The organism is Microbacterium sp., from assembly GCF_036566905.1.
Classification (GTDB): domain Bacteria; phylum Actinomycetota; class Actinomycetes; order Actinomycetales; family Microbacteriaceae; genus Microbacterium.
Map to the genome: position 1 here is coordinate 1 of NZ_DATCVK010000005.1, position 55349 is coordinate 55349.

A 55349-nucleotide genomic window follows, 5' to 3' on the forward strand; every position below is an offset into this window, starting at 1 on the left:
GCCGCGGCCGCGGGCGCGATCGCCCCGTTCGCGTGGCTGCGCGCGCGCCGTTCGAAGCTCCTGCGCACGCGGCGCGGGCTCTGGCCCGATGTGTGCGACCTGCTCATCGCATCGGTGCGGGCGGGGATGTCGCTTCCCGACGCGGTCGCGAGCCTCGCCGACTCCGCGCCCACTGAGCTGCGGCCGGCGTTCGCCGGGTTCGCGCGCGACATGTCGGCGTCGGGTCACTTCGACTCCAGCATCCAGCGACTCAAGATCAGCCTCGCGGACCCCGTCGCCGACCGCATCGTCGAGACGCTGCGTATGGCGCGGCAGGTGGGCGGCACCGAGCTCACCTCCGTGCTGCGGGCACTGGCCGGCTCAGTGCGCGCGGACGCCGCCCTGCGCGCCGAGGTCGAATCGCGGCAGTCGTGGATCCGCGGAGCGGCGGTGCTCGGCGTGATCGCACCCTGGGTGATCCTGGCCCTGTTGGCGATGCGTCCAGAGGGAGCCCGCGCGTACGGCAGCCCCGGAGGCATCGCGCTGATCCTGGTGGGTGCGGCGGTGTCGCTGGTCGCCTACCGGCTCATGATCCGGCTGGGCCGCCTTCCCGAACCGCGGAGGTGGTTCGGATGATCGCCACCGGGATGAGCGACGTCGCCTTCGCCATCGTGCTCGGCACCGCGCTCGGTGTGGGCGTATGCCTGCTCGTCTCGCTCGCGCCGCGATGGGGTGCCCCGAGCCTGGCCCGACGGATCGCGCCCTACATCCGCGACGTCACAGACCCGCGCGGCCTTGAGGTCGTGGCGCCCGGCGGCGGATTCCCGTTCGCCTGGTCCGCACTCGCCCACGGGCGGTTCGCGCGGCTGGTGGGCGGCGACGCCGTGCTCACGCGACGCCTGCACCGCGCGGCGTGGACGATCGACGCCGCACGATTCCGCAGCCGTCAACTGGGCTGGGCGATCGTGGGCCTCGCACTCGGCGGCGGTGTCGTCGTCGTCCTCGTGCTCGCCGGCCGCGGATCGCCGGTCCTCGGGCTCCTGCCGCCGGTCGCGGCGGTCGCCGCCGCGCTCGCCTATGACGCCTGGCTCACCCACGCCGCCCGGGCCCGGGCCGCGCGCATAGAAGAGGAGCTTCCTACGGTGCTCGAGTTCCTCGCGCTCTGCCTGTCGGCGGGCGAGGGCATCCTGGACTCGCTCCGGCGCGTGAGCGAGGTCGGCGCCGGGGAGCTCACCAGCGAGCTGCGGGGAGTCGTGGTCGCCGTCGGCACGGGCTCGCCGCTGTCGGAAGCGCTCACGCGCCTGGCCGCGGGGCTCGAGATCCCGGCGCTGACCCGCGCCATCGACCAGCTCGTCGCCGCCATCGAACGCGGCGCCCCGCTCGCGCACGTGCTCCAGGCGCAGGCGCTCGACGCGCGTGAGGACGCCAAGCGCGCGCTCATCGAACGCGCGGGCCGGAAGGAGATCTACATGCTCTTTCCGCTCGTCTTCCTGATCCTGCCGCTGAGCGTCCTGTTCGCGGTGTTCCCCGGGATCTTCATGCTTCGACTCGGACTCGGCTGACCGGCCGGAAGGAGAAATGATGAAAGCACGGATGCAGCGCTTCGCGGCTCGGCTTCGCGGCACGTGGGACGACCTCGCTGCCGACGAGCGGGGTGACGTGCCCGGATGGGTCCTGATCACCCTGATGACCGCCGGACTGGTGGTCGTGATCTGGGCGATGGCAGGTCCCGCACTCGCCGAGCTGTTCGAGCAGGCCATCAGCCGCGTCTCCGGGCTCTGACGCCGTGCGCAGGGCCGTGGCCAGAACGATGCGGGTCGTGCGTGCGCGGGTCGCCGCGGACGTGTGCGACGACGCCGGTGCGAGCCCGGTCGAATTCGTCCTCGTCGGCACGCTCCTCACGGTTCTGACGCTCGGCGTGCTGCAGTTCGGACTCGCGGTGTACGTGCGCAACGTGGTGCACGATGCCGCCGTCGAGGGCGCGTACCACGCCGCGCTCGCCGACACGACGCTCGAAGAGGGCGCACGGCGCACGCGCGAGATCGTGAGCCGCACGATCGGCGGCGAGTACGCCGCCGATGTCGCCGTGGGGGAGACGTCAGAGCTCGGTCAGGAGACCGTCGAGATCCGTGTCGCGGCGACGCTGCCGCTGATCGGCCTGCTCGGCGCCCCGCGCTCGCTGGAGGTGACGGCGCATGCGCCCGTCGAATCGTTCGACTGAGCCGCAGGGCAGGGCTCGCCGCGGCGGCGGCACCACCGGGGCGAGTGCCGGTGTGGGGATCAGCCGCGACGGGCCGGGCATGCCGACCGCGCCCGACGACGCCCAGGCCGGCTCTGCGGCGCTCGAGTTCATCCTGGTGGGGCTGCTGCTCCTCGTGCCGCTGGTGTACCTGGTCGTGTCGCTGGGACTCATCCAGGGCCAGAGCCTCGGCGCCGAGGCCGCGGCTCGCCATGTCGCGCGCGCGGTGTCGACCGCGGTCGACGCAGAGGATGCGCGCGCCCGCGCCGACGCCGTGATCGCCGCGGTCTCCGATGAGTACGGGCTCGACCACGTCGACCTGTCGATCGAGTGCACACCCGCGGGTGCGACGTGCCCGCGCGCCGGCGCGACGCTGCACGTGAGTGTCCGGACCGTGGTGGCCCTGCCCCTCGTGCCGCCGGTGCTCGACCTCGACCGCATCGCCGCGATACCGATCGAGGCGGCGGCCGCGCACAAGGTATCCCGGTTCTGGAGCGAGCGATGAGGGCACGTTCACGGGCGTGGGCATGCGATCGCGACGCTGGGGACGGCGACGACGACGAGGGCAGCGTGCTGATCCTGACCCTCGGCTATGCGGTGCTCGCGATCGCGGTGATCCTCGTCTGCACCGCCGCGACCAGCCTCTACCTCGCCCAGAAGCAGCTCGACGCGGTGGCGGATGCCGCAGCTCTCGCCGCAGCCGACGGCTTCGAGCTCTCCATCGTGGGCGGCGAGCCCTTCGCGACGCTGACCGATGCCGGGGTGCATCAGGCGGCCGCGGCCATGGTGGGCGAGATCGGAGACGACGCGCGTCTCATCGCGGCGACCACGCCCGACGGCGTTTCGGCCCGCGTGACGGTCGCCGGGGACTGGCATCCGCCGATCGTCACCGTGTTCGTGCCTGACGGCGTGACGCTCGAAGCGACGGCGACGAGTCGCACGGCGCTGCGCTAGCGGCACGGGCGATCGCTGGCCGCCATCCGCGACGCCCGCGACGCTCAGCCCGCCAACTCTGTGCCCTCGGACGCTCCACCAGCGGGGGAGCGAGTGCGAAGACGCCCGAAGTCGTGATGGATGCCGAACTCGCTCTCCGCTACAGTGAGGCGAGTCGGTGCCGCGGCACCCCGATCGGAAGGAGGAACACGATGGCTGTCTTCGTCACGCCCTGTGTCCTGATCCCTTCCCTCGAGGTCGCCTGCACCCACTGATATCGGCGGCCTCCCATCCTGGAGTGTCCATCCGATGTCATCCGTACGCCTCGACGCGTCCGCATCCGTTCTTCCGCCGGAGCTCGAGCCCGGCCCCGATCAACGCTGGTCCACGTGGCCGGCTTCTTCTCCCACTCAGCGCGGCCCCCTGCCGCACCCCGGCTGGCTCGTGACCGCGTCCGGGGCTTTCGACACCGAGCTCGGCATCGTCAAGACGGGCAAGGAGGCCGACGTGCACCTCATCGAGCGTGCCGTTCCCGGCACTGCCGGAGTGCTCCTCGCCGCCAAGCGATACCGCAGCTCTCGGCACAGCGACTTCCATCGCTCGGGGAGCTACGAGGAGGGGCGCACGATGCGCAACACCCGCGACGCGCGCGCGGTGGGCCGCAAGTCCGCGTATGGCCGCTCGGTGGCGGCCGGCCACTGGGCGGTCAGCGAGTTCGACGCGCTGTGCCGGGCGTGGCAGGCCGGTGTTCCGGTGCCCTACCCGGTGCAGATCAGCGACACCGAAGTGCTCATGGAGTTCGTCGGCGACGGCCGGGCCGCGGCGCCGCGACTCGCACAGAGCCGGCTTCACGGAGAGGAGCTGAGGGATGCGTTCGACCAGGTCATCGCCATACTCGAAGCCTTCGCGCGCGCCGGCTTCGCACACGGTGACCTGTCGCCCTACAACCTGCTCGACCACGAGGGACGCGTGGTGGTGATCGATCTGCCGCAGATCGTCGACGTCGCCGCCAACCCGCAGGGCCTCGACTTCCTCTACCGCGACGTCGTGAACGTGTCGACGTGGTTCGCACGGCGCGGTCTCGACAACGATCCGGAGGACGTCTTCGCGCACCTCGTCGGCGTGATGTGGTGAGCTTCGGCAGACGCACGAGAGGCCCGATCACGGGGTGACCGGGCCTGTCGTGCGTGCCTACGTCAGCGCACGCCCTTGGCGGGAGTCGCCTGGAAGGCCTTCTCGATCTCCTGCGAGAACGTGTTGCCCGCGGCATCCTTCGCCGTCACGCGCAGGTCGATCCAGCCGCCCTTGTCGGACACCGGGACCTGCGCGGCATAGCCGCTGACCCAGGCACGCGACTTCACGAAGATGTCGCCGTCGCCCTCGACCGCACCGGCCGGGGCATCGGTGGCCGCGGGCTTCAGTGCGACCGGCTTCCACTCGCCGCCCGCGGTGCGGGCTTCGAGCGTCGCGTCGGTGATGGCACCGGCGGGGACGGTGCCGGCGACATGACCCAGCTCGAGGCCGAGCGAGATGCTCGATCCCTTGCGGCGGCCCTCGCCGACGAGGTTGTCGACGTTGACATCGACGTCGTAGTACGCCTGGATCATCGGCAGGAGCCGCTGCGTCCAGTCGCCCAGCTTGCCCTCAGAGCGGAAGGTCCACTCGCTGACGGTCTTCGTCGATCCCTCGAGGTGGGAGCCGTCGTGGGTCGCCGTGCTCACCACGCGCCAGTCCTGATCGCCGTCCGGCAGGTCGTACACGTTGACGCCCTGGTTCGCGGCCTGCTTGACCAGCTGACCGTCGATGTAGACGTCGGCCGTCTGGTGCACGGTCGAGGGGTCCATCCACGTGTCGAACGCGCCTGTGTGCTCCGGGTCGCCGCCGTCCGCCCAGCTGGGGATGTTCACCTGCGCGTAGTCCGAGACGCGGTAAGGCACCCAGTAGCCCGTCGCGACGTACGGGCGCACGATGCCGCCGAAGTACTCGACCTCGAGCTCCTGGCCCGGCTCGTAGGTGCGCAGCTTGTCGCGCATCTCCCAGCGGACCGACTCGACGCCGACGCCCTGGTTCCAGCGCAGATCGTCGGTGTTCACCCACTCCTCGCGCACCGTGCCGCGCTCAGCGCGCATGAAGTATCCCGAACCGTACTGGGCGCCCGGCACGAAGTCGTACCGGAATTCGCCCATGAGCTCCTTCTGGCCGTGGTAGGTCGTGTCGATGCGCGTCAGGTTCTTCGGCGCATACGCGAGGTCGGTCGGGATCTCGCCGTCGCTGTAGCGGGCGATGTCGTAGACCACATCCGGGTACGGGTCGCCGACGGCCCTCACCGTGACCTTCTTCTTCGCCATGTCGGCGAGGAGCTGACGCCCCTCGACCCCGCTGATCGCAGCGACCGCGATCGGCGCATCCGTCTCGTAGTCGTCCGAGCCCACCCACGTGCTCAGCTCGCCGTCGGCGTCGTTGACGAGGATCAGCAGCTTCGCGCCGGCCGTAGCCGCGTTGGCCGCCGCCTGCCCGGGCGTGACCGCGCCGGACAGGGTCACGACCGCGACCTTGCCCGTGACGTCGATCGCAGCGAACTCGTCGGCGGTGCCGTTACCGGCGTCCACCGCCGCGGCCTTGATCTCGCCGTCCAGGAAGGTCGATCCGACCTGCAGGATCACATCGAGCGGTTTCTTGCCCGCCGTCACCGAGAGCATCGGCTCCCAGAGACGCCAGCGCGTCGTGAGGTGGAAGTCGGCGTCGTCGACCTTCATGGGCTGCGCCCACATCTCGTCGATGAGCACCGGCATGATGGCGCTCGCCGAGAAGTCGTCCGCGTGGAAGTCCATGCGGCCGAAGGACTGCTCGAGGTCGTCACGGCCCACGTCGACCGTGACCTCTTTCGCCGTGCGGGCGTCGAGGGCGACCGTCGCGTTCTGCGTGAGGGTCAGCTTGGGGTCGCCGGTGAGCACGGTCGCCATGGTGTCGGGGGTCCGGTTGATCTCCATGTACGACATCACCGTGTAGTCGCCCTTCATGAGGCGCAGCGTCGTCTCACCCTCGACGAGAACCGGCTCGGCCCACTGTGAAGCGGCGTCCCACAGCATCGCGTACACGCTGACCGGCTCGCCGTCGAAGCCGGTGGCCGTGATCGTGAGGTCGTAGCGCTCGGCCTCGGCGATCGTGCCGAGCGCGGTCCGCGTCACGGCCGTGCCGTCGACGGAGCCGGTCAGCGCGCCCGACAGCTGCGTGCCCGCAGGCACCTTGGCAGGGTCCACCGTCATCGTGACCGATGCGGTCCCGCCCGCGGGGATGGTGAGCGAGTCGGTGTCGATCGTCAGGGCGTCGAACGCGATCCCGTCCGAGAGCGGACCGGGTCCTTCACCACCGCCGGGCGTCGTGTCGGTCAGCGTCGCCTCGAGAGCGACGGTGATCTCGGCATCCGTGCGGTTGGTGTACTCGACGGTGCGCTCGACGGGGGTCGGCTCCTCGCCCCACATCAGCATGCCGAAGTCGCCCGAACCCGACGCGACGACGGGCGCGTTGAGCGCGGCGTCGACGTTGATGACCCCGGAGCCGCCTGCGTAGGACGTGAAGCCGTAGTCGGTGGCCGTGCTCGCGAGCGCCGCCTTGAGCTGCGCGGTCGTGAGGTCGGGGTGAGCCCCGAGCAGGATCGCCGCCGCTCCCGCGACATGCGGGGTGGCCATCGAGGTGCCGCTCATGGTGATGTAGGAGCCCTCACCGCCGCTGTCGGCGGAGCGCGCAGCTGTCACGTCGTTGCCCGGGCCGCTGACATCGGGCTTCATCGCACCGGAGCGGGACAGCGGACCCTGGCTCGTGAAGTACGAGAGGTCCCCCGACGGGTCGTCCACCGATCCGACGGTGAACGCCTGCTCGGCCGAGCCCGGCGCGCCGATGGTCTCGGGAGCGCCCGAGTTGCCTGCCGCGACGACGAACAGGGCTCCGGTCTCCTCGGCGATCTGGTTGAGCGACTCGGCCATCAGGTCCTTGCCGTCCGACGGCGACTGGGAACCCAGGCTCATCGAGACGATCGGGGCGTTCTGGCCCGCCCACTCCATCGCCTCGATGATCCACGAGTCCTGGCCGTAGCCGTCCGCGCCGAGCACCTTGCCGATGAGCAGGTCGGCGCCGTCGGCGACGCCTCGATGCGTGCCGTCCGACGCGGCGCCGGTGCCCGCGATCGTCGAGGCGACGTGGGTGCCGTGGCCGTGGGGGTCCGAGGCGACCTCTTCGCCGGGCACGAAGCTCTTCGTGCCGTCGAGGATGTGGCCCTGCAGGTCGGGGTGGGTGTCGTCGATGCCGGTGTCGAGCACCGCGACGGTGACGCCCTCACCGGTGTAGCCCTGGGCCCACGCGGCGGGGGCGTCGATGAAGGGCACGCTCGAGTCCAGCGTGGCGCGCACCTTGCCGTCGAGGTGGATGGCTTCGATGCCGTCAGCCAGCGTCGGCGTGGCCGAGAACGTGCGCGCCGAGGCAGCGGTCAGCGACTGCCACGCGGCCGCGGCGTCGTCGTGACCGAGCGTCGCGGCGGCGCCGCCGATGCTCTCGAGCGGCGCGGTGACCTCCAGTCCGGGGACAGGTGCCGCGAACGTGCGCGCGGCCGCGGCATCCTGCTCGACGATGACCGGGATGGCGTCCACCGAAGCGTCGTCGTAGCCGTACTCGATCAGCAGCGACACGTTGAACAGGTCCTCGTCGAGGGCACCCGCGGCGAGATAGGGCATCGCGCCCTGGGGCACGACGTGCAGGTCGTCGCCCACTTGGTACGTCTGCACGCCCGCGCCGTCGACAGTCGTGTCCACGTCCACGGTGTGGGTTCCGTCCGACATGTCGGTGACGGTGACGCGATCGCCGGTGATGAGGGTGACGGTGTGCGCCTGGCCGGCCGTGGCTCCGGCAGTGGGGGCGGCAGGCGGGGTGGGGGTGGCCGCCGCCGGCATCGTCGCGAGGCCGATGCCTGCGATGCCGATCGCCAGACCGCTGGTGGCGGCGACGATCGGGCGCAGGCGGCGGCCGATGGGCTGGGTTCGTGACATGCGCGAGCCTCTCGGGTGTGGGGAATCCGTGTCTCCCACCTTCGCCGCCCGCTCGCCTAAAGTGGGTGGCGGAGAAACGCCATGGCCTGCATCCGCCACCTTCGGCGGGTGACGATGAGCGCATGGGGGAGAACACCGTGCTCGACGCGCTCGGCCTCGACGAGGCGCACACCGCCGTCTATCGGTGCGTCCTGCAGCAGCCGTCGGCGTCGATGACCGAGATCGCCGGGGCGCTCAGCATGTCGCTCCCGCGCGTGCGCCCGATGGTCGTCGAGCTGGAGCGTCTCGGTCTGCTCGCGCGACAGGCTTCGAGCAGCGACCGGTTCGTGGCCTCCCCGCCGTCCATCTCGCTGCGTCCGCTGCTCCTCGAGCGCGAGCGGGGACTCACCCGCGCGCACGAGGCGCTCGTCGAGCTGAGCGATCTGTACCGTCGCTCCGTAGAACAGCGCAGCGTGGCGGACGTGGTGGATGTCGTCATCGGCGACGACGCCGTGCGGCAGCGGGTGGCGCAGCTGCAGGCCGCCTCGATCGACCAGGTGCGCGTGCTGGTGCTGCACGAGATCGCGCTGGTGAGCGGGGCGGACAACATCGAAGAGGACCGGGCGCTGGCGCGAGGCGTCCGCTACCGCGTCATCGTCGAGAGCGCGGTGCTGGAGCGGCCGGGCTTTCTCACCGCCGCGCGCGAGATGGCGCAGATCGGCGAGGAGATCCGGGTACTGCCCACACTGCCGACGCGCATGTTCATCGCGGACGACCAGATGGCGCTGGTGCCGATGCACTCGCAGGGCGAGGACGAGGGCTTCGGCGCCCTGCTCATCCACCCGAGCGGCCTGCTCGATCTGGTGGCCTCGATCTTCGAGGAGTACTGGCGGGCGGCCACGGAGTTCCTGCCGATCGCCGCGACGCCGACGACCGAGGAGGTGGACCGCGATCTGCTGCGCCTGCTGCTGCTGGGAGTGACGGATGCCGCGGCCGCGTCTCAGCTCGGCATCTCGCTGCGGACGGTGCAGCGCCGGGTCGCCGAGCTCATGGACACCGCCGGCGTCACCACCCGCATGCAGCTGGGCGCGGAAGCCGTGCGCAGATCCTGGGTCTGACGCGGGACCGCCGCCGACGTCGCTACCAGCCGTGGGTGTTGAACCACTCTCGACGGCGGCGGGTCTCGGCATCCGTCTCGCTGTCATCCGACGTGTCGTGCGGGACGAGCCGTTCGTCCCCATCCAGCTCGACGAACCGATGACACACCGGGCACAGCGCGCGGCCGTCGGGGAATCCGTCGGCGAGGGCGGCCGCGGGCGTGCCGCGCTCGCCGGAGCCCGGGCAGCGTGCGGGGTCGGCTCCGGCATCCGTCCACATGATCGTGCGGTGCCGGTGCAGCCCCGCGTGGCCCAGCGGACGCGTGCAGCGCCGACCGGCGCTGCGGCTGCGGCAGAACCGCACGACGTCGCTCACAGCCGCGTCCGGGGCACGTATCGCGGCACCCAGCGCACGAACGCGAGTGCGCCGACGAGTCCGATCACGCCCATCGCTCCGGTCGCGACGGCCAGCGACGCCGCCGCGGCGATCGCCGACACGAGCAGCGGCGCTACGGCTCCGCCGGCGTCGGTGAGCGTGCGCCACGAGCCGAGGAACGCCGCCGGGTCGGAGCGCGGAGCGACGTCGGCGCCGAGGGTGAGCAGGATTCCGCTGGACAGCCCGTTGCCCACGCCGAGGACGGCGGCGAACATGGCGAACCACATCGCCGCCTGCGGGAGGTCGTGGGTGAAGGCGAGGGCGATGAACCCCGCGCCCATCAGGATCATGGCCGGGAGGGCGGCCCACAACCGCCCGAAGCGGTCCATCACCTGGCCGCTGGCGTAGAACAGGGCGAAGTCGATCGCGCCCGAGATGCCCACCACCAAGGCGATGGTCTGCGCGTCGAGTCCGAGCGAGACTCCCCAGAGCGGAAGCACCACCTGGCGCGCCGAGCGGACGGCGGAGAGGGATGCCGCGGCCAGGCCGAGTGTCGACAGCACGCGGCGGTGGCGCCACATCGTCCGCAGCACGCCGGTGCCGGGATCCGTTGCGCTGCTCGGCGTCGTCGCCGATCGCGAGCCCTGCACATGGCGGAGGGGGATCGAGCCGGTGACGGGCTCGCCGGTGTCTTCCGCGGCGACGGCGTCGTCCTCGGCCGTGGAGGGGTCGAGGAACTGCTTCTCGGGATCGGGACCGAAGACCACCAGCAGCACCGTGGCCACGAGGCACCCGCCGAAGAACCAGATCGCGGCGTGCTCGTCGCCGAAGACCGCGAGGAGCCCCGCGGCGATGAACGGGCCGACGAACATGCCCAGTCGGAACGTGCCGCCGAGCAGCGACAGTGCGCGGGCGCGGAACGACAGTGGCACGCGCGTCGTCATGAACGAGTGGCGCGCCAGGCCGAACGCCGCCGCGCAGAAGCCGATGAGGAACACCGCGATCGCGAAGATGCCGAGCGACGGCGCGAGCGCCATGCCCACGATTCCGGCGAGCGAGACCAGGCCGGCGATCGCCATGGTGAGCCGCTCGCCGATGCGGGCGACCGCCCAGCCGGCAGGGATGTTGCCGCACAGCTGGCCAACCACGAGCGCCGAGGCCACGAGGGCGGCGGTCGCCACATCCGCCCCGAGCTGAGCGGCGATGACGGGGATGAGCGGGATGACGGCGCCCTCGCCGAGCGCGAAGAGCACGGTCGGGCCGTAGACCATGGGGCCGAACCGCCACAGCACGTCCCTCGCGGTGGGGGAGTCGGCGCGATCGCTCATCGCTTCCACGTTAGTCTGGAGTGTCATGCTCGACTTCGATCCCTCCGCCGATATCCAGGCCCTGCGCTCCACGTTCGCCGACATCAAGGCCGTGGTCGACGTCGAGGCACTCACGAAAGACATCGCGCGCCTCAGCGAGGAGGCCGGTGCCCCCAACCTGTGGGACGACGTCGACAAGGCGCAGAAGGTCACCAGCGCCCTCAGCCACCGTCAGTCCGAGCTCAAGCGCGTCAACGACGTCGAGCAGCGCCTCGACGACCTCGACGTCCTCGTGGAGCTCGCCAACGAGATGGACGACGAGGATGCCGCCGAAGAGGCGCGTCGCGAGATCGCCGAGCTCGAAGACATCGTCAGCCAGCTCGAGGTGCAGACGCTCCTCGACGGCGAATACGACGAGCGCTCCGCGGTCGTCACGATCCGCTCCGGCGCGGGCGGCGACGACGCCACCGACTTCGCGGAGATGCTGCTGCGCATGTACCTGCGCTGGGCCGAGCGCCACAAGTACCCGGTGAAGGTCATGGACACCTCGTACGCCGAGGGCGCCGGCATCAAGTCGGCGACGTTCGAGATCGACGCCCCCTACGCCTACGGCACGCTGTCCGTCGAGGCCGGCACTCATCGCCTCGCCCGCATCAGCCCGTTCGGCTCCGCCGACAAGCGCCAGACGAGCTTCGCCGCCGTCGAGGTCATCCCGGTGATGGAAGAGGCCGTCGAGGTCGACATTCCCGAGGGGGACCTGCGGGTCGATGTGTTCCGCTCGTCGGGCCCCGGTGGGCAGTCCGTCAACACCACCGACTCGGCCGTGCGCCTCACGCACATCCCGTCGGGCATCGTGGTGTCGATGCAGAACGAGAAGTCGCAGATCCAGAACCGCGCCGCGGCCATGCGCGTGCTGCAGACCCGCCTGCTCCTCCTGCAGCGCGAGAAGGAAGCGGCGAAGAAGAAGGAGCTCGCCGGGACGATCACCGCGAGCTGGGGCGACCAGATGCGCTCGTACTTCCTCTACGGCCAGCAGCTCGTCAAGGATCTCCGCACCGGCTACGAGGTGGGCAACCCCGCCATCGTCTTCGACGGCGACCTCGACGGCTTCATCTCGGCAGGCATCCGCTGGCGCAAGCGCAAGGACGACGACGACTGACCCGGAGCGCGTGACGCTTCGCGTCGCATCGCTCGGTCGCCCGCGCCGGAAAACGGATGCCGCGGCCGCGAGTGTCGCTGGACACGGTGACGGGGCTGCCGCATAGGCTCGTTAGGCCATGATCCGGTTCGAGAACGTCACGAAGCGCTTTCGCGGCACTTCCAAACCCGCCCTGAGCGATGTCGATTTCGAGGTGCTGCGCGGGGAGTTCGTCTTCCTCGTCGGCGCCTCCGGATCCGGCAAATCCTCCTGCCTGCGCCTGATCCTCCGCGAGGAGACCCCGTCCGAAGGCCGCGTGGTCGTGCTCGGCCGCGACCTGCGCACGCTGTCGAACCGGAAAGTGCCCTACTTCCGCCGGCACATCGGCGCCGTCTTCCAGGACTTCCGGCTGCTGCCGACGAAGACTGTCTTCCAGAACGTAGCGTTCACGCTGCAGGTCATCGGCTCGTCTCGCGCCTTCATCCAGCAGGCCGTCCCCGAAGTGCTCGCCCTCGTCGGGCTCGCCGGCAAGGAGAAGCGGTTTCCGCACGAGCTGTCCGGCGGTGAGCAGCAGCGCGTCGCGATCGCCCGCGCGCTCGTGAACCGGCCGCAGATCCTGCTCGCCGACGAACCGACCGGAAACCTGGACCCCGGGACGTCCATCGACATCATGCAGCTGCTCGCCCGCATCAACGCCGGCGGCACCACCGTCGTCATGGCCACGCACGAGGCCGGTTTCGTCGACCAGATGCAACGCCGCGTGATCGAGCTGCGCCACGGCGAGATCGTCCGCGACGAGCGTCACGGCGGGTACGGCGACCGGTCGGGGCTCCCGAGCCTGGCGCCGGAGCCGGAGCGGGGCGCCGCCGCGGTCGCCGCACTCACTGCGGTGCTCGAGGTGCAGCGCGAGGCCGCGATCGCCGCTGCCGCGGGCCTCGATCCCACCGCCGTGCCGATGGACGACGACGAGATCGTGACCCCTGAGCCGGATGTCGTGTCGCCGGGCGTCGCGGCCGCGGCAGCCGCCGCAGCCGAGGCCGCCACCGCTGCCGCACTCGCGGCGGATGAGCTGAGGAAAGCCGAGGCGCTCGAGCAGTCGGTCGATGAACCCGTCGTGCCGGAGGAGCCGGAGGCGGCGGCATCCGTCCCGCCGACGTCGCCCGCGCACACCCAGTCGATTCCGGTCATCGACCTCGAGCAGATCGAGGTCGCGGAACTGGGCCTCGCCGATCGGCTCGGCCTCGGTGAGACCGACCCCGATGACGAAGTGGGGCCCACCTCATGAGGTTCGGACTCATCATGTCGGAGGCCTTCACGGGTCTGCGACGCAACCTCTCGATGGTCGTTTCGGTGGTGCTCGTCACATTCGTGTCGCTGACGTTCGTGGGCGCCGCGATCCTCATGCAGATGCAGATCGGCACGATGCGCGACTTCTGGGTCGAGCGGGCGCAGGTCGCGGTGTACATGTGCACTACCATCTCCACCCCGGCCACGTGCTCGAACGGCGAGGCGACGCCCGAGCAGGTCGAGGAGGTGCGGGCGAAGCTGGAGGGCAGCGCGCTGGCGCCCCTCATCCGCGAGCTGACGTTCCTCGACCACCAGCAGGCCTACGACGAGCTGCTGCAGATCGCCGGCGAGGAGAACGCCAGCGTCATCACCGCCGACCAGGTCAACGAGACATTCCGCATCACGCTGGTCGACCCCGAGCAGTCGGACGTCATCATCGAGGCGTTCAGCGGCATGCAGGGGGTGGAGCTGGTCAACGACCAGATGCAGTACCTCGATCCGCTGTTCTCCGCCCTGACGATCGCGACCTACATCGCCGTCGGCATCGCCGTGCTCATGCTCATCGCGGCGGTGCTGCTCATCGCCACCACGATCCGTCTGTCGGCCTACGCGCGAAGGCGGGAGCTCGGCATCATGCGGCTCGTCGGCGCATCCAACCGGTTCATCCAGACCCCGTTCATCCTCGAGGGCGTCTTCGCGGCACTGCTCGGGTCGATCCTCGCGAGCGCGGCGGTCATCGCCGGGGTGCATTTCGGTGTCGACCAGTATCTGCGCAACCGCGTCGACTTCGTGACGACGTGGGTCGACATCGGAGATGCGTGGCTCGTGGTGCCGGTCCTGATCCTGGTCGGCGTGCTGCTCGCGGCGCTGTCGGCCGGCTTCGCCATCCGGAGATGGCTGCGCGCGTGATCGCGCGCCTCCTCGCGGGGGTAGACTGACAGGCTGCCGTCAGCCAGACAGCGGCTGTGCGGCATTCACGAGGAGACATCATGCCCAGGGAACGCGGGGAGAAGGTCGTGGCGACCAATCGTCGCGCGCGCCACGAGTACGCGATCGAGAAGACCTACGAGGCCGGCCTCGTGCTGACCGGCACCGAGGTCAAGTCGCTGCGCGAGGGGCGCGCGAACCTCTCGGACGGCTACGCGTACATCGACAACGGCGAGGCGTACCTCGACGCGGTGCACATCCCGGAGTACTCGCAGGGTCATTGGACGAACCACTCGTCCAAGCGCACGCGCAAGCTGCTCCTCCACAAGGAGGAGATCGTCAAGCTCTCGCACGCCATCTCGGCGGGCGGATACACGCTGATCCCGCTGAAGCTCTACTTCTCGGACGGTCGCGCGAAGGTCGAGATCGCCGTCGCGAAGGGCAAGCGCGAGTTCGAGAAGCGCCAGACGATCCGCGAGCGCGAGGACAAGCGCGAAGCCGAGCGCGCGATGCGCTCCCGCAATCGCCTCGGCGATTAGGCCGGAGCCGCCGGTCTACCGCACCACGGGTGTCGCGGCATCCGTCCCGTCGTGCGAAGCCCGATCGCTGAATGCCGTCTTCGGCACGAAGCACAGCAGCACGGCGGCGGCCAGCGCCGTCACGCCGCACACCACCCACACGGTGAAGTAGCCCGAGAGCGACCCGGCCGTCCCCTCGGTGGCCGCCCCCGTCGCGCCCTGCAGCAGTGCGATGCCGAACACGCATGAGGCGATCGCGCCGCCGACGGTCTTGACCGAGTTGGTGAGGCCTGTCGCGACGCCGGTCTGGGTCGGCGGAGCAGCGGATGCCGCGGCCGTCGGCAGCGCCGCGACGAGAGCCCCCGAGCCGAGGCCGACGATCAGCATGTTGACGATGACCTGCGTGTACGTCGCGTGGAACGGCAGGAACATGAGGAACCCGATGCCGACGAGTGTCGCCGCGCCGATGAGGGTCAGTCGCGGGGCGGTGAGCCGCGAGATGAGCGGGTAGAGCAGGGCACCGGTGATCATCGCGATGAGGTAGACGCCGATGATGAGCGAGGTCTGGAAGCCCGTCGTGCCCAGGCCGTAGCCGTAGACGTCGGGATCCGTGCGCGCGAAGGTGGACAGCGGCGCTTGCGCACCGAGCACGCTCACGCCGAAGAGGCCTGCGGTGAGGAACACGGGGCCGAGCGCGGGGGAGCGGAACATCCGCACGTCGATGAGCGGGTCGTCCTGTCGCAGCTCCCAGAGCGCGAACGGCACGACGAGCAGCACGCCCAGCGCTGTCACCAGCCATGCCACCAGGTCGGCGGGTCCGTTGAGGCGCAGCAGGCTGAGGCCGCCCGTGAAGGCGACGAGCGCGAGCGAGATGAGCACGAGGCCCACGTTGTCGAGGCGGCCACCGGTCGGCTCGGGCGATTCCTTCACGCCGAACAGGATCACGAAGAAGCAGGCCACCACGAGCAGCGCCGGCACGAGGAGCACGATCCAGAGGGGGAGGGTGTCGATGAGCATGCCGCCGACGAGCGCGCCGATGATGGCGCCGGTCTCGAGTGCTGCCACGAGGAACCCGGCGGCGCGGGCGGTGATGGTCGCACGGCCCTCCATGCGGCGGGAGCGCGACCAGATCAGCGCGATCTCGAGCGGGAGCCAGACGACGTAGAAGCCCTGGATGGCCCAGGCCGCGAGGAAGACCGCGAACGAGTCGGTGAACGGCAGCACGAGCGATGCGGCGGCCGTGATCGCCGTCGACACGACGAGCATGCGCTTGTGGCCGACCATGTCGCCGAGCTTCGCGAACGCCGGCACGACGAGCGCCGACAGCATGAGCTGCGTGCCCTCGAGCCAGTTCACGTCCGCGTCGTGCACGCCGAGGTGACGGGCGATGTCGGTGAGCATGGGCGTGTAGTAGCCCTGGATCACACCGCTCGTGAACTCGACGAACGCGAGGAAGCCCACCACGCTCGCAAGCGTGCCGATCGTGACGCGTGAGGACATCGCGCTGCGCGTCATCCGTGCTCCTTGCCTCTGGGCCCCAGACCCGTTCTGAGCGTGCCGCCCCGGTCCTCGAGCTCGTCGAGAGGCGGCTGCGATCACTCTAGGCGTTGGAGGAGTGTGCGATGGAACAGTTCGCCGCGCTCGAGCGCGGCGATCTCCACGCGCTCGTCGACGCCGTGGATCGACGCACGCTGCGCCTTGCTCATCTCGATCGGCGCGAAGCGGTAGACCGCGGGCGAGAACCGATGGAAGTGCCGCGAATCGGTCGCTGCCATCATCACGTATGGAACCGTCGCGGCATCCGGATGCGACACCTTCACCGCGTCGGCGATCAGCGCGAACTGCGCGTTCTCGGTCGACGACTCCGGCGACGGCTCGTCGCCCTCGAGCACCTCGACCTTTACGCGACGATCGGCGATGCGCCGCCGCACGCGCTTCACGGTGCTCGGCACCGATTCGCCCAGCGCGATGCGCAGGTTGAGAGTCGCCGACGCCTGCGAGGGCAGCACATTCGCCGCGGTCCCACCCGATTGCATGGTCGCCGCGATCGTGGTCCGTACGAGCGCGGCCGGCTCGCCGCCCATCGCGGTGAACACACGCGCGGTGAGCCACGGCGTCGCCGCCAGGAGGCGATAGAGGTGGCGAGGGATGCCGTCGGCGCGCGTCGCGAAGAGCTCGAGCATCCGCGTGACCGCCCTCGGAGTCCGCGCCGGGAACGTGGCGGGAGCGAGGCGCTCGACTGCCCGGGCGATGCGCCGCACCGCGGTGCGGGCCGGGGGAGCGGACGCGTGGCCGCCTTCGCCGCGGGCGGTGAGCCGGAGCGTCAGCACTCCCTTCTCGCCGACGCCGACCATCGCCGCGCGTCCGCGCACGAACGGGAGGGGCGCGTCGACGACCGCACCGCCCTCGTCCAGCACGAGCCAGGGCTCGACACCGCGGTCCCGGAGCGTCTCGGCGATGACGCGCGCAGCGCCGCCGAAGGTCTCCTCGTCGCCCCCGAACGACAGGTACACGTCGCGGGCGGGCGTGAAGCCGGCCGCGAGCAGGTTCTCGACGGCATCCATCACCACGACCAGCGGTCCCTTGTCGTCGAGCGCGCCGCGACCGAACACCCAGCCGCCCTCGATGCGCCCCTCGAACGGCGGGTGCGTCCATGCGTCGCTCTCGTCGACGGGCACCACGTCGAAGTGCGCCATGAGCACGGTCGGCTGCTCGGGCACACGCCCGCGCCAGCGGTACAGGATGCCGAGCTCGCCGATCCGCTCGCGCTCGAGATGCGCGTGGGCCAGCGGGTAGAGCTCGACGAGCAGGTCGGCGAAGGCATCGAACGGCGCCTGTCCGCGATCGGCACGTTCAGCAGACACCGTGGGCAGCTGGATCATCTGGGACAGTCGCTGGGCGATTCCGGTCCGCACCACCTCGGGCCGCGGACCTCCGTTCGCCCCGCCGTCGTTCATCGTGCGGCGAAGCGGGCCTCGACGGCCGCCGAGATCACGATGTCCTCCGGCTGCAGCTGCACCGGGGGCGCGCCGCCGGCGGAGTCGCTCGCGAACGACGCCTTGGCCATCAGCATGCGAGGCCCGGGCGCCACCTCGGGCCGGTCCTGGCGGCTGAGCAGACCGAGGTCGGCGATCTCGAGCGCGGTGACGTCCGACAGGCCCAGCGCTCCGGCGTACGCCGTCGCGCGCACCACGGCGACGCCGACCGCCTCGGTGGCGACATCCCGTTCGGTCTTCGCTTGTGTGTCGGGCGTGAGCTTCCATTCGATCCAGCCGAGCTGCACGCCCTCGCGCTCGGCCACCTCGCCGGCCCACCACGAGAGCACGGCGAAGTCGGTGAAGGTGACGGAGAAGTCGACGGTGGCGTAGTGTACGGGGGCGAGACGCCTGCCCTCGTTGTTCCAGGGGCGTTCGGACCACACCGACACGCGCTGGCTCGTCCACTCCGTGACCGTGCCCGCTGTCTTGCGTGCGGCGAGATCGTCGCGCACCGGCTCGGTCAGCGCCGCCATGCGTTCGACGACGGCGCCGCGCTCGGGGCCTTCGGCGCGGATCGTGAGGTGCGCGATCGCGCGTTCAGGGGCGATGCGGGTCTCGTGCTCTCCGCGGACCGTGATGACGACGTCGCTCATGACGCCGACTCTACGTGACCGGATCGGCCGGGCCGAGGCATCCGTTCTTCCCGTTCAGACGACACGGAGACATGGTCTGCCACAGGCCGGACCGCAGCGCAACCCGCTCCAGCGCGCCGCACGCGCGGTCTAGCGTCGAACGCATCGATAGAGACCGAGATCGAGGGGGAGTCCATGTCTCGCAACGTGAGGGTGCTGCACTGCACACCCGAGGACGTGTTCGAGGTGCTGAGCGACGGGTGGCTGTACCCGTCCTGGGTCGTCGGGGCGTCTCGCATGCGCGAGGTCGACGAGACCTGGCCGATGGCCGGCGCTGAGCTGCACCACTCGTTCGGCGTCTGGCCGGCACTCCTGGACGACAAGACCGTCGTCGAGGAGTTCATACCGTCGCGGATGATGGTGATGCGGGCGCGCGGATGGCCGATCGGCGAGGCGCGCGTGACCATCGACGTCAAGCCGCGCGGACACGAGTGCGTCGTGCGCATCCAGGAAGAGGCGATCGCCGGTCCTGGACGGTTCGTCCCTCAGCAGCTGCTCGATGTCCCGCTGCACTGGCGCAACAACGAGACCCTGCACCGGCTCGCTTACCTCGCAGAAGGCCGAGCCGCCGACCGTCTCGGAGCGACGACGACGGCTGAGAAGGAGATGGCGGGCACCGGCGAGCAGAGCGATGCGGATGCCGAAGTCCGGCGCCGCGGCGCGTCCACGGCGAGCACCGACCCCGCCGATGCTGCCAAACTTCAGGGAGACCAACTGGCCGACGCCGCGACGGGCGGGGACGGAACGGAGGACGCGATGTCGAAGGGCAGCTGGGAGTCCGAGACGGCTCCGGTCACGAGCACGGACGGTGTCGAGCAGGCCGACGCGTCGGGGCAGCCGGTCAGCCTCGAGGATTCGTGGAACCCCCTCGCCGGGGCAGGTGAGTCCGAGCCGGTGACCTCGCCAGCCGACGGCGCAGGGGAGCCCGGCTCCGTGGGCACGCAGGCCGGCGACGCCGACCTCGATGACGCCGTGACCTCGGTCCGCGCGGTCGAGTCCGAGGGCGGCGTCCCGCCGTCGGAGAACGCGGGCGAGAACGAGCAGGCAACGGAAGATGCCGAGGCCTCCGGCCCGGAGACGGCTTCTCCCGAACCCGGCAGCGCTCCTGCGGAGGCGGCATCCGCTGCTCCGAAGCCGCCGCGCAATCGCGCCCCGTCCACCGGCACCGGGGCGCCCTCAACGTGAACACTCGCCGCAGGCGCGGCAGCAGCGACCTCGACGCCGTCGTCGTCGGGTCGGGCCCCAACGGTCTCGCCGCCGCCGTCACGCTCGCCCGCGCCGGGCTTCGGGTGCGGGTGTACGAGCGCGCCGACCGGCCCGGCGGTGGCGCCGCCACGCGCGAGCTGACGCTGCCCGGCTTCCATCATGACGTCTGCTCGGCCGTGCACCCCATGGCGTTCGAGTCGCGGTTCTTCCGCGAGTTCGGTCTGCGTGAGCGGGTGGAGTTCGTCACGCCGGACGTCTCGTTCGCGCATCCGCTCGACGAACGTCATGCCGGTGTCGCCTACCTCGACCTCGGTCGAACGGCCGAGGCGCTCGGCCCCGACGCTCTGGCGTATGCGCAGCTGCTGCGCCCGCTGGTGGAGCGGTCGACGAGGGTCGCCGAGTTCACGGGATCGCCGCTCGTGCGGGTGCCCACCGACATCCCGACGGCGCTCTCCTTCGGCCTGCGTGCGCTCGAGCAGGGGAGCCCTGCGTGGAACCTGCGCTTTCGCGGAGACGTCGCCCCCGCGATGCTCACCGGTGTCGCCGCGCACACGATCCTGTCCCAGCCGAGCGTGGCCGCCGCGGGCGCGGGGCTGGCGCTCACCGCCTACGCGCACGCGCGCGGCTGGCCGATCCCGATCGGCGGCAGCCAGGCCATCATCGACGCGATGGTCGACGACCTGCGGGCTCACGGAGGCGAGCTGATCGTCGACCACGAGGTCACCGCCCTCGAGGCGCTGCCCGACGCCACGGTCACTCTCCTCGATGTGACCCCCAAGGCACTCATCCGTCTGGCCGGCGACGCGATGCCCGCGGGCTACCGCCGCACGCTCCAGCGCTTCCGGTACGGCGATGGGGTCGCGAAGGTGGACTTCGCGCTCAGCGAGCCCGTGCCGTGGACGCATCCCGAGCTGCGCCGCGCCGGCACGGTGCACGTCGGCGGCACGCGGGCGGAGGTGGCGGATGCCGAGAACCAGGTCAACCGCGGCCGCCTGCCCGAACGTCCCTATGTGCTGGTGTCGCAGCCATCGCTGTTCGACCCCACCCGCGCGCCGGCCGGCAAGCACACGCTGTGGACGTACACCCACGTGCCCGCCGGTAGCGCGGTCGACCGCCGGGAAGCGGTCACCGCGCAGATCGAGCGGTTCGCGCCCGGCTTCCGCGACACGATCCTCGGGACCAGCTCGCGCTCGGCGCGTGAGGTCGAGCGGCACAACCCGAACTACCCGGGCGGCGACATCGCCGCCGGAGCGCCGAACTTCTGGCAGCTGGTCGATCGCCCGGTGCTGAGTCCCGACCCGTGGCGCACGCCGATCCCTGGCGTCTACCTGGCGTCGGCGTCGGCGGCACCTGGTCCCGGTGTGACTGGCCTGCCCGGGTGGTTCGCGGCGCTGAGCGCGCTGCGCCACGACTTCGGAACCCGGGCGCTTCCCGACCTCTCGCCACGCGGCTGAACCGCGGGCGGCGTGATCCTGCGGCACCGGGACGATTCCCCGCAGCGCTGCCTCACCCGCCTGCCTCGCCGGCCCGGGGCAGAGCCGCGGATCAGCGGAAGCCCTCCTGCTGCGTGCGCTCGTCGGCGACGCGCACGCCGTAGCGATAGGCGAGCTTGCCGCCCAGCCACCCCGACACGCCGAGCGCGGCGAGCCCGACGATGCTGAGGATGAACCCGACGATGCTGACCTCGTCGTGGTCGTCGGCTGACAGCCGGACGAGCAGGTTGATGATGAACAGCACCGTGACGCCGAGGTTCAGCGACATGTGGATCGTCGCCGTCCGTCGTGCGTCGGTGCCCTTGCCGAGCTGCAGGTAGTCGAGGAACCCCCAGATCGCCGCGAGCACCGCGCCGATGAGGCCGATGACGATGAGGATCCATGCGCCGCGCACGTAGGGAGCAGCGTCGTCGGAGGCCAGCCCGATGATGTCGAAGATGAGGCTGGCGACCCAGGTGCCGATGGGGATGGTCACCAGAATGGGGTGGAACGGGTGACCGTACGGTCCGGCGAGAGCCGACCGGGGCTGCTTGGCGCGCTGCTGCGGGGTGTTCTGCGACATGTCGATCTCACTCTCTAGGTAGGTCGCCCCAGCCGACCACCCCCCCCGTGCGGTCTCGCACGGGCCTTGACATCAGAAACCGGATGCCGCAGCTCACGCTTTGCGTCGTCGCGCAGATCCGAGCCGCCGCTGGAGGCCCATCGCCATCGGCTCTCACACTCAGCGGGGCGGGCCGTGGGTGCCGGGAATGGCGGGGGAGCGGCATCCGTTGTATCCTGATGTGCTCGGATGCTTCGGCACCCGAGTATTGGAAACTCAACAGTGTGACAGCGGCCCTTCGCGAGAAGGAACCCACGGGGATGATCGGTTTCGACATCGCCTGTGAATCTGCGAGAAGCGGGCCGAGGATGCAGGGTTATCTCGTGAACGCTCCCTGCAAACCAATAACTGCCGAAAAGAAGCAGTCCGCGTTCGCCCTCGCTGCCTGAGCAGCGAGCCCGACGCCGTCAATCCGTGACTGATCCCGTCACGGGTATTGGCGTCATCTAGGGATCTTGCTGCGTGACGTCGCCTGAGCGTCACGCGGGACTCTTTTCAGGATGGGCTTGTCGACTTAGGTGTCTGTGACAAAGGTCGGAGCCGAGTAGAACGCTCGCACAGACTGCGCCCGGAGAATCCGCAGTTACTCAGCGATGGACGGGGGTTCGATTCCCCCCATCTCCACAATCCGCTGTCACGGAACAAGGCCCCGAGAACCGCGTAATTACGCGGGTTTCGGGGCCTTCGTTCGTCGCGGGCGAGGTGCTCGGAAACCGGGCCGCTTATCGCGCCGCCCGCACCGCTGACGTGTAGTACGCCAGTTCCAGATCCCCGCCCGGACACGACTAGTTCTTGCGCGATCGGCGGGCGTTCACGCCTCGAGAATTGCTCGGACTCGACTCGCCACCATGCCCGAGCCGCGAGTAACGGACCGTCGGGACCCGGGGCTGACGGCTCAACCACTGACCGTCGAGGAGTGCCGAAATAGCCTCGACGCTGGCGGCGCTTCCACCTTTAATTGACTCACGGGATCCCGTAGCGCGCTGCGAACCCATGCCGAACCGTCAACGTGCATCGGCAGGATTGTGGACTGCAGCCGGCCAACCTTTCGTACCTGGAACCAAAGCTCGCTGCCCGAATCTCGACCACGCGTCGCCCGAATATGGAACCGTGCCGCGCTTCGCGACGCTCTCGTTCGTCGATCTCCGCCGCTCACTGACATCCTCCGAACGCAATACTTAGCGAGTGACTCTGCGCCGCGACGACCCCGAGCGGCGGACGCGCCCGAACTACACGTTTCGCCGTGTCGTGGCAGCACTCGTCCCACGCTCTTGGGAGGGCGCCCGCGCGGCGATCGCATTCGTCGGTGCGATCGTGATCGTCATCATGCTGATCGTGAAGAACCTCATGATGCACTGACGACACCCAGTAGCCCCGAAGCGACGCTGGACGCTCCGGCGTCACCATCGTTGCTGACGGGGATCTTCCCCCCCAGCCACGATCCCTCGAGCGGGCGGGGCACGAAGGCGGAACGCCCACCGCGCATCTGGGTGCATCGTCCGCTGAGGGAGTTGAAGCAGTACTCGGCGCTCGGTTTGATCTGCGTTCGTAGATGGCAGGGACGGGGACGTCGTGTGGCGATCCGACGGACGGGCGTTTTCAAGCCGGCTGGCGACGGACTGTCGCGCGGTCGGTTCTAGTCGCGGCGTGAGCACATTGGAACCCGTTCTTCCCGCACGCGATCCAACAGCGGCTCGGATTCTGGCCGCCGTATCAGTGGCCGGAGAGCGCCCTCTTCCAGTGAGGCAGGCGACTGCTAACCCACACAAGAAGGGGAACTGTCATGGACGAGTTGGGACACGACATCGATGCTCTCGCAGAGCGGATCAAGGTGGCCATCGACGAACTGAAGAGCGTGGACTCCGGTGGCCTGCTCGAGGCCGTGCTCGAGGACATCCGCCGTCCGGGATGGACGACGTCCGCAGAGTACGTGTTCGCCTTCGGCATCACCGACACGCTGATCGATCAGCTGGCCGTCGTCCGGAGGCTGCAGGGCACGCTGATCGCCGGAGCGCGTCGCGTCTCGACTCCGTAACGCCGGCATCGCGCACCGTCTCGCGGCCATTCGGGAGGAACGATGGATCGCTCGCCACTGAACCTGGTGCCCGGTGTCCGGGCGACGATCACGGTTGTCGTCGCCGGAGTGATCTTCTTCGGGATGCTGCAACTGGAAGCGATCCTCCGTGATCCTGAGTCGACCAGTCGCTCGTTCGCGGTCTGGGCCACATCGGCGACGGTGGGCCTCGTCGCGTGGGTATTCGTGTTGATCGGCGGAATCGGGCAATTGCGTGGGCTTGAGGCGCCCTGGAAGCCTGGGGTGCGCTGGCTCCTATTCGCGATCGCCCTCCTCGTGGTGCTCGGCCTGGCCGCGACCGTCTTCCTCACTCTCCTCACCTCCGCCCTGGGCGGAAGATCGTTCAACGCGGGCGTGACTCTGATCGTGCGTATCCTCATGGTCTGCGGTTGGCTGTCGGCGGCTCCGTGGCTGCTCCTCCTCTGGATCACGGATGAACGAGTGCAATCACTGCGGATCGGAATGAAGGAGAACGGCACAGGCAGCTTCCAGCCCGCGATCCGGGAACTCGACGCCGTCTGGCAGGCGATCGAACGATCCAGTCTCGCGCTTGGGCTGCTGCTGTCGACGTTGGTCATCAACACCGCCTTCATGCGGAATGTCGCGATCGAAGCCGGCGTATCGCCGAAGTCTTTCTCACAGTGGGAAGTGATCGGCTACGGCGTCTTCTTCATGGTGATCCTCGCTGCCATCCTCATCCCGGTGCTGGTCGCGTGGCGTGAGGCCGGCTTCGAACTCGTCAGCCTAGCGACCCCGGACACCGCCTCGGGCGTTCCAGATGAAGCAAGCGCTGCCGCGCGGGAGCGTCTGGTAGTTCGCCTCGGGATCGATCGATCGTACGTGCGACGACCCATCGCCATACTCGGAGTGCTGTCTCCGTTCCTGACAGCCTTCGCCACAGCGCTGATTCCAACGGGATCGTAGACACCCTCCCGCTTGCAGCGATGCGACTTGAACGGGGCGCTCAGCGAGGATCCCCAAGTGGGCGCTGCACGATAGCCGCAGGGTGGGGGTGCACCCTCGCCGACGTCGGATCGTGGCCAGGGCGGCGATGCGCTTCGCCGCGAGATTTCAGCCGGGATGCCCCGCCGCCTCGGCTCACGACAATCTGCATCCTCGATGGGCTGAGCGCGCCCACGTCTGCACACCTGCGAGCCACCGCTCGAGAAGCTGAGCTGGTCAGGGCCGGGGACGCCGCCGCTGTCCGGCAGGATCCGTCGTCCGGCCTCTCCTCGAAACAGGCGAGTGCTGGGCCACGGGCGCCAACCCTGAGGAGCACGATTCCCGCCGGAGCAGCCAGCCCCCGCTGCCGGCACCCGGATGCCGGCGATGTGGCCGGGGACGGCGAGAATCTCCAGGACGCCGATCGTTCTCCATGTCGGGTTGCTGAGATTCAGGCTGGCGCGCGGATGGCGAGAGAGGACTTCGCCTGTGCAAGCTTGCCGCCGCCGGTGCCCAGCAGCGGCAGCACCAGAAGTGCATCGATGATCAGGCGCGCGATGAACACGGTGAGTGCTCTCTCGCCCGGCGGTTACTTGCCTTCGGCTTCACGGGAGACGGGGGCCCATTCGGCCCACTCGGCGAGGCGCTGTTGGTAGATGTGAGAGGCGATCTGCACGGGCTGCTCACCAAAGAACACTCGCAGGGGCGGCTTCTCGGCGTCCACGATCTTGAGGATCGCGGCGCCGAAACCGACCGGCTTGGGGCTTGCGTAGTTGGTTCGCTGGGCGGCCATGCCCTCGTGGAGTGCGGCGTACTGAGGTTGCGCCTCAGCGACCGTGGCGGATGCGCCGCCCCAGTCGGTGTCGAAGCCCCCGGGCTCGACCAGGGTCACATTGATGCAGTTCTGTAGACGCGGCGCGCTACCCAGGTCACCTGCGAAGACTGTTCCGCTCGCATACCAGTCCTTCGGCGGGCGCTGAAAGGCAACTACCGCATGCGAGCTGACCCAGCGCCCGCGATCCCGGGGAAAGCACGAAGTTTGGGCCACGTGATGCGCGTCCCCGACCTCGCAACGGATCAGCCGTCTCGGTTTGCCGACTCGCGATCTGATCGCGCCCGCTCCTGTGCGCTTCGGCGCACCAACGACGCCAGATGGCGGACCGCAAGGACCTCCGCGACAAGAATGATTGGCATCAAGAGAACCAGCGCTGATAAGACATCGGCGAGGGATTGCCATCCCCACTTTGACCCGTACCAGACCCGCGCAGACAAGTCGCCACCGGCTTGGATGAGGTTCCACACGAAAATGCTCGGAGCCGCGGCAAGGCCAATTCCGAGGAACAGCACGAGATAGACAGCGCCCCAGGGCACCTGCACCCGACCCTGCATTCGGCTCCACCTCGTTCCCGACCAAACGCTAACACCGCGCCAGTGCTCGGCGAGAAGCTCGCCGCGCGGTTGCCGGTCGTTGTGCGGACGTCCCGCCGGGGCCGCGAACTAGGCGGTGACAGCGGTTGCGCGGATGGACACGAGGATGCCGGGCAGTTCGACGCCTAGCTTTGCGACGTATCGTGCGGGTGAGGCTGACGGAAACCAGCGTGCATACTCCTCGTTGAGCCCTGCGAAGTCCTCGGGCCGGGTGAGCAGGATGCCGATCTCGACGACGTCCTCCATTCCCGCCCCGGCCGCGTTCAGGATCGCCTCGCAGTTCGCAAGCGCCTGCCGCGTCTGCTCCTGGATGGTGTCGCCGGCAAGGGCACCCGTGCCCACATCTACGCCCACCGTGCCGGAGACATAGACGTGCGTCCCCGCCCGGACGGCCTGACTGTAGAGCGGTGAGCTCGGAGCGTCCGGCGTGGTGATGATCTCCCTAGGCATCGCGAGCCTCTCCGTTGCGTGTGTACCGCTGATGCCGTGCATGCTGACAGAAGATCCCGGCCCACGCCAGGGGCCAGGTGGGCAGATAACGACGCAAACGGAGCGCAGGAGCCCCGAGCTTCTGCACTGGGAAGCCCTCGAGCCGGTCCGCGATCGAGTACTCCTAGGACGGAACTGGTCGACCGCCGCCGTGGCCCGATCGCGGGTCCATCAACGTGCGCGAGTGTGATCGGCTGTTCACGTCTCACGGCAGCGGGCACTACGACCCCGGCGCAATAGCCTGGACGGATGAGTACCGGGAATTGGGAACGCCGTGTCGCCGCACTCTGGGCTGACGAGACCATTGACGACCAGCGGCGAATCGAGCTCATGCGCGGCCTTGCCGGTGCCGCACCGCACCCGGCACTCGGTTGGTTCGAGCTCGGCGGCGCCTTCGACTCCGCCGGCTACGAGGCCGAGGCCGACGTGCACTACGCAGCCGCCACTGCCGCCGGCCTAGACACCGTAGACGCCGGCCGGGCGGCGCAGATGGTGGTTCAGCACGCCTCGACGCTGCGGAACCTCGGTCGGGTGGACGAGGCAATCGCGATGCTCCAAGACGCGCCTGAGCACCCGGCCACCGGTGCCGCACCAAGAGTCTTCCTTGCACTAGCCCTTCACAGCGCCGGCCGACAGGATGAGGCACTCCGCGTCGCAATAGAGGCCGTCGAACCGACCCTGCCCCGTTACCACCGCTCGGTGAGGGCCTATGCCAAGGCTCTCACCGAGCGCTAAGCGGTCAGCCACCCATGTCCCGCAAGTCGGTCGCCACGCGTGCGCTCCCTCGATGGGGTGGGGAGCGACGCGGGCGAGCGCGTCAAGTGGACTACAGGTCCGTTTCCTCGGCCGCCGGCGGGTTCGTCGGCTGGGCGCCGTCGGGCCAGGCGGCGATGCACACCTTGTTGCCGGAGCGGTCCGCGAGGATCCAGGCGCTCGGTGCTTCGGCGTCGTCGACGATCCGGCCTCCGGCGTCCACTGCGGCTCGAAGGCGTCTTTCCGCTTCGGTGTGACTGACGGAGACGTCGACGTGCATGGCATGGCGGAGCGGCTTGCTGGGGTCGAGCTCTTGCATCCAAACCGTGGACCCCTGTCCGAGCGGGTCGATGCAGTTGTCTTCGTGCAGGGGCTGATAGCCGAGGACCGCGCGCCAGAAGCCGAGATCGATCGCGTCGGGAGTCGCGGCGATCGCCAGTTGGACCTCTTGCACGGCACCCGGGTCGGCGACTGCGCCCAGCTTCCGGGCCAGGGCCGAGATCGCGCGCGCGGTACCGATGTGTCGTTCCTCCGTGCCCCACATCTCCCGGGTGAGCTTCACGGTGAGACGGTTCACGGCGACGGTCAGCAGAGTGCGTGGCTCGAGGCCGGGCAGTTCGGCGACGGCAAGCGCGAGCTGCGCAGCCGCGTGAAGGGATCCGACTTTGAACACGGCCGTGGGCCCGCCATGAAGGATCACCCAATCGTCCAGACCATCGGCAAGAAGAAACGCCCGCCATCCCTGCTCAGTCATGCCGCCGAGAATAGGCGCGTCACCTCAGCGATGCCAGAACAGAGGCCACCTAACCGAGGCAGTCACACGAGGGTCGACCATCGTGCTTCCTTAGGAAGCAACTGGTCCGGTGGGTCGCGCTCGATATCGGTCGGCGGGCGGGCTCATCGGTGTGGTCGGAACCAGGCAGGTCACACCGAATCATGGGGACCCACGTGTGGACGCCTTACCCAGAACCGAGATGCTCGTTTAGCCTGCCCGCGATCACGCCCGGAGGGGATGGGGCGGATTCTCATGGTCGACGCAACATGTCGTGGTCGGCGCAGGTTATCGCGGCGATCGGGCGGGGTGTTCGTGCGGCGTTGAAGCGTGCTGCGGGGGTGTCGCAGTTCAGCAGCTTTCGAGGGCGGGTGTTGAGTTCGTTCATGACGGCGGCGACGCGCTTCGGGGTGTGGTGGGAGAGGTCGGTTCCCTGGCAATCACCCAGACGGAGCGGTGCCGTGCGGCTCACAGCCGCAGTGAGCCCTCGCCGATGACGAGTCCGCTTCCCGAGAGGTCCACGTGTTCACTGTCGACGTTGACCGTCAGGAGACTCGGCCTTCCCATGGCTTGTCCCTGGAGGATCAAGACAGTTCTGTTCGTGGCATGACTGTCGCGGAGGAGGAGGGCCGCAAGGGGCCCGGCCGCTGTACCCGTCGCCGGATCCTCGACGATCCCCACCGTCGGATTGAAGAATCGCGCGTACGCGTCGGCACGGTCGTCGCCGCCGTCCGTGGTGAAGAGGTAGCACCCCTCGGCACCGACGTCTGCGAGCAGCGCCCTGAGGTGGGCGGCATCCGGAGCTGCACGATCGACGTCTTGCCGACTCTTGACCGCGAGGAGAAGATGTTCCGCTCCGGTCGAGACGACTTCGCCCGGCTGGCCCGTCAGTGAGACGACAGGCAGTGCGAGTGCGGCCGCGAACTCGGCAGTGCGATCGCTCCTATGAAGGAAGCGCGGTGCGGCCTGCCGCATCGTTACCCGGGGCCGGCCTGTACCGGGCCGTTCGATCCAGACCGGCAGCACGTCCTCGCCGATCTGCTGGGCGAACTGCTGCCGCCCAGCGTCGAGAGCTCCGGAGTCCGCGAGCCATATCCAGGCGCCCATCGCGTTGTGCCCGGCGCCGAGCACTTCGACGCCGGCCGCGGTGAACGAGCGCAGGCGGTAGTCGGCGCCCGGCGCGGACGGCGCCACCAGGAACGTCGTCTCGGACTGGTTGAACTCCTTCGCGATCGACCGCATCTCCTCCTCGGTGAGCGCGTCAGCGTCGACGACCAGCGATAGCGGGTTCCCCGTCAGCGGCACGTCGGCGAAGACATCCACCCAGTAGAAGCGCACGGCAGGCACGGATCGCAGCCTACTTCCGGGAACGCGCAGAACGCTCGCACTCCACTCGGCGAAGGGTCATCGGATGTCACAACTCGTGACCGCCGGTGGTCGACTGCTGCACCGCGTCGTCGATCAGCGGTCACGGCGTCGTCGGGACCGACGAAACCCTCAGGGTCTTCGACGACCGCGGCCCGCTTCTCATCGAGTACGCCTCAGTTGTCGTGGTGCACGATGTTGAAGACGTTGCCATCGGGAGCACGGACGAAGAATCGATGCACGCCCCAGGGTTCGTGAGTCAGCGGGTAGACGACCTCGTATCCGCGCTGCATGACCTCCTCGTAGGCCGCGGTGACGTCCGGCGTCAAGATCGACGCGACGGGATCCAGCGGAGCGGACGCGTCCCGTGTGACGAGCTGGATACGTACGGTCTGGTCGAAAGTGCTCGGCTGGGGGGCGGAGAATCGGGCGACCCAGCCCAGGTTGAAGTCCTCTTCGCTGAGCCCGAGAAAATCCGTATAGAAGGCCCGTGCGGCGGGGATGTCAGCGACATGCAGATCGGCGAGAACGCGAATGACTTCCATGCGGCCATGCTCGTCTCAGGTGGGATTCCTGTCGAGTCCGCGAGCCGGTCGCCCACCGCACGAAGCCGCAGGCTTCCTGTCCGTCTGAGCGCCTGCGACACTGACCGCATGAGCTCGAGGGGAGCCCGCGTATGGGCCGCCGCGCGATACCTGGTCGGCTTCGCGTTGATCGCGGGCGGCGTGCTCGTCACCGCCGGGACTGTCACGGGCTCCGCGGTTGCCACAGCGACGCACGAAAGCCGCACCGTCGGCGGGCATTCGACGAGTCGACGGGTGGCGTGGTCGACTACCGCCCGACGAGATGCGGGCGGGTAGCGAGGTCGTTGAGCTCCTCGCATCCGTCATCGACGACGAGGACGGCGCCCCCGATGCAGACCTGGCGAACGCCGAGGAGCGCAGCTGGCTGCAGGGCGAACGTCATGCCGGACCGGAGTTCAAAGTCGCCGTCCGCGGGAACGACGTCCGGGATCGGATAGCCTTCGAGGTCCGGCCGCCCTTGCGCGTTGACCCACATGGGGCTGTTGTGCAGGCCGGGCGACACGGTCTGGATGACGGGCGGACGGATCCACAGGTCGGCCGCGATGATCTCGGCGTGCATGGCCGCGTAGACCTCCGAGAACATCACTCCGGGTCGGATGGCGGCGATGCCGGCTTCGTACGCCGCTCTGGCGGCGTCCGCGAGGCGCCGATGCCCGGGGTCGGCGCCGAACTGGACATGCATCTGCTGCTGGGTCTCGAGCCCTGCGTAGCAGGCGAAGATCTCGGCTCCGATCGAGTCACCCGGGCGCAGAACCGGCGGCTCTCCGCCGGCCCATCCCCACTCGATCGGACCGCCGAAAGCGGGGTTTCCGCTGCGCAGGATCATCCCCGGTCCAGCGCTGTGCCCACCGAGGCGCGTGATCTCCGCCTCCACCGCCGCATACACGTCGCTCTCGCGGGCGCCGAGATGCGCCGCCTCCAGGAAGACGTGGCTGGCTCGCTCGCCGATCCGTGCCGCGTGGCGGAAGAGGCTCTGCTCTTCCGGGCTCTTGACGAGGCGCGCCCGCGCGAAGGGAAGGCCGATGTCGACCCACTCCACATCCGGGGTCGCGGCCTGGATCATCTCCCAGGCGCCATGGGGGATTCCGCCTCCGAACGGCGACGCACCGCCGAGTCCGATCACCCCCACTCGTGCCCCTTGACGGCGGAGCGGCCGCAGTGCGTCGGCGATCAGCAGCGGCGGCGGCCCGGTGCGCAGGTCGGCGATCCACCGCGCACCCGCGAGCCTTTCTCCCTGATCGTCGAATCGCAGCAAGGCCACGGCGCCGACCGCGGTGATCAGCGTCGGCTCTCCTTCCTTGGGGACCACGACGACTCCACCGGGAATCGCCTCGCCCGCGAGGTAGACGTCCGTGCGGTCGAAAGCGCTGCCGAAGGCGACGGTCGCGGCGAGATCCTCCGCCGCCATGATCTCCCGCACGAGCGCCCATCTCCGGTCCCGCTCCTGAACGCTCGGACGGGGGAACTCCTCTTGGGTCGGTGTCATGTCGGGACCCTTCTGTTGGCGGTGGTGGTGGGGGATCCGTTCCCTGATCGGGAGGGAGGCACGCTGTCGTGGCCTCCCTCCCGGCTCAGGTCAGCCCCATGCGTTGTCCATGGACTCAAGCACCTGCTCGACCGTGAGCTGCCCGGTGAGGATGCCGGTCACGCCCGATCCGAGCGCGTCGAACACGGCGCCGTTGGGCCAGTCGACCGGCGGGTAGGGCCGGGTGCCTTCGGAGGTCAGGAGCGCCTCCGAGCTCCGGTAAGCCTCCGGGAAGTCGGCGGTGTCGCCGCCCAGCGGGAGGGTTCCCTGGATCTCGGCCATCATCGTCGCCTGCTCCGGCTGGGCCGACCACTGGATGAAATCCTTGACGAGCTCGGGGCTCTTCGTCTTCGCGTTCCCCGCGATGCCGTCGGTGCTCGTGAGCACCAGCTTCGGGTCGATCCCGTCAGGCGCCGGCATCGGGAGGACGCTCATCTCGAGGGCGCCGCCAGAGGCGTTCGCCAGAGTCACCGTCGCGCTGCTCGGTGCGGCGAACGAGAGCATCGTCCCGCCCGCGACGCCGTTCGTCAGCGCGTCGAAGCCGGCCCCGGCAGCGCCCCCCTGCATGCAGCCGGCGTCGTAGAGGTCCTTCACCGCCTGGAGTGCTTCCTTCCAGCCGTCCGACTCGGCGAACGTGGTCTCTTCCGCCGTGCGCTGGTCGTTCCAGTCGGGCTCCGGTCCGTAGACCGTGCTCGCCGCGAAGCCGAGCGTCGTGATGGCAGGCGCAGTGGGGACCGCTCCGGCCAGTCCCAGCACAGCGACGCCGTCGTCGGCCGCGTCGCCGCACTGCGCCGCGAGGTCTTCAAGGGTCGTCTCGGCCGTCCACTCGATGCCGGTGTCCTCCGCCAGCGCCGGGTTCATGACGAGGCCGTTGACCTGCACGGAGGTGGGCACGCCGTAGAACGTTTCGTCGAACACCCAGCCGGCCTGGACGGCTTCCGGCAGCGCATCCTCGAGCACCTCGGTGTCGAGCGGCAGGACGAGGCCGGCTTCGGCCAGGGGGCCGACCGACGGGTTCTGACCGGTGCCCGACAGCGCGTAGAACACGTCGGGGCCGTTCCCCGCGTTGAGCTGGGTGTTGAGGAGCGTCGGGTAGTTGTCCAGGCCGTACTTCTGGATATCGATGGTGACCCCGGGGTGACTGTCCATGTAGCCCTGGGCGAGCTTCTCATACCAGTCCTGCGCGTCGGCGGCGATGGAGTAGGCGAAGGTGATCGTCTGCGGCGACTCTCCGTCTCCGGTGTCGGACGGGCCGGCGCATCCGGCCAGGAGGATCGCCGCCGATGCGGACGTCGCCAGCACGAGGGTGCGCCGTCGAACCTGTTTGCGTGCCATTGTTCTGCCTTTCTCTGAGTTCTCTCGGGTGCTTCGGATGGAAAGATCGGTCGTCAGACGACCTCGAGCCGACCCTCGGCTGCATGGACCGTGAGCCGTCGCTGGGCCACGATCCGGCAGCCCGTATTCCCGCTCCGCGTGGGCATCTGCGGCGTGAAGATGGATGTCGACCCCGACGCCATGCCGTTGGGCGATCGCGAAGACGGTGTCGAGCGACCGCGGGCCGTCGCCGTCGAGCTCGACCGGGTCGATGTCGACGTGCGTGCGCACCGTTGCCGTTCCCGCCTCGATCATGAGTTCGGCGAGCGCGCCCGCTCGATCACGCACCGGCACGTCCAGCCGGGCGAGGAGGTCCCGCTCGGCGTTGATGCGAGCACGCACGGTCCCGCCCTCGCGGTGCGGCTGCCACCGTGCGCCGAGATGCGTCTTGTCGAGGTGCGCGTGCCCGTTCACGAATCCCGGCAGCAGCATGTGCCCCGTGAGATCGATGGCGTCACGGTCGCCGATGGCCCGGGCGTCGGCATCCGTCTTCGCCGCCACCCCCACGGACGAGAGCGCGGATGCTGCAGAGAGCGAGCCTGCCGGCACGATGCGGTCGATGCGATCGCCGACGATGGCGACGTCGGCGCAGCTGCCGTCCGGCAGCGTCACGTTGAGGAGCAGCATCCGTTCCCTTCACACCGTCACGGCGCGCAGCGGCGCCCGGTTCAGCAGGCGGCTGCGCAGCTCGCGTGCGCTGTCGACGATGAAGTCCGTCGCGGCCGCATCGGTCACCGTCGCGCGCAGCAGGTCCTCGCCGGGGGCCCCGCCCGCGGCATGAGCGGCAGCCTGACGCTGCGCCCACGCCAGCTCGTCGTCGGTCAGATCGACGTGCGACGCGCGCCACTCGGGATCGTCGACGAAGAGCGACATCTCGGTGCCCGGCTCTTCTCGCATTCCCGGGAACACCCCCTCGATCGAGTAGTGCCGCGCCGGTGCGATCGACAGGGCGTCGAGAACGCCGTCCCAGTCGATGACGCCCTGCCCGATCGGCGCGATGAGTCGCCCGATGCCGTGCTCGTTGGGGACGAGCACCACGTCACGCAGATGCGTCTGACGCGTGTACGGCGCGACGCGGCGGGCTGCGGCGACGGGCTCCTCGCCGCGCACGACGACGTTCGCCGAGTCGAAGGTGATGCCGAACGCGTCGGGCCCGGCCTCTTCCACCAGTCGCACGGCCTCGAAGCTCGTGATCTCCTCGTGCGTCTCGAGGTTGAGGTGCAGCCCGAGGTCCCGCAGCACGGGCGCGAGCATCGCGAGTACGCGCGCTGTCGCCGCCAGCTGCTCCGGCCACGACACGTCGGTGCGGAAGCGATCGCACGCACGGATTCCAGAGAGACGGAACTGGTAGTTCGCCGTCGCCGTCCACACCTCGCGGATGCCGCATCGAGCCGCCGCCTCAAGCTTGGAGGACATCCCCGTCAGCCAGTCGCCGTCGCCGAGGCGGCGGGTCGTCGCGTCTTCCGGCATGGCGAACGGATTCACCTTGCCGGCACCCGCTTCGAGGTAGAGGCCCCGCTCACGCGCAGCGGCGGCCACGTCGGCGAGCTCCGCCGCGTCAAGGTTCGGGCTCAGGTCGAGGATGTCGCGGAAGAACACCCCATCGAGTCCGAGCTCCGCGACGCGCTCGATCACCCATGTCGCGTCGTGCGCCAGCGCGCCCGGCAGCTTCGTGGAGTCGGTGCCTACCCGGATGCCGGTCATGCGTCGGCACCCGCATCGTCACCAGGATCGGACAGGTCGACCAGGCCGCGGCGGAACACGTTCTCGGGGTCGTAGCGACGCTTCGTGGCCGCGAGATCCTCGTACTTCTCGCCGTAGACGGCCCGGGCCACGGCATCATCGCCCTGCACCGACGTGAAGTTGATGTAGGTGCCCCGGTTCGACGGCGCCAGCGCCTCGGCGAACACGCGCGCCCACTCCACGAGCGGCGCCTTCTCCAGGGGGTACTCCCAGTCCGCGCCGATGTTGGCCGAGTAGTTCATGACCCGACCCGTCGGCAGCGCGTCGTCACGCCCCTCGCGCGCGGTGCCGGGGCCGGCGATGATCTCGAACGGGCACATCACCTGGTGCGAGATGTACGCGCTCGAGTTCAGGGTGCGGCCCGGGTACCGGTCGGACTGCTCGATGACCGTGTCGATCACATCGTCGGTGAGCTCCTCGATGAAGGTGTGCTTCCAGTAGTGCCGGAGGCCGTAGCGGAACTCGTCGTCGGTCTGGTGCTGCAGCGTCACGTGCGGCATCGTCCGGACGTCCAGGTAGATGGGCGTGAAGCCCTCGAAGATGGGCGCGGTGGCCGCGGGCTCGTCAGCCGGGTCGCCGTAACGGATGGTCGCGACGGAGACGATCGGCTTGCCGCGGTGCTCGGCGGGGATCTGGGTCCAGAACTCCGGGGCGCGGTACAAACGCAGATAGGTGCCGACCTCCGACGGCATCCCGATGCCGCGCTCCGCGAAGCGCTGCATGACCGCGCGACGGTCGTCGGCAGCGAACAGGGCAAGGCGCACCGTCGCGGGGCCCGCGAGGCGCTGCGGCCGGAAGGTGAAGCGCGTGGCGACGCCGTAGTTGTGACCGGCGCCCTTCATGGCGCGGAACAGGTCGGGGTGCGAGGTCCTGCTGACCTCGAGGACGCTGCCGTCGGCGACGACGACCTGAATCGACTCCAGGTGGTCGACTGTCGCGCCGTGCTGGCGCGCGAGGTAGCCGAAGCCGCCGCCGAGGGTGAGTCCCGCAACGCCCGTGTGCGAGACGACGCCGGCGGGCACGACGAGACCGGTGCCTTCGCAGGCGCGGTCCACCTGCCCCCAGTTGCAGCCGCCGCCCACGTGGATGAGGCCGGCCGTCTCGTCGATCTCGATGTCGTTGATGAGGCGCGTGTCGATCTGCACGGCGCCGTCCATCGCGGCGGTGCCGGCCAGGTTGTGACCGCCGCTGCGGACGGTGATCGGGTACCCGTTGGCAGTCGACCAGCGCAGCGCCGCCGCGACATCCGCCGCACTGCGCACCCGCACGATGGCAGCGGGTCGGCGGTCGATATCGGCGTTCCACAGCCGGCGCGCGAGGTCGTACTCGGGTGAGCCGGGGTAGAGCACGACGCAGCCGACGGCGTCGGCCAGCTGGTCGATGGGGGTGACGGTGAGAGTCGAGGACATGGGAACTCCTATCGGGCGGGGACGGATGCCGCGTGCTCGGCGAGCACGGAGCGAAGATGTGCGGCGGACCGGGCGACGAAGTCGTCGTGCGCGGCGCGCTGGTCGGGTGCGAACACGTCGATGTCTGCGAACGAGGGCCCGCTGCCGTCTCCCGCGGCCCCGGCCGACTCGGTGGCAAGGGCGCGCAGTGCCGAGAGTTCGTCGTCGTTCAGATCGGGGTGCAGGCTTCGCCAGAACGGGTCTGAGATCGGCACGTCGCTGCGCCCTGACCACCCGCCGATGCCCTCGACGGTGAGGTTGAGGCCCGGCCGGGCGGCGAGCAGGGAGCCCAGCGCCTCACTCCAGTCCAGCTGTCCGTCGCCGCATGGCCGCACGAAGCGGGTGAGCCCCGCACCGTCGGGTGAGGCGAAGACCTGGATGTCGCGCAGCTGTGTACTGACCACGTGCGGGGCGACCCGCTCGAGGGCGGCCCGCGGATCCTCGCCGCGCGCGATCGGGTTGGCCGGGTCGAAGCAGATGCCGATGTGGGGATCGGCGACGTCTTCGACGAGGCGCAGGAGCTCGGTGGTCGTGATCTCTTCGTGCGTCTCGATGCCGAGCACCAGGTCATAGTGACGAAGGACCGGCAGCAGCTTGTCGAGCAGTCCTCGGATCGCCCGCAGTTGATCGGGCCACGGCGCCTCTCGGCGGGCGCGATCGGTGTCGTACGGCGCGGCATACTCCTTTACCCCTGCGCACGCCGTCCACAGCGTGGTCCAGCCCATCTGCGCACAGACGGCGAACATCCGCTCCATGCCGGCGACGTAGTCCCCTTCTCCGAGGGCGCGGACGGCGGGCAACTCGGCGGTCATGTACGGGTTGATCTTGCCGACGCCCATCTCGACGTACATGTCGAGCTCGAGCGCGCGTCGGCGGAAGGCATCCAGCTCCCCTTCGTCGAGGGTCGGTGACAGGTCCGTGAGGGTGCGGATGTTGACGCCCTCGAGCCCCTGTGCGTGGAGGGTGTCCAGGAGCGCGGGACCTTCACCCCACAGGTCGCCGACGCGGGCGAGACTGATGTCGGAGCCTACGCGGGTCATGACAGCCCCTCGGCGCCGAGACGGCTCGCCAGGTGCGGGAAGATGCGCAGGGCGTTGCCGCTCGAGACGGCCGCGACCTGGTCGGCCGTCCACCCGGCCCGCACCTGCGTGGCGTAGTCGCGCTCGAGGGGGAGGATCGACTCGTTCGCCCATGGGACGTCGGTGCCGAAGAGAATGCGGTCGGTGCGCTCGAGCTGCAGCAGCGGTCCGAGGTTGAGCGTCGTGTCGTAGTAGAGGCCGTCGAGCTTCCGGATCTCAGCCTCGAGCCCCTCGGCGGTGACCGGGACATTCCAGTCGCCGGCCTGGAGCGCGTGCATCGCGATGCGCCATTTGATGTAGGGCACCATCCCGCCGGTGTGCGGGAAGATGAACCGGATGCGCGGGAAGCGGGAGAACACGTCCGCGGCGGCGAGCGCGGTGACCGCGCGGGTGGTGTCGAAGGTGCCCTCCAGGAGGGGTCCCGGCAAGCCGGCCGGAGCGTCGAATACCAGGATCGGATGCATGAACACCACCGCCTCCCGCGTGTCGAGCTCCTGAAGGAACCCGGTGTACTCCGGCTGCGCGAGGTAGGCGCCCCGGTAGCTCGTCAGCATTGCGACGCCCTCGAACCGGCCGCCGTCCAGCGCCGCGACCGCGGCGGCCGTCGCCAGATCGGGGTCGGGGAGCGGCACCGTCGCGAACGCGCCGAAACGCGTCGGGTCATCACGGACGATGCCGGAGAGCTCGTCGTTGAGGTCGTCCGTCACTCGAGCGATGTCACGTCCCGCCCACGACATATCGGCAGGCACCGAGAGGATCGACATCGTCGTACCGGTGATACCCATCTGCTCGAGCGCGATGTCGGGGTTCCATGCGGGACCACCCCGGAACACCGGCAGTCCGCGCCGCTCCTGGTGGGAGATGAGCCCAGGCAGCGTGGGGTGGTGGTGGACATCGATGAGGGTCATCTGCGGCTCCGATCTCCGTTGACGAGCAAGTTGGTATACAACATACGATCAACCAAAGAACGCGCGCCATATCCATCCCACAAATGACGTGGATGCCCTTCATAGATCCGGGCTATAGGCGCTCCGGACGCCGCGGCTCGCGGTACGCCGTATACAGTCGCGAACAGAACGTCCAGAAGGAGAGGCCCATGACCGCTGCAACACGATCCGCGCAAGGAGGCGTGAAGCCCCCCGCGACGATCGGGTCCACCCACCAGCCGTTGCGCGAGCGCGTGCGCGACCTCATCCGCGATCGAATCCTGCGTGGCGACTTCGTTCCCGGCGATCACCTCGTCGAGCGGGTCCTCGCGGAGGAGATGGGAGTCTCACGGGTCCCCGTGCGCGAAGCTCTCAACCTGCTCAAGGGCGAGGGGTTCGTACAGGACCTCCCTCGACGCGGTGTCATCGTCACGGTCCTGGGGAAGGATGATGTCGACGACCTCTTCGAAGTGCGGGTCGCGCTGGACGTGCAGTGCGCTCGGTTGGCCAGCATGCGTGCCACCGACGATGAGCTCGAGGAATTGGCAGCCATCGCCGACGAGGCGGATGCGGCCTACGCGCGCGGCGACACCGCCGCACTCGCCGAGCTCAACCAGGCGTTCCACGACGCGGTGCCGCGCATGGCACACAACCCCATCCTGGCTTCCACCCTGGAACCGCTGGAAGGGCGCCTGCACTGGCTGCTACGCCAGAATCGGTCCCCCGAGGTCCTTCTGGCAGAGCACCGCGAGCTCGTCCACGCACTGAGGGACCGCGACGCCGATGCCGCGGCTGAAGTAGCCCGACGCCACGTCGACACGAGTCGGACTCTCTGCCACGAGATCATGGCGGGCGATGACGCCTGACTCCCACTCGGCGAGGCTCGCCCTCACCTCGCTCGCGCAGCTGCGTGCGTTCCTCGCGGCGGCGGCGCTGGGCGGCTTCGCGAAGGCCGTTGAGCGCCCGCAGATCACCCGAGCGGCGATCTCGATCCTCAGTACGGAACGATCCGTCGCTGCTGGATCTTGAGTAGCGGACCGTGCTACCGGCGACGCTGGCGCTGCCCGTGAGTCGGTCCCTGACCGCACAACCATGGCTCTGATCGGCTCGGACTAGGTTGAGATCCATTCGAAACCGCAATGGCGCGCCCCGTGGAGGCCAGAATCGTCGCAAGTATGGCGGTGCAGTTCCCTTCAGCTCCAGCGAGCCCGGAATGGGTTCCTCACCCAGCTGCATCTGCGTCCAGGGTGCACGGAGAGTAGATCGCAACCGCTCCATCCAGAGTGAAGCACGTCAGCGCGATCGTTTCACCCACGATCAAGTCTTCGGCAGGCATGGCCACCAGAAGCGATCGTTCCTGGGTGTCCAGTCGGACTGTGGAGATCGTGCGGTCGTTGGAGCCTTCAACGGCCGTGATCGTCCCGCTGAGAGTTGCTTCTGCGATCTCGACATCGGCCTGTCCGGCGTAGTTCGAGTAGATCGCGCTTCCGAACGAGACAACCACTCCCGCAACCAAGACCCCGACCGTGGCGAGCACGTATGCCCGCTGCCGGAGCGACCAGATGACGAACGCAATCGGAACGCAGGCCACGGCGATTGTCGTGATGATCGTCACCGTCATGCCGGTCTGAAGATCCAGGTAGAACTGGACGCTGTCCTCCACGTACTCAGTCGGCTTGACGTGCATCACAGTCCTATCCACGCCTGCAATCTAGTGAACGTGGCGATCTATACGGGAACCGGTAGCCGTGTCGCGCGACCAGTTGGACTCGGCTGATACGCAGGGCGCACAGAGGGGTCGCCGGCGCGATCAGCGCGGCGGGTGGAGTACCGACGCGGGATCCCGAACGCCCGATAACGTCGAGCTATGAGCGACGTACTCCCATTGAGCCCCGACGAGTTGCTGACGACTACCCGCTCCGTGCGGCGACGGCTCGACCTCGAACGACCCGTGCCGGTCGACGTCGTCCGAGAAGCGCTCGAGGTCGCTCTCCAGGCGCCGACAGGGAGCAATGCTCAGACGTGGCACTGGATCGTCGTCACCGACCCGGAGAAGCGTGGGGCGATCGCCGCGCTGTATGCGCGATCGTTCGCCCGGTATCGCGCGTCCGGGGGCCGGACCTACACCGACCCGACGCGCCAGGCGGTGCAGCAGCGGGTTTCGTCGAGCGCCGACTACCTGGCCGAGCACATGGGGGACGTCCCGGTCCTCGTGATCGGCGCGATCTTCACGGGTGCCGAGGAGTTCGAGCCCGGAAGTCAGGCCGGCCTGTGGGGGTCGCTTCTTCCTGCCGCCTGGAGTCTGCAGCTCGCGCTGCGTGCACGCGGTCTCGGCAGCGCGTGGACGACCCTCCATCTCGCGTACGAGCGCGAGATCGCAGAGCTCCTCGGCATCCCGCCGACCGTGCGCCAAGGCGTGCTGCTGCCCGTCGCGTACACCGTGGGGACGGACTTCCGCCCCGCGCACCGTGCGCCGCTCGACGACGTCCTGCACATCGACGGCTGGTGAGGGTCACGGCGTCGATCCACAAGCGCGGCCGGACGCAAGTGGGTCGCCGAACGCGCGCGGGGCATTGAGTACCGGCGGTGCGCAAGCTGGATCACCCTCCTGGCTCGGCGTCGCACTGAGAAGATGGGCGTATGACGGCAACACTCGTGGCGCGCGGCCTCGCCGGCGGTCACGGCCATCGCACGCTCTTCGACTCGCTCGATCTGACCGTGGCGCCGGGCGATGTCGTCGGGGTGGTCGGTGCCAACGGAGCCGGAAAGTCCACACTGCTGCGACTGCTCGCCGGCATCGACGAACCGCAGGCCGGCACAGTCACGCTCTCGCCCTCCGACGCGTTCGTCGGATGGCTGCCGCAGGAGCACGAACGCGTCGACGGCGAGACCGTCGCCGACTACATCGCCCGTCGCACCGGCTGTGCACAGGCGACCAGGGACATGGATGCCGCGGCGGCCGCGCTGGGCGACGCTTCGCCGTCCGAGGCAGGCGTGGATCCCGCCGACACCTACTCGACGGCACTGGATCGCTGGCTGGCGAGCGGCGCGGCCGACCTCGAGGAACGCATTCCCGTCGTACTCGCCGACCTGGGGCTCGACCTCGGCGGGGCGCCCGCCGAACAGGCGACCATGACCTCGCTGTCGGGCGGCCAGGCCGCCCGAGTCGGGCTCGCCGCGCTGCTGCTGTCACGGTTCGACATCGCACTGCTGGATGAGCCGACCAACGATCTCGATCTCGACGGCCTCGAGCGGCTCGAGGCGTTCGTGCGGGGCCTGCGCGGCGGAGTCGTGCTGGTCAGCCACGACCGCGAGTTCCTCGCGCGGAGCGTGACGCGCGTCCTGGAGCTCGATCTGGCGCAGCACTCCCACCGTGCGTACGGCGGTGGGTACGACGGGTATCTCGAGGAGCGCGCGACCGTTCGCCGCCATGCGCGAGAGAAGTACGACGAGTTCGCCGAGAAGAAGGCGGATCTCGTTGCGAGGGCACGCACGCAGCGGGAATGGTCGAGCCAGGGCGTGCGCAACGCCATGAAGAAGTCGCCCGACAACGACAAGATCCGGCGCAAAGCCGCCACGGAGTCCAGCGAGAAGCAGGCGCAGAAGGTGCGTCAGATGGAGAGCCGGATCGCGCGCCTCGATGAGGTGGAGGAGCCGCGCAAGGAATGGCAGCTCGAGTTCACGATCGGCGCAGCACCACGCTCGAGCACGGTCGTCTCGACGCTGAGCTCCGCCGTCTTCGAGCAGGGCTCGTTCACGCTGGGGCCGGTGTCGGTGCAGGTGAATGCGGGCGAGCGGATCGGCATCACGGGTCAGAACGGCGCCGGCAAGTCGACGCTGCTCCGCGCGCTGTTGGGCAGGCGGGCACCGAACGAGGGCACCGCCAGTGTCGGCGCGAACGTGGAGATCGGCGAGATCGACCAGGCCCGCTCGCTGTTGGCGGGATCACGGCCCCTCGCCGCCGCATTCGAGGAGCTCGTGCCGGCGATGGAGTCCGGCGAGGTGCGCACTCTGCTCGCCAAGTTCGGTCTGAAGGCCGATCATGTGAGTCGACCGGTGGACGAGCTCTCTCCGGGCGAGCGCACGCGGGCTGCGCTGGCACTGCTTCAGGCGCGCGGGGTGAACGTGCTGGTTCTCGATGAGCCCACCAACCACCTCGATCTCGCGGCGATCGAACAGCTCGAGCAGGCGCTCGACTCCTATCGAGGCACGCTGCTGCTGGTGACCCACGATCGGCGCATGCTCGACACCGTGCTGCTCGACCGGCATTGGCGTGTCGATGCCGGGCGCGTCACCGAGGTTCACTGACCCGACCTCGCAAACAGTCGGACGAGCACCGACAGGCGGGAAGGGGATGTGTTCCCTCGCCCACAGGTGTATCGTGCGGCTGTCTGCGCCCCTCGTTGCTGACGAGCCCGGCGTCGGCGGGGGAAACTGGGGGTACGACATGGCTGCCAAATTGCCGTCGTCGGGAGCGCTGCCCGAAGGCCAGCACGCGGGCTGCGACACGTCGGGGTTGATCCTCGTGCACCGCATCCTGCGCTGGCTCTACCGAGAGCTGCCGCTGCTGATCCGCGAGGTGGACGCCGGGGATGTCGAACGTGCGGCGATCGTCGGCCGGTACGCGCATCTCGACTTCTACGCACTGCACATGCATCACGAGACCGAGGACATCGCTCTGTGGGACCGGCTCACCTCGCGGGATCCGGGTTGCGCGCTGCACGTCGATCAGATGCGCGCCCAGCATGCCGAGGTCGCCGCACAGCTCGCCCGCATCGAGCCGCAGCTGGCGCCCTGGGTCGCCACCGCCGATGCCGGCCTCAGGGACGCCTTCGCCGGTGACATCGAGACGCTGCGCGACACGTTGGCGGCGCATCTCCAGCAGGAGGAGGACGACATCATGCCGGTCGCCGGTGTCGTGATGTCACAGCAGGAGTGGGACTGGATGGAGAAGCACACGCGCGAGACCCTGGCCGCCCACCGCAAGGAACTCGGCAAGGACGTCATGGCGCTCCAGGTCGGGCTGCTGATCGCGAGTGTGCCGGAGGGCGAGCGTGAGGAGTGGATGCGCGAGAACATCCCCGCGCCGATCCGCCTGCTGTATCTCCTGCTCATGAAGCGCAAGTACGACCAGGCGATGCGGGAGCTGTACCCCGACCGCCCGGTGCCCGAGATGGTGTGACGACGATGTGGCGGCGCGTGAGTCTGGACGCACGGCTCTCTCATCCGCCGGCGCGGGTGTTTCCGTACCTTGCCGACCCGGCACGCTGGCCGGAGTTCGCACCCGCAGTGGAGTTCCGGCAGCGGATAGGCGACGGGCTGCCCGAGGTCGGGAGCCGCTGGTGGGCGGTCGACCGCATCTTCGGTCCCTTCAAAGTGCGTTTCGCCGACGTGCTCGAGGTCATCGAGCCCGAACGCCGCGTCGTCTGGCATTCCACGTCGCCGTGGAACTCGCGGGTCGAGTATGTGTGCGTGTCCGAGGGTGAAGGCACGCGGGTTCGCGCTGACTACGAGGGCGACGTCGCGGGCTGGCTCCGGCTGGTGGCTCTGCTGCCGACCTTCGTCCTCAGGCGAATCCTGCTGCGGGACTTCCGCGGGCTGAGCCGTGTGCTCGACGCGGAGGCAGCGGTGACCCGCCGAGTTCAGCTCAGCGGGGCGACGTCCAGCGTGAATCGGTGAGCCCGCAGCCGCTCCGCCAGCTTCTCACCCATGGCGACCATCGGCGTCAGCACGCCGGCGCGATCGGGGAGTTCGTCGAGCGCGAGGCTCAGCGCGGACTCCGCCAGCATGATGCCCGTCCCGCCGTAGCCGGGATCGAACGGGGCCCCGACGCGAGCGCGCACCGGCTGACCTTCGACGGCATAGACGTCGACATCGAGGACGAAGCGCCCGTGGTCGACGGCAACGGAGCCGGGGCCGGTGCCCGGTGTCGGCAGCACGCGATCGAGGATCGCGCGGGTCGGTGCGAACGACATGGCGCCGACGAAAGCCGCTGTGCCGAGACTGATCGCCCCCGCCGAAGCGAAGCCTGCGACGCCGCGTCCCGTCGTCACGACCTCGCGGTACCGCATGAGCTGGCCATAGCTCCACCCCGTCAGATAGTTGCTCCGCTGCACGACCTGCTGGTTGTAGGCGCCCATGATGAACGGCGCCTGCCAGGTGCCTCGTTCCTTGCCCCAGCCGCTGCCGGCATGGCCCGGCAGGCGGACCGAAGGCCCGGGTGTGAGTGCGTAGGGGTTCGCGATGAGGCGCCGGACGGAGGCATCCGTCTTCACCTCTCTCATCTGCTGACGAAGCGAGTCGATCGTCCCGCCGCTGATGCCGCCGCGCAGCGAGCGCACCCGCAGCGTGGCCGCGACGATCGGCACACCGCCGGCGGCGGCATGGGCGAGGCCGACGCCGAGGTCGGAGGGGATCGAGTCGAAGCCGCACGAATGGACGATCCTGGCGCCGGTCTTCTCGGCGACGTCGTGGTTGCGCTGGATGCTGCGCGCGACGAAGATGCTCTCGCCCGACAGGTCCGCGTACGAGGTGCCCTGGCGTGCGCACGCGGCGGCGGCTTCCATCCCGTAGCGCAGGTAGGGTCCGACCGTCGTCGCGACGACGGACGCCGACGCCGCCATTCGGGTGACGGCATTCTCATCGGTCGTGTCCACCTCGAGGATCGGCCAGTCGACGCCGAGCTCGCGGCGTACGTCTTCCAGGCGGGAGTGCGATCGGCCGGCGAGCGCGATCCGCACGCCGTCGGGCGCGGATCGTGCCAGGTGCCGCGCGGCGAACCTGCCGACGAAGCCCGTGGCGCCGAGCATGACGATGTCGTACTCGCGGACGTTCTCGTTCATGCCACGTGAGCCTAGGTGCGCGCTAGCGGCGCCGACACCGGGTTGTGCACGCCTGACTGACGGCCTACGACGACGGAGACGGGTGGCCGTGCCGTGCGAGTGAGCCTCACCGACCGAAGCGGGAGACCAGCCGGATCACCGTCGGCAGCCCACGAGAAGTCGCACGCCTCCCGGTGAGGCTTTCGAGCACGGGGGTCGCGTGGCCTTCGCCCTCGACGTGGTTGCGAACGAGAGCCCACCCGTTCCCGGCATCCACGATGGAGCAGCGATGTTCCGTGGCGCAGCTCACCACCCGGGCATCGTGCGGGTCGATGATCGCGCCTCTGTGCAGCGTGAACTCGAACCGGCGCGGTTCCGGCGTGGCGCCGTGCTCGTCGGCGACTGCCGCCAGCTCGGACAGCGGGATCCACAGGACCTCCCGCTCATGGCCCGACCGCGCCGCGACGGCGTCCGCCGCCTGTTCGATCACCGATGCAGGCTCGTCGGAGTCGAACAGGATGGTGCCGTTGCTCTGGAAGGTCTGAATGTCGGGGCATCCGGCGTCGGCGAATCCCGCCACGATATCGCTCGTCGACGGATGGCCACGCTGACCCTGGTTGACGTTCCGCATGAAGGCGACGCACCGCATGCCCAGAGCGTAGACGCCCCCACCGACGGAACAGACGAAGGGCGCCGTGACCTCACGATGCCGGTGTCGGCGTGCGCCGTGTGACGTGAGGCATCAGACAGCGCCGCTCATGAACGCACCTGGTCGGTCGGCCGCACCAGGATCTCGTTCACCGAGATGTGAGTCGGCTGGCTCAATGCGTAGAGGACAGCCTCCGCGACATCCTCCGGGGCCAGCGGGCGCATCGACTGGCCGATCTCCGCAGCCGCAGCCCGCATGATGGGATCGGTGATGTGGTCGGTCAGCTCAGTGGCGACGAAGCCTGGCTGGATCACGATCACCCGCACGCCAAGCGCGGTCACCTCCTGCCGGAGCGACTCCGAAAACGCGGTGATGCCGAACTTGGTCGCCGCGTAGGCGCCGCTGCCGAGAGACGCCGTGCGGCCCGCCGTCGAAGAGACCTGCACCACCGCGCCCTTGGAGGAGATCAGGTGAGGGAGTGCGGCGTGCACGGCGAACATCGAGCCGAGCAGGTTCGTCTGCACCATTCGCACCCACTCGCGGGTGTCGGCGCCGACGATCATGCCGCTCTGCATCAGCCCGGCGTTGTTGACGAGGGCGTCGAGACGGCCGAACTTCTCGACGACAGCGGCGACGGCATCCGTCACCGACTGCTCGTCGGTGACATCGAGATGCACGGCGAGCATCGCGGCAGGCGCGGAGTCGACGAGCTCCTTCAGCCGGTCGACCCGGCGTGCCCCGACGGCGACCTTCACCCCGGCGCGTGAGAGCGCGAGCGCGGTGGCACGACCGATTCCAGAGGAGGCACCGGTGACGAGTGCGACCTTTCCCTGCAGATCCGATGACATTGCTTCTCCTTCGTGGGTCAGGGGGTTCCGGCGCCGTCGCCCGGGGGCTCGGCGATGTCGAGGATGGCCTCGGCGAACGCGTGGGGGGCTTCGGCGGGCAGGTGGTGTCCGGCATCAGGGATCTTCCGATGCATGCGCGTGCCGGTGAAGAACCGGTCGTGCTGCGAGCCGTCGGTCGCGGGGAAGTTGCCGTCGGCGGTGCCGTCGAGCGTGATCGTGGGCACGGCGATCGGGGGCAGCGCGGCGAGGCGTCGCTCGAGGTCGACGTGCTGCGGCGCGCCGGGCTCGAGGCTGAGCCGGTGACGGTACGAGTGGATGACCACGTCGACGTAGTCGGGATTGTCGAACGCTGCGGCGGTGCGAGCCAGGTCGGGGTCGTCGAACGTCCAGGCGGGGGAGTTACGGCGCCAGATGACGTCGGCGATACCCCGCGGGTCCTGTGACAGGCCGGCGCGGCCGCGCTCGGTCGCGAAGTACCAGAAGTACCAGAATCCGGCCTCCAGACCGGGCGCGAGCGGGATGCCGGCTGCCGAGATGTCTTGGATCAGGTAGCCGTTGACCGACACCAGACCTCCCACACGCTCGGGCCAGAGCGCGGCGACGACGCAGGCCGCGCGGGCGCCCCAGTCGTAGCCGGCGAGGATCGGCTGCTCCAGCTGGAGCGCGTCCATGAAGGCGAGCAGGTCTGCCCCGATCGCCGCCTGCTGCCCGGAGCGGATGGTGCGGGCCTCGCGGAACGACGTCGTGCCATGCCCGCGGAGGTAGGGGACGAGCACGCGGTAGCCGGCATCCGTCAGCAACGGCACGACGTCCACGTAGCTGTGAATGTCGTACGGAAAGCCGTGGAGCAGCACGACCGGCTCGGCGGCGGGATCGCCGGCGTCGATGTAGCCGACGGTGAGCTCGCCGGCGTCGACGGAGCGCAGGGGAGTGCGGAATGGGGTGAGCATGCGGGTGCCTCTCGAGTGGGGCGGCGCCCCGGAGACCGGACCGTCATCCGGGGCGCCGCGGATCTGTCACGCCGCCGCGGAGAGGCTCGCGATGTAGGCCTTGGCCGCCTCGGCGATCGTCGCGGCGACCGCAGCGGGCTCCGACACCGAGATCGCGTGCGAGGCGCCGGCGATCTCGTGCGTACCTCTCGAGGCCGCGCGCTCGGCGCCGGCGCGGTGCACGGCGACCGGGATGTTGAGGTCCTTCTCGCCGAAGACATGCCACGAGGGAATGTCCCGCCACGCCGGGTGCTCGGTCGGCAGACCCTCCGACAGCGCGGCCTGCGTGACGGGGCGCTGCGTGGCGGCCATCAGAGCGGCGACCTCGGCGGAGACGTCGGCGGCGAACTGGTGGTGGAACAGCTCCGGACGGATGGCGAACTCGTTGCCCCCGCTCGACACGGGGTACGCCGCGAGCGCGTCACCGAGCGTGCTGCCGGGTGCGCTGTTCGACAGGTCGAACGCACTCTGGCCCGTCTCGGGCACGAACGCCCCGACGTAGACGAGGCCGACGACGGCGTCGTTGCCCGCGGCCGCCTCGGTGATGACCAACCCGGCGTAGGAGTGGCCGACCAGGACGATCGGGCCGTCGATCGACGCGAGAACATCGCGCACGTAGGCGGCGTCGCCGGCCAGGCTGCGCAGCGGGTTCGCGACGGCCACCGCGCGGACGTCGTGCTGCTGCAACTGGGCGATGACGCCGTTCCACGAGGATGACTCGGCGAACGCGCCGTGGACGAGGACGACGGTGGGCTTCTGCTCGGACATGTCGATTCCTTTCGAGGTGGACGTGCGGTGTTGTCAGCCAAGACCGGCCGCCGCGGGCGGATGTGACCGTTGAACCGAAATCCGCCGAAACGTGGAAAACGTGTCACAGATGGTCGCGGCGTCCGGTCTCAGTTGGAGACGTGCGCTTCCCGCGCGCGATGAACAGAGAGGGTTCGACATGAGGATCGCTGTCATCGGGGGGACCGGGCTGATCGGCTCGCGGGTCGTGGCCGGACTGCGGGCGACCGGCCACGACGTCGTCGTCGTCGCACGGGCGGTCGGCGTGAACTCGTTCACCGGCGAAGGCCTGGCTGACGCGCTCGCCGGAGTCGAGACCATCGTCGACGTGTCGAACTCGTCGTACACCGACGAGGAGGGCGCCCGCGAGTTCTTCAGCGGATCGACCCTGAACCTCCTCACCTACGGCGCCGCCGCCGGCGTGCGGCACCACGTCGTCCTGTCGGTGGTGGGCACGGACCGCCTCGCCCGCTCGGAAGGCGGGTACTTCCGGGCCAAAGCCGAGCAGGAGCGTCTCCTGACAGTCTCGGGGCGCCCGTTCTCGATCGTGCATGCGACGCAGTTCTTCGAGTTCATCCGCAGCATCACGGATGCCGCCACCCGCAGTGGCATCGCTCACGTCTCCGACGCCCTCATCCAGCCGATCGCCGCCGACGATGTCGCCACCGCGGTCGCGCGTGCCGCCCTCGGGCGCCCGACCGGCGGAGTCACAGAGCACGCCGGTCCCGAGGTGTTCGAGCTCGGCTATCTCGCCGAGCGCGAGCTGCGGTTCCGCCGCGATGAGAGAGAGGTGGTCGCCGATCCGCTTGCGACCTACTTCGGTGCGCAACTCGATCGCTGGGAGCTGCTCCCCAGCCGTGACGTGACCATCGCTCAGACGCGGTTCCACGACTGGCAGGTGGCTCCGCGTGCAGGTGACGAACTGCTGCTGCCGTCCGCCGCGGGCGTACGCTGAGCGCGGCGAGAGGGACGGCGGATATGACGGGACAGACGGCTGGAGCCGAGGGCAGCGTCGACGACATCGCGGCGGCGGTCGCCGTGTTCGACCAGCACCGGCGCCGGATCTTCGGCATCGCCTACCGCATGCTCGGGACGGTGGCAGACGCCGAAGACATCGTCCAAGAGACCTGGATCCGATGGCAGAACGCCGATCGCACCGACATCCGTGAACCGGCCGCGTTCCTCGCGACGGTCGCGACGCGGCTCTCGATCAACGCGACCCAGTCCGCGCACGCTCGTCGCGAGACGTACATCGGGCCGTGGCTGCCGGAGCCCGTCAACACCGACGCCGACCCCGCCCTCGGCGCCGAACGCGGCGAAGCGCTGCAGTTCGCGATTCTCCTCGTGCTCGAGAAGCTCACGCCGACCGAACGCGCCGCGTACATCCTGCGGGAGGCTCTCGACTACCCGTACGAGCGCATCGCCGACGTCATCGGCGCCACCGTCGCGAGCGCCCGCCAGCTCGTCAGCCGTGCGCGCAAGCACCTCGCGTCGGCCCGCAAGGCGGAGGTCGCCGCCGCGGAGCAGCGGCGCCTGCTCGAGGCGTTCCTGGTCGCCGCGCAGAAGGGCGACGTGACAGATCTCGAGCGACTCTTCGCCGAGGACGTCGTCAGCTACACCGACGGCAACGGCGTCAAGCTGGCGGCACGCATTCCGGTTGCCGGCCGCAGCAGGGTCGCCAAGTTCGTCGCGGCGTTCTCCAGTCATTTCTGGACCGGCAAAACGATCGACTGGGTCGAGGTGAACGGCCAGCCCGCAGCGACCCTTGCGGAGAACGGCGAGGTCACGACGATCGTCACGGTGACGGCGGCGGAGGACGGCATCCGTCAACTGCTCTGGGTGATGAGCCCGGACAAGCTCGGGCACGTCGCCCAGGTCGGGGTGTGAGAAGGCGACCCGGCGCGTCGTGGCTGCATCGCTCACCGCGGGGCTCGAGGTCGAGCGCCGTGCAGCACGAGCGCGTCGTCCGGGCGCTCTTCTCGATCGCTGAGGCCGAAGACGCACGCGGAATGGAAAGGATGCTCCATCCCGGAGTGAGGCTCACTGTCGACGGTGGCGGGATCGTGGCCGCGCCACCCACCGCGCTGGAGGGGGCATCCGCCGTCCGGACGTACCTGGCGGAGGCGCTGCTGGATCCCCGCTGTGTACTGCGCGTCGAGTCGGTGAACGGTGGGCCGGGCATCGTCGTATGCCGGGAGGGACAGGTGACAGGAGTGCTCACCATCTGTGTGCGCGGTCGACGCATCGTCGAGGCCTGGCTCGTCGTGAACCCTGAGAAGCTCACCCGCTGGAGCTGTTGACGTCGGGCTGTCACAGATGTAACGCCTGCCCTGTCGTAGCTGATGAGCGCACACCTCCCCGCGCTCCTCGAACGAAAGGCACATCATGGCAAAGATCGTCGTCATCGGAGGCTCCGGGCTCATCGGCTCGAAGGTCGTCGCGAAGCTCACCGAGCACGGACACGAGGCCGTGCCGGCGTCGCCGAACTCCGGCGTGAACACGATCACCGGCGAGGGTCTCGCCGAGGTGCTGCGGGGTGCGGATGTCGTGGTCGACGTGTCGAACTCGCCCTCATTCGCGCCCGACGACGTGATGGAGTTCTTCACCACCTCTACGAACAACCTCGTCGCAGCATCGCGTGAGGCGGGCGTCGGACACTACGTGGCGCTGACGATCGTCGGGACCGACCGGCCCAACGACATCGACTACTTCGCGGCCAAGACGGCGCAGGAGAAGCTCATTCGCGAGTCGGGGATCCCGTACTCGCTCGTGCACGCGACGCAGTTCTTCGAGTTCATCGGCGGCATCGCCGCGGTGTCGGGTAAGAACGACGCCATCCACCTGCCGAACAACCTCATGCAGCCGATCGCCGCCGAGGACGTCGCGACGGCCGTCGCACGCACCGCCGCCGGTGCGCCGCTGAACGCCGACGTCGAGATCGCCGGCCCGGAGGTCATGGGACTCGACGAGCTGGTCCGCCGCGGCCTGGCGTTCCGCGGTGACCCGCGCGAGGTTGTGACCGACCCCGAGGCGCCCTACTTCGGCGCGCGCATGCACGAGCGCACGCTCATGCCGGTGGAGGGCGTGCAGGTGTTCGACACGACGCTGGACGAGTGGCTGCCGGCGAACCCGCCGCGCGACTGACCTGGCAACAGGTCGTCGACCGCACGCAAGACGAAACGCCCCGACTCGCGGGGCGTTTCGTCTTGCCCGTCCCTCTATGGCCGGCGGCGACGTCTCAGCGGCCCGCCGCGAGCTGCTGTGTGCCGATCACCGACAGCAGCTGCAGCCGGTCGTAGCTCTCGGTACCCGGCGTGGCGGTGAGTACGAGGAGCGTCTGGCCCTGCTCGGGATCGATGAGGAACTGGCATTGCATGTCCATCACACCGACCTCCGGGTGCTGCAGTCGCTTCTCGCGCGGGTGCGTGGAACGCACCTCGTGCGCCTCCCAGAGCTGCGCGAACTCCGGACTCTCGGCGAGCAGCACGTCCACCATTGCACCGGCCCGCGAGCTGGCACCGAACTTCGCGTAGGCGCTGCGGATGTCGGCGGTGAAGGCCCGCGAGTGCATCGCGTGGTCTTCCACGGGGTAGACGCCTCGGGCCGACGGATCCAGGAACCAGCGGTAGCCGACACTGCGCATGTACCCCTCGAAGCGGGTCTCGTCGCCGAACAGCGCGCGAGCGGCGGGCGTCTGAGCGAGGGTCTCGCCGAACTCGGTCATCACCTGGGCAGGCGTGTCGGCGAGGCGGTCGAGCACGCGCATGAGGCCGGGCGACACGTGCTCGCTGCGCAGAGTGCGCGTCGGCGCGGTGTGGCCGGCGAGCCGGAACAGGTGGTCCCGCTCATCGAGGCTGAGCCGTAGGCCGCGGGCGATCGCAGCGAGCATCTGCTCCGACGGCTGCGGCCCACGGGCCTGTTCGAGCCGGCTGTAGTAGTCGGCAGACATGTCGCAGAGCGCGGCGACCTCCTCGCGGCGCAGGCCCGACGTCCGCCGCCGCGGCCCCCGCCTCAGCCCGACGTCTTCGGGCTGCAGGGCTTCGCGGCGTCGACGCAGGAAGTCGGCGAGCTGTGCTCTGTCCATCATCCGAGTCTGCGGCATCCGTCGGCTCGTAGCCAGGGATCGCGGATCCCTCTGTGGAGCGCGTTCACGCAGGCACCCGCACGCCGGTGAGCTGCTCCGACAGCTGCCAGATGCGCCGGCCGTCGGCCTCGCTCTGCAGCCGCGAGTACAGCGGCTGCTCCGCCGGCAGGCCGCTCAGGTGGCGGAAGCCCTGGGGCCCGTAGAGACGCCCGCCGCGTGCATCGGGGCTCGTCGCCGCGTAGACCGCCGACAGAGCCGCAGAGGACGGGGTGCCGACGAGGATGCCGCGCCGCGAGATCGCCCGGATGAACTTCACCGCCGTGGTGTCGTCGGGTCGGCCCATCCCGGGCTGGGCCGACAGCAGGTTCGTCGGCGTGATGCCGGGGTGCGAGAGGTTGCTGTGGATGCCCCAGCCGGCGGCATCCGACCGCCGCTGCAGCTCGGTCGCGAACAGGCCGAACGCGATCTTCGAAGAGCCGTACGCCTTCATCGGGTCGTAGCCCTGCTCCCAGTTCGGGTCGTCCCACTTGACGGCGCCCTGGTCGGCCGCGACGCTCACCTGGCTGGTGACATGCGCGCGTCCGGCGCGGAGAAGCGGCAGCAGCCGGGCAGTGAGGGCGAAGTGCCCGAGGTGGTTGGTCGCGAGCTGCAGCTCGAATCCGTCGGCGGACACTTGGCGAGTCGGCGGGGTCATGACGCCGGCGTTCGCGATGAGGAGGTCGATGGGCCGGCCATCGCCCAGGAGCCGATCGGCGAGGGTCGACACCGAGTCGAGCGACGACAGATCCAGTGGCAGGAGACGGATGCCGGCATCCGGCGTCCGCTCACGGATCCGCGCAGCGGCCGTCTCGCCCTTCTGCGGGCTGCGGACCGGCATGAGGATGTCGGCGCCGGCGCGCGCGAGGCGTGCGGCGATCTCGAAGCCGACGCCGTCGCTCGCGCCGGTGACGAGGGCGAGTGTGCCGGTGAGGTCGGGAACGGGAATGTCGAGGGTCTTCGGCATGAGGGCGGCTCCTTGTTCGAGGGTTGCCTCCATGCTCAGGCGTCCGCCGCGGCGGATTCAGGGCGCTGTCATCCGGGGACGGGGGATCCCTGGTTGTGCACGTGGATCCGGCCAGGGAGGAAGGGCAGCGCCGGCGCCAGGTAGCGCAGAGCCGGCGCGTGGTGGGGCTCGAGCGCGAACTCCGCCTGCCCGAAGCGCCACATCCGGTTGAACAGGAACACCCCGACCACGACGGTCTCGTCGGCCGGGACCTGCCAGGTGCCGAGTCCCCACTGGGCCGGCTGGCCGCGGCCCGCGATCACGAGCGTCGGCTTGATGCGGGCGTAGAGGGCGAACCAGGGCTTGTGCAGGGTCAGCTCGATCCGGCGCGTGGCGTTGGCGGGTGTGCTCATGGCGATCAGGCCGTGAGCACGCACGCGTGCGTGCTGCCGTGGGTGTCTTGTGTGCTCATACCGGGTCACCTCTCGTCGTTCGGTCTCAGGCTAACCGTCGTCGGAGCGGACGGTCCGCGGGACGCGTCGCCGGCCCATCGCGGCGTGGAAGGGAATGAGTTCGAGGGATGCGGGGCTGTACCACCGAGTGGCGGCTCATCCGGCGGCCATGAATCTCGTTAGGAGCACCACCGTGCGCGCACTCACCCATTCCACCTTCGGCGACGCGACCGACGTCCTCGATGTCGCCGAGCGACCGCTCCCCGAGCCGGGCGCGGGTGAGGCGCGGGTGCGTACCGTGCTCTCTCCCATCCACAACCACGACCTGTGGACGGTCCGCGGCACCTACGGCTTCAAGCCCGAGCTGCCTGCCGGTGCCGGAACCGAGGCCTACGGTGTCATCGATGCGCTCGGCGAGGGCGTCGAGCACCTGCAGGTCGGGCAGCGTGTGGCCACGGGCGGCACGTTCGGCGTGTGGAGCGAGTACTTCGTCGCCAAGGCGGCCGGCCTCGTCCCCGTCCCGGACTCCATCGACGACGAGACCGCCGCGCAGCTCATCTCCATGCCCTTCAGTGCGCTCAGCCTGCTCGACTTCCTCGACGTGAAGCCGGGCGACTGGATCGTGCAGAACACCGCCAACGGCGCGGTCGGCAGGCTCGTCGCCCAGTTCGCCGCGGCGCGCGGCGTGCACGTGCTCGGGCTCGTACGGCGCGACGCGGGTGTGGCGGAGCTGGGCGAGCTGGGCATCCATGATGTGGTCTCGACCGAGTCCGACGGCTGGCGGGATCGCGCCGCGGAGATCCTGGGCGAGAATGCGCCGCGTGCAGCGGTGGACTCGGTCGGCGGCGACGCGGCCGGCGACCTCCTGTCGCTGCTCGGCGAGGGCGGCACGCTCGTCTCGTTCGGATCCATGGGGTCGAACACCCTGAAGCTGTCGGCCGGCGACCTGATCTTCAAGCAGGCGACGGTGAAGGGCTTCTGGGGCAGCACCGTGAGCCGGACGATGGATGCCGCCACCCGCGGCGCGCTGTTCGCCGAGCTCGTGCAGAGCATCGGGTCGGGCGAGGTCGCGCTTCCGGTGGACGCCGTCTACCCCTTCGAAGAGGCGCGGGCCGCCGCGGCGGCCAGCGCCGTGCCGGGACGCTCCGGCAAGGTGCTGCTGCGCTTCTGAGCGACGGCGTCCCTTACAGCGCTGCCGCCCGTCGAGGCGCGGGCGGCGGCGGCGGCACTTCCTTCGCCGCGATGATGGCGCCCCGCGGGATGCGCTCGACGCCGCGCTTGCCGTCGACGACCACTGTCTCGGCATCCGCGCTCAGCAGCTCGCCGAGCGCGTCCGTCGCCTGCCCGGTCGGCAGCAGATACCGCACCACCACGCGATGACCCGGCTCGGGCAGATTCACCATGCGCCGGGGGCGTAATCCTTGAGGAACACGCCGAACAGGTCTTC

General features: G+C 69.5%; 57 protein-coding genes, 1 other RNA gene and 1 pseudogene (1 of these 59 running past the window's edge). 30 read left to right on the top strand and 29 right to left on the bottom strand.

The genetic code is table 11. The features are described 5' to 3' along the window. The 7 genes from VIP82_RS00195 to VIP82_RS00225 form a co-directional block, all read left to right on the top strand. On the top strand, window positions 1-615 hold a 615-nt coding region (locus VIP82_RS00195), incomplete at its 5' end, for a type II secretion system F family protein (protein ID WP_331905296.1). Then, entirely contained in the window at window positions 612-1541 is a 930-nt protein-coding gene (locus tag VIP82_RS00200; protein WP_331905297.1) for a type II secretion system F family protein, read from the top strand. The genes VIP82_RS00195 and VIP82_RS00200, both read left to right, overlap by 4 nt. 31 nt (window positions 1542-1572) lie before the next feature. Further along, window positions 1573-1761 (top strand): hypothetical protein, encoded by a 189-nt coding sequence (locus tag VIP82_RS00205; protein ID WP_331905401.1) that lies wholly within the window; start codon window positions 1573-1575, stop codon window positions 1759-1761. A 28-nt stretch (window positions 1762-1789) separates the two neighbouring features. Beyond that, window positions 1790-2200, top strand: coding sequence for a TadE/TadG family type IV pilus assembly protein (locus VIP82_RS00210; protein ID WP_331905402.1), 411 nt, complete (start codon window positions 1790-1792; stop codon window positions 2198-2200). 79 nt (window positions 2201-2279) lie between these two features. After that, window positions 2280-2723 carry a TadE family protein gene (locus tag VIP82_RS00215; RefSeq protein ID WP_331905298.1) on the top strand — a complete coding sequence of 148 codons (444 nt, stop codon included), beginning with the start codon at window positions 2280-2282 and terminating at the stop codon, window positions 2721-2723. A 65-nt stretch (window positions 2724-2788) separates the two neighbouring features. Further along, a complete protein-coding gene (locus VIP82_RS00220; RefSeq protein ID WP_331905299.1) occupies window positions 2789-3172 on the top strand; it encodes a pilus assembly protein TadG-related protein in 384 nt (127 codons plus the stop codon). Window positions 3173-3460: 288 nt separating this feature from the next. Beyond that, window positions 3461-4285, top strand: coding sequence for a serine protein kinase RIO (locus VIP82_RS00225; RefSeq protein WP_331905300.1), 825 nt, complete (start codon window positions 3461-3463; stop codon window positions 4283-4285). Between the two features lie 62 nt (window positions 4286-4347). Here the strand turns inward: VIP82_RS00225 and VIP82_RS00230 are convergent, their stop codons facing one another. Continuing rightward, entirely contained in the window at window positions 4348-8190 is a 3843-nt protein-coding gene (locus tag VIP82_RS00230; RefSeq protein WP_331905301.1) for a S8 family serine peptidase, read from the bottom strand. A 122-nt stretch (window positions 8191-8312) separates the two neighbouring features. On the opposite strand from VIP82_RS00230, the gene VIP82_RS00235 reads away from it, so the two are divergent. Next, on the top strand, window positions 8313-9287 hold the full coding sequence (locus VIP82_RS00235; protein ID WP_331905302.1) for a transcriptional regulator TrmB: 975 nt from the start codon (window positions 8313-8315) through the stop codon (window positions 9285-9287). 22 nt (window positions 9288-9309) lie between these two features. Here the strand turns inward: VIP82_RS00235 and VIP82_RS00240 are convergent, their stop codons facing one another. Beyond that, window positions 9310-9642, bottom strand: coding sequence for a hypothetical protein (locus VIP82_RS00240; RefSeq protein WP_331905303.1), 333 nt, complete (start codon window positions 9640-9642; stop codon window positions 9310-9312). Beyond that, entirely contained in the window at window positions 9639-10970 is a 1332-nt protein-coding gene (locus tag VIP82_RS00245) for an MFS transporter (protein ID WP_331905304.1), read from the bottom strand. The genes VIP82_RS00240 and VIP82_RS00245 overlap by 4 nt, the downstream gene beginning before the upstream one ends. 25 nt (window positions 10971-10995) lie before the next feature. Here VIP82_RS00245 and prfB point away from each other — a divergent pair, with 25 nt between their 5' ends. The 4 genes from prfB to smpB all read left to right on the top strand — a co-directional run bounded on the left by prfB (window position 10996) and on the right by smpB (window position 14840). Further along, complete coding sequence (gene prfB / locus VIP82_RS00250; RefSeq protein WP_331905305.1) at window positions 10996-12108, top strand: peptide chain release factor 2; 1113 nt, start codon at window positions 10996-10998, stop codon at window positions 12106-12108. Between the two features lie 118 nt (window positions 12109-12226). Continuing rightward, complete coding sequence (gene ftsE / locus VIP82_RS00255) at window positions 12227-13372, top strand: cell division ATP-binding protein FtsE (protein WP_331905306.1); 1146 nt, start codon at window positions 12227-12229, stop codon at window positions 13370-13372. Then, window positions 13369-14283: a permease-like cell division protein FtsX gene (gene ftsX / locus VIP82_RS00260; RefSeq protein WP_331905307.1), complete on the top strand. Its 915-nt coding sequence runs from the start codon at window positions 13369-13371 to the stop codon at window positions 14281-14283. The genes ftsE and ftsX overlap by 4 nt, the downstream gene beginning before the upstream one ends. An 80-nt stretch (window positions 14284-14363) precedes the next feature. Then, the gene (smpB, locus tag VIP82_RS00265; protein ID WP_163617463.1) at window positions 14364-14840 is read left to right on the top strand and encodes an SsrA-binding protein SmpB; all 477 of its coding nucleotides are present in this window, start codon (window positions 14364-14366) and stop codon (window positions 14838-14840) included. Between the two features lie 15 nt (window positions 14841-14855). Here the strand turns inward: smpB and VIP82_RS00270 are convergent, their stop codons facing one another. The 3 genes from VIP82_RS00270 to VIP82_RS00280 all read right to left on the bottom strand — a co-directional run bounded on the left by VIP82_RS00270 (window position 14856) and on the right by VIP82_RS00280 (window position 18450). Further along, complete coding sequence (locus VIP82_RS00270) at window positions 14856-16334, bottom strand: MFS transporter (protein WP_331905308.1); 1479 nt, start codon at window positions 16332-16334, stop codon at window positions 14856-14858. An 80-nt stretch (window positions 16335-16414) separates the two neighbouring features. Further along, a complete protein-coding gene (locus tag VIP82_RS00275) occupies window positions 16415-17701 on the bottom strand; it encodes a M20/M25/M40 family metallo-hydrolase (protein WP_331905309.1) in 1287 nt (428 codons plus the stop codon). Window positions 17702-17772: 71 nt separating this feature from the next. Further along, window positions 17773-18450, bottom strand: coding sequence for an SIMPL domain-containing protein (locus tag VIP82_RS00280; protein ID WP_331905310.1), 678 nt, complete (start codon window positions 18448-18450; stop codon window positions 17773-17775). A 174-nt stretch (window positions 18451-18624) separates the two neighbouring features. Between VIP82_RS00280 and VIP82_RS00285 the strand changes: the two are divergent. Continuing rightward, window positions 18625-19113: pseudogene (locus VIP82_RS00285) on the top strand (SRPBCC family protein); the annotation flags it as partial. A 557-nt stretch (window positions 19114-19670) separates the two neighbouring features. Further along, window positions 19671-21149, top strand: coding sequence for a phytoene desaturase family protein (locus VIP82_RS00290; RefSeq protein ID WP_331905311.1), 1479 nt, complete (start codon window positions 19671-19673; stop codon window positions 21147-21149). A 91-nt stretch (window positions 21150-21240) separates the two neighbouring features. Here VIP82_RS00290 and VIP82_RS00295 read toward each other — a convergent pair whose 3' ends face one another. Then, entirely contained in the window at window positions 21241-21750 is a 510-nt protein-coding gene (locus tag VIP82_RS00295) for a DUF2231 domain-containing protein (protein ID WP_331905312.1), read from the bottom strand. Window positions 21751-22045: 295 nt separating this feature from the next. Between VIP82_RS00295 and ssrA the strand changes: the two genes are divergently transcribed. The 4 genes from ssrA to VIP82_RS00315 all read left to right on the top strand — a co-directional run bounded on the left by ssrA (window position 22046) and on the right by VIP82_RS00315 (window position 24787). After that, window positions 22046-22416: a transfer-messenger RNA gene (gene ssrA / locus VIP82_RS00300) on the top strand. A gap of 558 nt (window positions 22417-22974) precedes the next feature. Further along, complete coding sequence (locus VIP82_RS00305) at window positions 22975-23148, top strand: hypothetical protein (RefSeq protein ID WP_331905313.1); 174 nt, start codon at window positions 22975-22977, stop codon at window positions 23146-23148. A 424-nt stretch (window positions 23149-23572) separates the two neighbouring features. Next, on the top strand, window positions 23573-23824 hold the full coding sequence (locus tag VIP82_RS00310) for a hypothetical protein (RefSeq protein ID WP_331905314.1): 252 nt from the start codon (window positions 23573-23575) through the stop codon (window positions 23822-23824). A gap of 108 nt (window positions 23825-23932) precedes the next feature. Beyond that, window positions 23933-24787, top strand: coding sequence for a hypothetical protein (locus tag VIP82_RS00315; RefSeq protein ID WP_331905315.1), 855 nt, complete (start codon window positions 23933-23935; stop codon window positions 24785-24787). 607 nt (window positions 24788-25394) lie between these two features. Here VIP82_RS00315 and VIP82_RS00320 read toward each other — a convergent pair. Together VIP82_RS00320 and VIP82_RS00325 are read right to left on the bottom strand one after the other, a co-directional pair. Then, window positions 25395-25697 (bottom strand): SDR family oxidoreductase, encoded by a 303-nt coding sequence (locus VIP82_RS00320; protein WP_331905316.1) that lies wholly within the window; start codon window positions 25695-25697, stop codon window positions 25395-25397. A gap of 605 nt (window positions 25698-26302) precedes the next feature. Continuing rightward, window positions 26303-26683 carry a RidA family protein gene (locus VIP82_RS00325; RefSeq protein ID WP_331905317.1) on the bottom strand — a complete coding sequence of 127 codons (381 nt, stop codon included), beginning with the start codon at window positions 26681-26683 and terminating at the stop codon, window positions 26303-26305. 288 nt (window positions 26684-26971) lie between these two features. Between VIP82_RS00325 and VIP82_RS00330 the strand changes: the two genes are divergently transcribed. Then, a complete protein-coding gene (locus VIP82_RS00330; protein WP_331905318.1) occupies window positions 26972-27457 on the top strand; it encodes a tetratricopeptide repeat protein in 486 nt (161 codons plus the stop codon). 91 nt (window positions 27458-27548) lie between these two features. Here VIP82_RS00330 and VIP82_RS00335 read toward each other — a convergent pair whose 3' ends face one another. The 9 genes from VIP82_RS00335 to VIP82_RS00380 form a co-directional block, all read right to left on the bottom strand. Next, window positions 27549-28229 (bottom strand): VOC family protein, encoded by a 681-nt coding sequence (locus tag VIP82_RS00335; protein WP_331905319.1) that lies wholly within the window; start codon window positions 28227-28229, stop codon window positions 27549-27551. A gap of 486 nt (window positions 28230-28715) precedes the next feature. Next, window positions 28716-29594: a PhzF family protein gene (locus VIP82_RS00345; RefSeq protein WP_331905320.1), complete on the bottom strand. Its 879-nt coding sequence runs from the start codon at window positions 29592-29594 to the stop codon at window positions 28716-28718. Window positions 29595-29788: 194 nt separating this feature from the next. Then, window positions 29789-30157 (bottom strand): VOC family protein, encoded by a 369-nt coding sequence (locus tag VIP82_RS00350; protein WP_331905321.1) that lies wholly within the window; start codon window positions 30155-30157, stop codon window positions 29789-29791. A 286-nt stretch (window positions 30158-30443) separates the two neighbouring features. Continuing rightward, the gene (locus VIP82_RS00355; RefSeq protein ID WP_331905322.1) at window positions 30444-31682 is read right to left on the bottom strand and encodes a M24 family metallopeptidase; all 1239 of its coding nucleotides are present in this window, start codon (window positions 31680-31682) and stop codon (window positions 30444-30446) included. Window positions 31683-31772: 90 nt separating this feature from the next. Further along, window positions 31773-33722 carry an extracellular solute-binding protein gene (locus tag VIP82_RS00360; protein WP_331905323.1) on the bottom strand — a complete coding sequence of 650 codons (1950 nt, stop codon included), beginning with the start codon at window positions 33720-33722 and terminating at the stop codon, window positions 31773-31775. Window positions 33723-33731: 9 nt separating this feature from the next. Next, entirely contained in the window at window positions 33732-34799 is a 1068-nt protein-coding gene (locus VIP82_RS00365) for a sugar phosphate isomerase/epimerase family protein (protein WP_331905324.1), read from the bottom strand. Then, window positions 34796-36247, bottom strand: a complete 1452-nt coding sequence (locus tag VIP82_RS00370) for an FAD-binding oxidoreductase (protein ID WP_331905325.1) — start codon at window positions 36245-36247, stop codon at window positions 34796-34798. The genes VIP82_RS00365 and VIP82_RS00370 overlap by 4 nt, the downstream gene beginning before the upstream one ends. An 8-nt stretch (window positions 36248-36255) precedes the next feature. Next, entirely contained in the window at window positions 36256-37326 is a 1071-nt protein-coding gene (locus VIP82_RS00375) for a sugar phosphate isomerase/epimerase family protein (protein ID WP_331905326.1), read from the bottom strand. Next, window positions 37323-38273 carry an amidohydrolase family protein gene (locus VIP82_RS00380; protein ID WP_331905327.1) on the bottom strand — a complete coding sequence of 317 codons (951 nt, stop codon included), beginning with the start codon at window positions 38271-38273 and terminating at the stop codon, window positions 37323-37325. The genes VIP82_RS00375 and VIP82_RS00380 overlap by 4 nt, the downstream gene beginning before the upstream one ends. A gap of 188 nt (window positions 38274-38461) precedes the next feature. Here VIP82_RS00380 and VIP82_RS00385 point away from each other — a divergent pair, with 188 nt between their 5' ends. Both VIP82_RS00385 and VIP82_RS00390 read left to right on the top strand, forming a co-directional pair. Further along, a complete protein-coding gene (locus VIP82_RS00385; protein WP_331905328.1) occupies window positions 38462-39157 on the top strand; it encodes a GntR family transcriptional regulator in 696 nt (231 codons plus the stop codon). After that, entirely contained in the window at window positions 39147-39320 is a 174-nt protein-coding gene (locus tag VIP82_RS00390; RefSeq protein WP_331905329.1) for a hypothetical protein, read from the top strand. Before VIP82_RS00385 ends, VIP82_RS00390 begins: the two co-directional genes overlap by 11 nt. A 193-nt stretch (window positions 39321-39513) precedes the next feature. On the opposite strand, the gene VIP82_RS00395 is transcribed toward VIP82_RS00390, so the two are convergent. Then, on the bottom strand, window positions 39514-39993 hold the full coding sequence (locus VIP82_RS00395) for a hypothetical protein (RefSeq protein WP_331905330.1): 480 nt from the start codon (window positions 39991-39993) through the stop codon (window positions 39514-39516). Between the two features lie 165 nt (window positions 39994-40158). Here VIP82_RS00395 and VIP82_RS00400 point away from each other — a divergent pair, with 165 nt between their 5' ends. From VIP82_RS00400 to VIP82_RS00415, 4 genes are all read left to right on the top strand, one after another. Next, window positions 40159-40800 (top strand): nitroreductase family protein, encoded by a 642-nt coding sequence (locus tag VIP82_RS00400; RefSeq protein ID WP_331905331.1) that lies wholly within the window; start codon window positions 40159-40161, stop codon window positions 40798-40800. A gap of 131 nt (window positions 40801-40931) precedes the next feature. Then, a complete protein-coding gene (locus VIP82_RS00405; protein WP_331905332.1) occupies window positions 40932-42599 on the top strand; it encodes an ABC-F family ATP-binding cassette domain-containing protein in 1668 nt (555 codons plus the stop codon). Between the two features lie 139 nt (window positions 42600-42738). Next, window positions 42739-43473: a hemerythrin domain-containing protein gene (locus VIP82_RS00410; protein WP_331905333.1), complete on the top strand. Its 735-nt coding sequence runs from the start codon at window positions 42739-42741 to the stop codon at window positions 43471-43473. A 17-nt stretch (window positions 43474-43490) separates the two neighbouring features. Next, complete coding sequence (locus VIP82_RS00415; protein WP_331905334.1) at window positions 43491-43970, top strand: SRPBCC family protein; 480 nt, start codon at window positions 43491-43493, stop codon at window positions 43968-43970. On the opposite strand, the gene VIP82_RS00420 is transcribed toward VIP82_RS00415, so the two are convergent. The 5 genes from VIP82_RS00420 to VIP82_RS00440 all read right to left on the bottom strand — a co-directional run bounded on the left by VIP82_RS00420 (window position 43934) and on the right by VIP82_RS00440 (window position 48366). Further along, on the bottom strand, window positions 43934-45133 hold the full coding sequence (locus VIP82_RS00420; RefSeq protein WP_331905335.1) for a saccharopine dehydrogenase family protein: 1200 nt from the start codon (window positions 45131-45133) through the stop codon (window positions 43934-43936). The genes VIP82_RS00415 and VIP82_RS00420 overlap by 37 nt on opposite strands. A gap of 106 nt (window positions 45134-45239) precedes the next feature. Continuing rightward, window positions 45240-45761: a DUF1697 domain-containing protein gene (locus VIP82_RS00425; RefSeq protein WP_331905336.1), complete on the bottom strand. Its 522-nt coding sequence runs from the start codon at window positions 45759-45761 to the stop codon at window positions 45240-45242. Window positions 45762-45868: 107 nt separating this feature from the next. Further along, a complete protein-coding gene (locus VIP82_RS00430) occupies window positions 45869-46609 on the bottom strand; it encodes an SDR family NAD(P)-dependent oxidoreductase (protein ID WP_331905337.1) in 741 nt (246 codons plus the stop codon). 17 nt (window positions 46610-46626) lie between these two features. Continuing rightward, a complete protein-coding gene (locus VIP82_RS00435) occupies window positions 46627-47559 on the bottom strand; it encodes an alpha/beta fold hydrolase (protein WP_331905338.1) in 933 nt (310 codons plus the stop codon). 66 nt (window positions 47560-47625) lie between these two features. Continuing rightward, a complete protein-coding gene (locus VIP82_RS00440; RefSeq protein WP_331905339.1) occupies window positions 47626-48366 on the bottom strand; it encodes an alpha/beta fold hydrolase in 741 nt (246 codons plus the stop codon). Window positions 48367-48544: 178 nt separating this feature from the next. Between VIP82_RS00440 and VIP82_RS00445 the strand changes: the two genes are divergently transcribed. The 4 genes from VIP82_RS00445 (at window position 48545) to VIP82_RS00460 (ending at window position 51528) form a co-directional block, all read left to right on the top strand. Continuing rightward, complete coding sequence (locus tag VIP82_RS00445) at window positions 48545-49339, top strand: SDR family oxidoreductase (protein ID WP_331905340.1); 795 nt, start codon at window positions 48545-48547, stop codon at window positions 49337-49339. Window positions 49340-49362: 23 nt separating this feature from the next. Beyond that, window positions 49363-50271, top strand: coding sequence for an RNA polymerase sigma-70 factor (locus VIP82_RS00450; protein ID WP_331905341.1), 909 nt, complete (start codon window positions 49363-49365; stop codon window positions 50269-50271). Window positions 50272-50330: 59 nt separating this feature from the next. Then, complete coding sequence (locus VIP82_RS00455; RefSeq protein WP_331905342.1) at window positions 50331-50684, top strand: sigma-70 family RNA polymerase sigma factor family protein; 354 nt, start codon at window positions 50331-50333, stop codon at window positions 50682-50684. A gap of 85 nt (window positions 50685-50769) precedes the next feature. Then, entirely contained in the window at window positions 50770-51528 is a 759-nt protein-coding gene (locus VIP82_RS00460) for an SDR family oxidoreductase (protein WP_331905343.1), read from the top strand. 94 nt (window positions 51529-51622) lie between these two features. On the opposite strand, the gene VIP82_RS00465 is transcribed toward VIP82_RS00460, so the two are convergent. From VIP82_RS00465 to VIP82_RS00475, 3 genes are all read right to left on the bottom strand, one after another. Continuing rightward, window positions 51623-52471: a helix-turn-helix transcriptional regulator gene (locus VIP82_RS00465; RefSeq protein WP_331905403.1), complete on the bottom strand. Its 849-nt coding sequence runs from the start codon at window positions 52469-52471 to the stop codon at window positions 51623-51625. A 61-nt stretch (window positions 52472-52532) separates the two neighbouring features. Then, on the bottom strand, window positions 52533-53471 hold the full coding sequence (locus tag VIP82_RS00470; protein WP_331905344.1) for an SDR family oxidoreductase: 939 nt from the start codon (window positions 53469-53471) through the stop codon (window positions 52533-52535). 68 nt (window positions 53472-53539) lie between these two features. Next, on the bottom strand, window positions 53540-53863 hold the full coding sequence (locus tag VIP82_RS00475) for a hypothetical protein (protein WP_331905345.1): 324 nt from the start codon (window positions 53861-53863) through the stop codon (window positions 53540-53542). 232 nt (window positions 53864-54095) lie between these two features. On the opposite strand from VIP82_RS00475, the gene VIP82_RS00480 reads away from it, so the two are divergent. Then, entirely contained in the window at window positions 54096-55073 is a 978-nt protein-coding gene (locus VIP82_RS00480; protein WP_331905346.1) for a zinc-binding dehydrogenase, read from the top strand. Window positions 55074-55086: 13 nt separating this feature from the next. Here VIP82_RS00480 and VIP82_RS00485 read toward each other — a convergent pair whose 3' ends face one another. Continuing rightward, window positions 55087-55305, bottom strand: a complete 219-nt coding sequence (locus tag VIP82_RS00485) for a putative acetyltransferase (RefSeq protein WP_331905347.1) — start codon at window positions 55303-55305, stop codon at window positions 55087-55089. Continuing rightward, a protein-coding gene (locus tag VIP82_RS00490; RefSeq protein WP_331905348.1) for an SDR family NAD(P)-dependent oxidoreductase crosses the window boundary here: on the bottom strand, window positions 55299-55349 show its 3' end. Its footprint extends 1455 nt past the window's final position; 51 of the gene's 1506 nt are visible here — the last part of the coding sequence; its start codon lies off the right edge, out of view; its stop codon occupies window positions 55299-55301. The genes VIP82_RS00485 and VIP82_RS00490 overlap by 7 nt, the downstream gene beginning before the upstream one ends.

Excerpts from the sequence above, each read along its gene's own strand:
- VIP82_RS00200 (WP_331905297.1), top strand. The coding sequence starts at position 612 with ATGATCGCCACCGGGATGAGCGACGTCGCCTTCGCCATCGTGCTCGGC.
- VIP82_RS00205 (WP_331905401.1), top strand. The coding sequence starts at position 1,573 with ATGCAGCGCTTCGCGGCTCGGCTTCGCGGCACGTGGGACGACCTCGCT.
- VIP82_RS00210 (WP_331905402.1), top strand. The coding sequence starts at position 1,790 with ATGCGGGTCGTGCGTGCGCGGGTCGCCGCGGACGTGTGCGACGACGCC.
- VIP82_RS00215 (WP_331905298.1), top strand. The coding sequence starts at position 2,280 with ATGCCGACCGCGCCCGACGACGCCCAGGCCGGCTCTGCGGCGCTCGAG.
- VIP82_RS00225 (WP_331905300.1), top strand. The coding sequence starts at position 3,461 with ATGTCATCCGTACGCCTCGACGCGTCCGCATCCGTTCTTCCGCCGGAG.
- VIP82_RS00230 (WP_331905301.1), bottom strand. The coding sequence starts at position 8,190 with ATGTCACGAACCCAGCCCATCGGCCGCCGCCTGCGCCCGATCGTCGCC.
- VIP82_RS00235 (WP_331905302.1), top strand. The coding sequence starts at position 8,313 with ATGGGGGAGAACACCGTGCTCGACGCGCTCGGCCTCGACGAGGCGCAC.
- VIP82_RS00245 (WP_331905304.1), bottom strand. The coding sequence starts at position 10,970 with ATGAGCGATCGCGCCGACTCCCCCACCGCGAGGGACGTGCTGTGGCGG.
- prfB (WP_331905305.1), top strand. The coding sequence starts at position 10,996 with ATGCTCGACTTCGATCCCTCCGCCGATATCCAGGCCCTGCGCTCCACG.
- ftsE (WP_331905306.1), top strand. The coding sequence starts at position 12,227 with ATGATCCGGTTCGAGAACGTCACGAAGCGCTTTCGCGGCACTTCCAAA.
- ftsX (WP_331905307.1), top strand. The coding sequence starts at position 13,369 with ATGAGGTTCGGACTCATCATGTCGGAGGCCTTCACGGGTCTGCGACGC.
- smpB (WP_163617463.1), top strand. The coding sequence starts at position 14,364 with ATGCCCAGGGAACGCGGGGAGAAGGTCGTGGCGACCAATCGTCGCGCG.
- VIP82_RS00270 (WP_331905308.1), bottom strand. The coding sequence starts at position 16,334 with ATGACGCGCAGCGCGATGTCCTCACGCGTCACGATCGGCACGCTTGCG.
- VIP82_RS00275 (WP_331905309.1), bottom strand. The coding sequence starts at position 17,701 with ATGATCCAGCTGCCCACGGTGTCTGCTGAACGTGCCGATCGCGGACAG.
- VIP82_RS00280 (WP_331905310.1), bottom strand. The coding sequence starts at position 18,450 with ATGAGCGACGTCGTCATCACGGTCCGCGGAGAGCACGAGACCCGCATC.
- VIP82_RS00295 (WP_331905312.1), bottom strand. The coding sequence starts at position 21,750 with ATGTCGCAGAACACCCCGCAGCAGCGCGCCAAGCAGCCCCGGTCGGCT.
- VIP82_RS00310 (WP_331905314.1), top strand. The coding sequence starts at position 23,573 with ATGGACGAGTTGGGACACGACATCGATGCTCTCGCAGAGCGGATCAAG.
- VIP82_RS00325 (WP_331905317.1), bottom strand. The coding sequence starts at position 26,683 with ATGCCTAGGGAGATCATCACCACGCCGGACGCTCCGAGCTCACCGCTC.
- VIP82_RS00330 (WP_331905318.1), top strand. The coding sequence starts at position 26,972 with ATGAGTACCGGGAATTGGGAACGCCGTGTCGCCGCACTCTGGGCTGAC.
- VIP82_RS00335 (WP_331905319.1), bottom strand. The coding sequence starts at position 28,229 with ATGACTGAGCAGGGATGGCGGGCGTTTCTTCTTGCCGATGGTCTGGAC.
- VIP82_RS00350 (WP_331905321.1), bottom strand. The coding sequence starts at position 30,157 with ATGGAAGTCATTCGCGTTCTCGCCGATCTGCATGTCGCTGACATCCCC.
- VIP82_RS00355 (WP_331905322.1), bottom strand. The coding sequence starts at position 31,682 with ATGACACCGACCCAAGAGGAGTTCCCCCGTCCGAGCGTTCAGGAGCGG.
- VIP82_RS00360 (WP_331905323.1), bottom strand. The coding sequence starts at position 33,722 with ATGCTGCTCCTCAACGTGACGCTGCCGGACGGCAGCTGCGCCGACGTC.
- VIP82_RS00365 (WP_331905324.1), bottom strand. The coding sequence starts at position 34,799 with ATGACCGGCATCCGGGTAGGCACCGACTCCACGAAGCTGCCGGGCGCG.
- VIP82_RS00370 (WP_331905325.1), bottom strand. The coding sequence starts at position 36,247 with ATGTCCTCGACTCTCACCGTCACCCCCATCGACCAGCTGGCCGACGCC.
- VIP82_RS00375 (WP_331905326.1), bottom strand. The coding sequence starts at position 37,326 with ATGACCCGCGTAGGCTCCGACATCAGTCTCGCCCGCGTCGGCGACCTG.
- VIP82_RS00380 (WP_331905327.1), bottom strand. The coding sequence starts at position 38,273 with ATGACCCTCATCGATGTCCACCACCACCCCACGCTGCCTGGGCTCATC.
- VIP82_RS00385 (WP_331905328.1), top strand. The coding sequence starts at position 38,462 with ATGACCGCTGCAACACGATCCGCGCAAGGAGGCGTGAAGCCCCCCGCG.
- VIP82_RS00390 (WP_331905329.1), top strand. The coding sequence starts at position 39,147 with ATGACGCCTGACTCCCACTCGGCGAGGCTCGCCCTCACCTCGCTCGCG.
- VIP82_RS00400 (WP_331905331.1), top strand. The coding sequence starts at position 40,159 with ATGAGCGACGTACTCCCATTGAGCCCCGACGAGTTGCTGACGACTACC.
- VIP82_RS00405 (WP_331905332.1), top strand. The coding sequence starts at position 40,932 with ATGACGGCAACACTCGTGGCGCGCGGCCTCGCCGGCGGTCACGGCCAT.
- VIP82_RS00410 (WP_331905333.1), top strand. The coding sequence starts at position 42,739 with ATGGCTGCCAAATTGCCGTCGTCGGGAGCGCTGCCCGAAGGCCAGCAC.
- VIP82_RS00420 (WP_331905335.1), bottom strand. The coding sequence starts at position 45,133 with ATGAACGAGAACGTCCGCGAGTACGACATCGTCATGCTCGGCGCCACG.
- VIP82_RS00425 (WP_331905336.1), bottom strand. The coding sequence starts at position 45,761 with ATGCGGTGCGTCGCCTTCATGCGGAACGTCAACCAGGGTCAGCGTGGC.
- VIP82_RS00430 (WP_331905337.1), bottom strand. The coding sequence starts at position 46,609 with ATGTCATCGGATCTGCAGGGAAAGGTCGCACTCGTCACCGGTGCCTCC.
- VIP82_RS00435 (WP_331905338.1), bottom strand. The coding sequence starts at position 47,559 with ATGCTCACCCCATTCCGCACTCCCCTGCGCTCCGTCGACGCCGGCGAG.
- VIP82_RS00440 (WP_331905339.1), bottom strand. The coding sequence starts at position 48,366 with ATGTCCGAGCAGAAGCCCACCGTCGTCCTCGTCCACGGCGCGTTCGCC.
- VIP82_RS00445 (WP_331905340.1), top strand. The coding sequence starts at position 48,545 with ATGAGGATCGCTGTCATCGGGGGGACCGGGCTGATCGGCTCGCGGGTC.
- VIP82_RS00450 (WP_331905341.1), top strand. The coding sequence starts at position 49,363 with ATGACGGGACAGACGGCTGGAGCCGAGGGCAGCGTCGACGACATCGCG.
- VIP82_RS00460 (WP_331905343.1), top strand. The coding sequence starts at position 50,770 with ATGGCAAAGATCGTCGTCATCGGAGGCTCCGGGCTCATCGGCTCGAAG.
- VIP82_RS00465 (WP_331905403.1), bottom strand. The coding sequence starts at position 52,471 with ATGATGGACAGAGCACAGCTCGCCGACTTCCTGCGTCGACGCCGCGAA.
- VIP82_RS00470 (WP_331905344.1), bottom strand. The coding sequence starts at position 53,471 with ATGCCGAAGACCCTCGACATTCCCGTTCCCGACCTCACCGGCACACTC.
- VIP82_RS00475 (WP_331905345.1), bottom strand. The coding sequence starts at position 53,863 with ATGAGCACACCCGCCAACGCCACGCGCCGGATCGAGCTGACCCTGCAC.
- VIP82_RS00485 (WP_331905347.1), bottom strand. The coding sequence starts at position 55,305 with ATGGTGAATCTGCCCGAGCCGGGTCATCGCGTGGTGGTGCGGTATCTG.